The following is a 57,671-nucleotide window of genomic DNA, read 5'->3' as shown; positions in this document are numbered from 1 at the left end:
ACCTGCTGCCAGCCGGCGGGTAGCATCGCGGTGGGCACTTCCTCGATGAGCACCTGGTCGGGAATGGCCAGCCGCATTAGCTTAAACGGGGCTTGCAGGCCCTCGGCGCCCCGGTGCACTACGTTTTCGAGGCAGGCTAGCGAGGCGGTGGCCGCGGTATAAATAATGTATTGCCCGGCCAGGTTCCAGCGGTTGGCCACGCCCGAGGCCGTCAGGCTTTGGGCATAGCGGGGGGCCGAGATGCGAAAAACTTCCATTGGTGCGCGCTAGGCCAGGTCGCCGTAGGCAATGCGGGTGAGCTCGTCGGCTACCAAATCGATGCCGCCGCCGGTGTAAAACAAGTCTATCGGCCGCTTGCCGGCCAGCCCGTAGGCGGGTTTCTGGAGCCAGCGCGTAAAGGATTCGGCGTCGCCGAATACCTCGCGGCCCAGCTCGGCTACCTGCGCCAGCTTCAGCAGTTGCTCGCTCTTGGGGGCATCGAGTAGCTTGTCGGCCTGCTGGTAGTGGCGGAAGGTCTTGGGGGTAATGCCCAGAATATCGGCCATTTGGGTGGCGTCGAGCCCCAGGTTGCTACTAATGGTCTGGGCCTTGATGGCGGGCAGCCCTTGCTGCGCCAGCAGCACCAGCCGCAGGGCATCGTGCGAGGCCTCGGGCGAGCCAAATAATTCCAGGATAAAAGCCGATACGGACGCCGGCTTCTGGGTTTCGAAGGCAAAGGGTACGACTTGCATGGCGGCGGAGGGTAAGAATGCGAAAGTAAAATAAGGGAAATTTTTCCTTTAAACCGAGAAATACTTCTTAAAGTTTTGCCTGCCGTTTCCTAGACCCATCGCCAGCCGCACCTGCTGGTTGGGGGTGAGGTTCCTCGCGGGGTAGCTTCTGTACCTTATTGCCTAAACGAAAAAGAGTCTGTAAGGCAGCCTTTTGAGTCCGGTTGAAAGCCGAAAGCCGCTTCTGCAAGGTCGGGCTTGGCCGAGTTTGCCCGCGCCGCCCTACCTTTGCCCCACGATGACCTTCCGCGCCCGCCTTTCTGCGTTTGCGTTTACCGCCACCTTGGCCCCGCTTGCGGGCCAGGGCGCGGCCGTGCATCATCACCACCATCTGTAGGAGACCGGGCAACCGGGCTGGCCGCTACCCCGTAGCCGTGTTGCCAGCCGCTCGCGTCTCCACCTTCGCCGCGGCCCCCGGCCGGCAGTAGTTTTTCACAGTTTGGGTTTTTCGACGGGCGGGCCGCTACCGGCCGCCGTTTTTGCTTGGCGGGGCTTTTGGGCCGCCGCCCGCTTTCTATCTAATGCTTCGCTTAGCCATTCAAAAGTCCGGCCGCCTGTCGGACGACTCGCTGCAACTCATCCGGGAGTGCGGCATCAGCTTCGTTTCGTCTTCCTATAAACTGAAGGTCGAGGCCAGCAATTTCCCCCTCGAAATCCTGTACCTGCGCGACGACGACATTCCCGGCTACGTGCAGGACGGCGTGGCCGACCTGGGCATCGTGGGCCAGAACGTGCTGGTGGAAGCCGGCTGCGCCGCCCTCGAAGTCGAGCCCTTGGGCTTCAGCAAGTGCCGCCTGAGTTTGGCTGTGCCGCGCGGGGCCGAATATGATTCGGTGGCCGACTTGCAGGGCAAGAACATCGCCACTTCGTACCCGCGGCTGCTCGGCGACTACCTCGCCGGCCAGGGCGTGCGCGCCAACCTGCACACCATCAGCGGCTCGGTCGAAATCGCGCCCAGCATCGGGCTGGCCGAGGCCATCTGCGACATCGTGAGCAGCGGCTCGACGCTGCTCGGCAACGGCCTGCGCGAGGTCGAAACCATCTTCCGCTCGGAGGCCGCGCTCATCGCCGCCCCCAACCTGAGCGCCGAAAAGCAGGAGCTGCTAAACCAATTGCGTTTCCGGATGCAGGCCGTGCGCCGCGCCCAGCGCTCGAAGTACATCGTGCTCAACGCCCCGGTGGCGGCCCTGGCGGCGGTGAAGGCGCTGCTGCCCGGCATCAAGTCGCCCACCGTGACGCCGCTGGCCGAGGAAGGCTGGGTGTCGATTCAGTCGGTGGTGGAGGAAGACAAGTTCTGGCACATCGCCGGCGAGCTGCAAGCCATCGGGGCCGAGGGTATTCTGGTCTTGCCGATTGAGAAGCGGGTGGGATAAATAGTGCTTAGTGTTCGGTGCTTAGTGCCTAGGTTGTAAGACTTTTGGCTAAGCACCAGGCACTGTGCACCAAGCAGTAAAAAACGATGCAGATTTTCCGCAACCCCGCCCCGGCCGGGTGGGCCGCGCTCCAGACGCGCCCGCTGGCCGACAGCAACGCCCAGGTGCTAACCCGCGCCGCCGAGATTTTTGACGACGTGGTCCGGCGCGGCGACAAGGCCCTGCGCCAGTACGCTGCCCAATACGACGGCGCGCCCGCCCTCACCGACCTGCGCGTGAGCGCCGAGGAGCTGGCCGAAGGCGCGGCCCAGGTGCCCGCCGAACTGCAAGCCGCCATCCGGCAGGCGCGCCAGAACATCGAGAAATTTCACGCCGCCCAGCGCCCCGCCGCCGTGGAGGCCGAGGTCGAAACCATGCCCGGCGTGCGCTGCTGGCGGCGCAGCGTGGCCGTGCCGCGGGTGGGGCTCTACATTCCGGGGGGCTCGGCGCCGCTGTTTTCTACCTTATTAATGCTGGGGGTGCCGGCCAAGCTGGCGGGCTGCCGCGAAATCGTGCTCTGCACGCCGCCCGGCCGGGGTGATGGGCGCATCGCGCCCGCCATCCTGTTTGCCGCGCAGGAACTGGGGCTCACGACCATTATTAAAGCCGGGGGCGCGCAGGCCGTGGCGGCCCTCACGGTAGGCACGGCCTCGGTGCCGGCCGTGGACAAGATTTTTGGCCCGGGCAACCGCTACGTGACCGCCGCCAAACAATTAGCCGCCCAGCGCGGGGTAGCCATCGATATGCCCGCCGGCCCGAGCGAAGTTCTAGTAATCGCCGACAGCAGCGCCAACCCAGCCTTCGTGGCGGCCGACCTACTGTCGCAAGCCGAGCACGGCCCCGATTCGCAGGTGGTATTGCTGACTGATTCGGAAACCATATTACAAGGAGTAGTAGCCGAGTTGGAGCGCCAGCTGCCGCTGCTGCCCCGCGCCGAAATAGCCCGCCAGGCCCTGGCCGAAAGCCGCGCTATTCTGCTGCCTGATACGGAGGCGATGCTGGAATTCAGCAATCAGTACGCGCCGGAGCACCTGATTCTGGCCGTGGCCGCGCCCGAAGCCCTGGCTGCCGACATCTACAACGCGGGCTCGGTGTTCATGGGCCACCTCACGCCCGAAGCCGTGGGCGACTACGCCTCGGGCACCAACCACACGCTGCCCACCGGCGGCTACGCGCGGGCCTACAGCGGGGTGTCGCTCGATTCGTTTTACAAGAAAATTACCTTCCAGCAGCTCGCCCCGGAGGGCCTGCACGCGCTGGCCCCGGTAGTGGAGCCGATGGCGGAGGCGGAAGGCCTGCGCGCCCATGCCCAGGCCGTGGCGCTGCGTCGCGAGTACCTGGCGGCTGGTTCGTCTAATTTATAACGACTGTCATGCTGAGCAGAGCGAAGCATCTCGCCCGTTTCGTTGCTATGCTAACGCAAACGCAGGAAATTACTGCGCCACGCGAGATGCTTCGCTACGCTCAGCATGACCAACGATTTTGACCTTACAATGTCCTTTGATTTAGAATCTCTCATTCGCCCCAACGTGCGGACGATGAAGCCGTACTCCTCGGCCCGCGACGAGTTTCAGGGCGAGGCCCGCGTGATGCTCGACGCCAACGAGAACAGCCTGGGCAGCGCCGGCCCCGCCGAGTTCAACCGCTACCCCGACCCGCAGCAGCGCACCCTCAAAGCCGCCCTGGCCCCGCTCAAGGGCGTGGCGCCCGAGCAGGTATTTCTCAGCAACGGCTCCGATGAGGTGATTGACCTGCTGGTGCGCTTGGTGGCCCGGCCCGGCCAGGACAGCATCCTGAGTACGCCGCCCACCTTCGGCATGTACGAAGTGGCCGCCGCCCTCAACGACGTAACGCTGGAGCGCGTGCCGCTCGACGCCGATTTTCAGCTCAGCGAAGCAGCGATTGCGCAGATTCTGGCGTCCAAGGCTAAAATCGTGTTTTTGTGCTCGCCCAACAACCCGACCGGCAACCTGCTGCGGGCGGCCGACATCGAGCAGATACTGCGCGGCTTTCCCGGCCTGGTGGTGGTAGATGAGGCCTACGCCGACTTTGCCGACCAGCCCAGCTGGCTCACGCGCTTAGGGGAATTTCCGAACCTGGTCGTGCTGCAAACCTTCTCCAAAGCCTGGGGCCTGGCGGGCATCCGTCTGGGGATGGCCTTCGGCTCGCCGGAGGTGATTGCCTACCTCAATCGCATCAAAATGCCTTACAACGTGTCGGAAAACACCCAGCGCCTGGCCCAGGCTGCGCTCGCCGACACGGGCCGCTTCGAGGCCATGCGCCAGGCGCTGCTGCAAAGCCGCGCTACGCTGCAAGCCGCGCTGGCTGCGCTGCCCATCGTGGACTACATCTTCCCGTCCGATGCCAACTTCCTGCTCACCCGCTTCCGCCCCGACGTGGGCGCGGTGTACCAGCACCTGCTGAGCCAGGGCATCGTGGTGCGCCGGCCCGGCCAGGCCGCCTGCGCGGGTACTCTGCGCCTGACCGTGGGCTCGGCCGCCGAAAACGACACGCTGGTGGCCGCGCTGCGGAATTTCTCCTCAGCCAGCTAGCCCTGCTCAGGCAACTCTAGTCTGGTTTCCAGCGCGCCCACCCAGCTAGCCAGCCCGCGCAGCGGGCGTATCCGTTACATCCTAAAAATCCGTTTGAATCTGCGATGAAGGTATTATTTATCGACCGCGACGGCACCATCCTCATCGAGCCGCCGACCGACTACCAGATTGATGCCTGGCACAAGTTCGATTTCGTGCCGGGGGCCATCACGGCCCTGGCCCAGCTGGCCCGCGATGGCGAGTACGAGCTCGTCATGGTAACCAACCAGGACGGCCTCGGTACCGATAGCTACCCCGAAAGCACCTTCTGGCCCTACCAGCAAAAAATGCTGGATATTCTGAAAGGGGAGGGGGTCGAGTTCAGCGACATCCTCATCGACCGCAGCTTTGCCCACGACCCGGCCCCCACGCGCAAGCCCGGCACGGTGCTGCTCACGCGCTACCTCGACCCGGCCAACGGCTACGACCTGGCGCACTCCTACGTTATCGGCGACCGCCGCACCGACGTGCAGCTGGCCGAGAACCTGGGTTGCCGCGCCATCCTGCTGCACGCCGAGGCCGACGAGCGCGCCGCGCTCAGTACCACGAGCTGGGCCGATATCTACGAGCACCTGCGCCGCCCGCCGCGCCGGGCCCACGTGATGCGCAACACCAATGAGACGCGCATCGAGATTATCCTCACCCTCGACGGCACCGGCCACACCGACTGCCAGACCGGGCTGGGCTTCTTCGACCACATGCTCGACCAATTGGGCAAGCACAGCGGCTGCGACCTCTACGTGCGCACGCATGGCGATTTGCACATCGACGAGCACCACACGGTAGAAGACACGGCCATCGCCATCGGCGCGGCCTACAACGAGGCCCTTGGCGACAAGCGCGGCGTCAACCGCTACGGCTTCCTGCTGCCGATGGACGACGCGCTGGCTCAGGCGGCCATCGATTTTTCGGGCCGGCCGTGGCTAGTGTGGGCCGCCGACTTTCGGCGCGAGCGGGTAGGCGACGTGCCGACCGAGTTGTTTTACCATTTCTTTAAAAGCTTCTCCGACGCGGCGCGCTGTAACCTCAACATTAAATGTGAGGGCGACAACGAGCACCACAAAATCGAGGCGATTTTTAAAGCCGTGGCAAAATCGATTAAGATGGCCGTGCAGCGTGACCCCAGCGGCCAGCACGTGATTCCCAGTACGAAAGGCATTCTTTAAGTCACTAATTAGTGTTTATTCATTTGTATAACCGGGTGAATTGTAAACACGTGAGCGTATTTAACAAATGAATATTGCCGTCATCGACTACCAGGGGGGCAACGTGCAATCGGTGCTCTTTGCCCTAGAGCGCCTAGGCGTTACCAATGCCGTGCTTACATCGGACCCCGCCGTAATCCGGCAGGCCGACCGGGTACTGTTTCCCGGTGAAGGGGAGGCCAGCTCGGCCATGCGGGCGCTGCGGGCAGCCGGGCTGGATAAGGTGTTGCCCACGCTCACGCAGCCCTTCTTAGGCATCTGTCTGGGGATGCAGTTGCTGGGCCGCCACAGCCAGGAAGGCCCGGCGGGCGGCACTGAACTGCTCGGGATGCTACCCTTCGATGTCGTCCGCTTCACGCCTGATGCCGCGCATAAGGTGCCGCACATGGGTTGGAACAACCTGCACGACCTGCAAACGCCGCTGTTCGAGGGTTTGAGTGGGCAGGTGTTACCGGGCGACAGGTTCGACCCCCAGTCGGACTCGAACCAACTAGTAGAAGCCCACCAATCAAGTAACAGTTCGCCCCGCCAGCTAGTGGCCGCCGACTACGTGTACTTCGTGCACAGCTACTACGCGCCGGTGGGCGAGTATACCATTGCCCAGGCCAGCTACCCGGCGGGCGCGCCGTTTAGCGCCGGGGTGCGGTACCGCAATTTCTACGGCGTGCAGTTTCACGTGGAGAAAAGCGGCCCGGTGGGCGAGCATATTCTGTGCAACTTCCTGACCGGGAACCTGGGCTAGTCCTGTTTACTCAAATGTTATAAACGCGGCTTTTTTGGTAGTCCGCCGCATAATGTTCAAATGGATATAATACCCGCCATCGACCTCATCAACGGTTCGTGCGTGCGCCTGACGGGCGGCGACTTTGCCCGCCAGACTACCTACTCGGCCGACCCGCTGGCGCAGGCCCAGTACTTCGAGCAGCTTGGGGCTACCCGGCTGCATTTGGTTGACCTCGACGGGGCCCGCGCCCGCGAGCCCCGCCAGCTGGCCGTGCTCGAGCGCATTGCGAGCCATACCAAGCTGCACATCGATTTTGGCGGCGGTATTCAAACCACGCAGGCGGCCGAGCAGGCGTTTGCGGCCGGGGCGGCGCAGCTCACGGCCGGCAGCATCGCGGCCCGCGAGCCCGCGCTGGTGGGGGAGTGGTTGGCTCGCTTCGGGGCCGGGCGCATCATTATCGGGGCCGATTTTAAGGGTGAGCATATCGCCGTGAGCGCCTGGACCGAACAGTCGGACCAGACTCTGACGGGCTTCATCGGGGCCTACCTGGCGGCTGGGGCCACCACCTTTATCTGCACCGACGTGAGCCGCGACGGCCAGCTGCAAGGCCCCGCCACGGATACCTACACGGCGTTGCGGCAGCAGTTCCCGGCGGCGCAATTCGTGGCCAGCGGCGGCGTGACCACGGTGGCCGACGTGGCCGCCATGCGGGCGCTGGGCATGAGCGGGGCCATCATTGGCAAGGCCATTTACGAGGGTACCATTACGGAGGCCGAGCTGCGGGCCGAACTGGCGCGGTAGCGTGGTAGTACTTCTCCATGAATTCCACCACCCCTATCACCACCATCCTCTTCGACCTCGACGATACGCTGTTCGACCACATCGGGACGGCGCGGGCGACCCTGGCGGCTACGGCCGCCGGCCGCGCTGCCCTGCGCGGCGTGTCCGTCGAAGACCTCTACGTCCGCTACAGTGAGCTGCTGGAGGAACTGCACCCGCAGGTGATGACCGGGCGCATCTCCTACCAGGAAGCGCGGCAGCAGCGGTTTGCGCGGCTGCTGGCCCCCTACGAGCCCACCGTGTCGGCCGAGGAGGCCTCTGAATTTGCGCAGTACTACTACGGGCACTACCAGCAGCTGCGGCGGCCGGTGGCCGGGGCGCAGGCCTTGCTGCAAGCTCTGAAACCGACCTATAAGATTGGCATCGTGACCAACAACCGCCTGGCCGAGCAGCAGGAGAAGCTATGGCACTTGGGTATGAGCGAGTTGGTTGATGCCCTCATTACCTCGGAAGAAGTAGGAGTGCTCAAGCCCGACGCCCGCATCTACGAGGTGGCCCTGGCGCGCCTGGGAGCGAGCCCCGCCCAGACCGTGATGGTGGGCGACAACTGGCAGGCCGACGTGGTGGGCGCGCTGGCCGTGGGCATCCGGCCCGTGTGGCTGAACCGCACGGGGGCGGCGCGCCCGCTGCCGCACGTGGCCGAGGTTACTAGTCTGGAGCCGTTAAGTGAGGTGCTGCTACAACTACTCAGCTAACAAGTTTAAATGGAATTGGCGAATAATTTTTGCGGAATAGAATTCGATTGGTTCGCCATTGATGTGACCGGCGCTATTGGTCTATTTTCGACCGGTGGATGGGGGCCTATTCCAAAGGAAGTATTGTGGCACGCAGAGCAGCATCAACAGCTTAGCAATCAGTTTGCTTTGCCTAATGCTGGTACGCTGGCTATTTGGGATGATTTTGCCCGGTACGGTTTGTATGTATTCGACTGGAAGCCTTATGAGGGGCCTTACCTGCGGGTAGCGCAGCCCCTGGCGAAGCCAGACGGTGGCATTAAGCAGACTATTCTAACCTTACCTGATTTGCTTTTACTACCCGTTAGCTTTCATGAAGCGAAATACATAATAATCAAATACTTCAATCTGCTGCATTAATTTATGCTAACTAAACGCCTCATTGCCTGCCTCGACGTGCAGAACGGCCGCACCGTAAAAGGCACCAACTTCGTGAACCTGCGCGACGCCGGCGACCCCGTGGCCCTGGCCGCGCGCTACGCTCAGGAGGGCATCGACGAGTTGGTGCTGCTCGACATCACGGCCACCGTGGAAAAGCGCCGCACCCTCATCGAGTTGGTGCGCAACGTGGCCCGCGAGGTCAATATTCCCTTCACCGTGGGCGGCGGCATCGGGGCGGTGGCCGATGTGGAAGCCCTACTGTTGAGCGGGGCCGACAAGGTCAGCCTCAACTCGTCGGTGCTGCGCGAGCCCGGCCTGATTGACGAGCTGGCCCGGCGCTTTGGCTCGCAGGCCATCGTGGTGGCCGTGGATGCCCGCCAAACCAACGAAGCCGCCGCTACCCCCGCCAACGAAGCCTGGGAGGTATTCACTCACGGCGGCCGCCACCCCGTGGGCCGCGAGGCCGTGGCCTGGTGCCGCGAAGCCGCCGAACGCGGCGCGGGCGAAATCCTGCTCACGAGCATGAGCCACGATGGCACCCGCGATGGCTACGCCCTGGGGTTTACGCGGGCCGTATCGGCGGCCGTGGGCGTGCCGGTCATCGCCTCGGGGGGGGCGGGGGCTGCGCCGCACTTCCGCGACGTGTTGTTGCCCGGCGGGGCCGATGCCGCGCTGGCGGCCAGCGTGTTTCACTTTGGCGACTTATCGGTGGCGGGCCTCAAAAACTACCTGCTGGCCGAGGGCGTGGCCATGCGGCCGGTGGGGTAGTCGATTGTCGGCGTTTGGTCGGCGGTTGTCCTGCTGAGCGCAGCCGAAGCATCTCGAAGTATCTCTGCCGCTTCGTTGCTTACGCTAGAGGTTACTCTGCTAAAGAGATGCTTCGACTCCGCTGCGTTCAGCATGAGCATGACGGATATATTAACTACGTTAAAAGAAATATGCCCCAACAACTTGCCCACGTCGCCCTGCTGGTGCGCGACTACGACGAAGCCATTGCCTTCTACACCCAAAAGCTGGGCTTTGAGCTGCTGGCCGATACGCCCCTGGGCGCGGGCAAGCGCTGGGTGCTGGTGACCCCTGCCGGTGCGGGTAGCCCTGGCCCCGCGCTGCTGCTGGCCCGGGCCGAGGGTGCTACCCAGCTCAGCCGGGTGGGCGACCAGACCGGGGGCCGGGTTTTCCTTTTTCTGTCTACCGACGATTTCTGGCGCGACTACCACCGCATGCAGGCCCAGGGTATCACGTTCGTGGAAACGCCCCGGGAGGAAGCCTACGCGACGGTGGTCGTGTTCGAGGACTTGTACGGCAACCGCTGGGATTTGCTGGAGCCTCGTTAGAGCGTTGTATCTTGGCCGGTATGGGCCGCCCGTTTGCTTACCGCGAGTACTACACGGCCGCGCCGCTCAGCGAGCTGGTGCGCAAGTTCTGGGTGCTCGACAACGGGCAAAACGCCGCCCCGGTCACCAATCAGCAGGTTTTGCCCAACAGCTGCTTCAACCTGGCCTACGTGCGGGGGCAGGGCCTGCACGTGCAGAACCGGCGCGGGCCGCACGTGCTGCCCGCCGCCAGCTACTTCTGTGGGCAGGCGCGGGGCAGCGTCGAGGTCGTTATTCAGCCCTTCACCCACGTAACGCTGGCGCAGCTGCACCCCTGGGCGCTGGCCGCGCTCAGCGCCCGCTCGCTGGCCGATACGGCCGATGCGCTGGTGCCGCTAACCGGGCTGCTGCCCGAGCTGGCGGCGCTGGAGCTTCCGTCGTATGCCCTGGCGGAGGACGAGGCCCCAGGCGGCGAAGCACTGGTGATGCGCCTGCTCGAAACCCAGCTGCCGGGATTAATCCGGGCGGCCGAAGCCGAGGCGAGCGGCTGGCTGCGCCGGGCGTGCCAGCGCTTGCAGCAAGCCAACGGCTGCCTGCGCATCGCCGATTTGGCGCAAGAGCTGGGCTGCTCGACTAGGCAGGTCGAAAAGCAGTTTAAGCACGGCCTGGGGCTCACGCCCAAGGAGTTTGCGACCGTGCTGCGGGTGCGCGGGGTAGTAGATGCGCTCCAGGAGCTGGGCCAGCCCCAGCCGCTGGCCCAGGTGGCGCTCGACTACGGCTTCTACGACCAAGCGCACTTCATTCGCACCTTTGGCCGCCTGGTGCAGCGCTCGCCGGGGCGCTTCAACAAAGAGGAGTTTCTGCTGCCCCTCACCGGCCGGGGCTACGGCGAGGCGGGGTAGTGTCGAGGTTGCGGAGCCCGGCGAATGGGAGAGGCAAGGCGGCTTCTCTACCGCCTCTTATCAGCTTCTGATTGGGCGAAAATGCGTAGCGTTCGCATTTGTACAATCCTGGCGTGGGTGGGGTGGGGTAGGTTTGCGGGGCTTTCCGGCCAGCGTCTCACTTTCCGTTTTATCTCTCTTATGATGTCTCGTTTTCTGCTTTTGGTGGCGAGTGGGCTGGTGCTAGCCGTCCCGCCCGCGTTAGGTCAGGCTGCGCCGCCCGCGCGTCCCCGGCTGGCGCACCCGTCGGTCCCGGCGGCCCGGCCCACTGCCCCGGCCGATAGCCTCACCCAGCTCATCACCCGCCTCGATGCCCAGGCATTTGTCGCCTACAACGCTCACGACGTAGACGGCCTGATGGCCTTTTTCGCGCCCGACGTCGAATTTTTCCATGACACGGGCGGCCTCTCGACTTTCAGCCAGACGCGCCAGGGCTTTGCCAGCGTCTTTGCCCACAACGCCGACATCCGCCGCGAGCTGGTGCCCGGCAGCCTGGAGGTTTATCCCATCAAAAACTACGGGGCCATCCAGGTGGGGGCGCACCGCTTTTGCCACACCGAAAACGGTCGGCCCGACTGCGGCACCTTTAAGTTCGTGATGGTGTGGCAGCGTCAGTCCGGTGGGTGGCGCATCACCCGCGTGGTCAGCTATGGCCATTAAAACCTGCTTTTTACAAATGAAAAACTACCTCCCCGCTTTGCTGGTCGGGTGGCTGGGGCTGGTGCCCGCGGCGGCGCAGTCGGGGCCCGCGTTTCGGCTGCCCAGCCCGGACAGCCTGCGCCGCTGGATGGCGCGCAGCCACGTGCCCACCGTGGGCCTGGGGCTCATCGAGGGCGGGCGGGTGCGGCAGGTGCAAGTGCTGGGCGAGCTGCAACCCGGCCGCCCGGCTTCGCGTGGCACGCTGTTTCCGGTGGCTTCGCTGACCAAGCCCCTGGTCACGCTCACCGTGCTGCAACTGGTGCAGCACGGCCGCTGGCACCTCGACGAGCCCCTGGCGCACTACTGGACCGACCCCGACCTGGCCGCCGACCCGCGCCTGCCGCAGCTCACTACCCGGCTGGTGCTCAGCCACCAGACCGGCCTGCCCAACTGGCGCTGGCAAACGCCCACCCACCGGCTGGCCTTTCTGCACGACCCCGGCACCACCTACGGCTACTCGGGCGAGGGCTTCGAATACCTGCGCCAAGCCCTGGAGCACAAGTTTAAGCGTACCCTGCCGCAGCTCTCCGACTCGCTGGTGCTGCGGCCATTGCGCCTGGCCGATACCCGCTACAGCTATGCCGCCGACCCGGGCCTGGACTCGGCGCGCCTGGCCGGCGGGCACGACGCGCGGGGCAACCCCCGGCGCACGCCCCGGCCCGCCGCCCCCAACGCGGCCGATGGCCTGGTTTCTACCGTCGGCGACTACGCCGCGTTCGGGGCCTGGGTGCTGGCCGGGGCGGGCTTGTCCGACAGTCTGTTTCACCTCATGGCTACGCCGCAGGTGGCCACCGGCCCGCCCGGCCAGGGGCAGGGTATGAGCCTGGGCTGGCAGGTGCTGCCCATCCACAACCGGCCCGCCGACGACTACGTGCTGTTGCACTCGGGCCGCGACGAGGGCTTGTTTACCCTGATAGTGCTGCTGCCCCGTTCCCGGCGCGGGGTAGTCATCTTCACCAACGGCGACCGCGGGGCCGACGTAGCCGTACTCGTGTTGCGGGCGCTGCTGAATTTGCCGGAATTGACCCCTTGAAAACCAGCGCTTAGCTAATTACCTGACCGGCGCGGGGGCAAAGCCGGTGGGAGAGGAGTCGCCCCTGTGCCGGTTAAAGTCAGGCCTGGGGCAGACCTTTGTTGCACAACTTACATCAAATGGATTTGAATTTTGCCAAAATGCCCGACCAGCTCATCCCCGCCATCGTGCAGGATGCCGGCACCGGGCAAGTGCTCATGCTGGGCTATTTTAATGCCGAAGCCTGGGCTAAGACGCAGGCCGAGGGCCGCGTTACGTTTTTCTCCCGCTCCAGGCAGCGCCTGTGGACCAAGGGCGAAACCAGCGGCCACTACCTGCAAGTAGTAAGCCTGCACGTCGACTGCGACCAGGACACCGTGCTGGTGCTGGCCCACCCCGACGGCCCCACCTGCCACCGGGGCACCACCAGCTGCTTCGACGTGGCGGTGCCAGTAGCCGCCGTTGCGCCCGTTGCTTCAAGTACGGGCATACTAGTAGGAGTGGGGGCGCCCGCCCCCGCCGTGGGGTTCTTAGCCGAGCTGGACCAGCTCATCGAACGGCGGCGGCAGTTTCCGGCCGAGGAGCCGGGCTCGTACACGGTGCGGCTGTTTGAGAAAGGTCTGGCCCGCATTGCCCAAAAGGTGGGGGAGGAGGCCGTCGAAACTGTTATCGACGCGATGGCCGGTAATAAAGCAGGCCTGGCTGGCGAGGCGGCCGATTTGGTATATCACCTGCTCGTACTGCTGCGGATTAGTGGGTCTTCGCTCAACGAACTGTTGGCCGTGCTGCGGCAGCGCCATCAGACTATCGGTGCTGGTCAGCGTCGTCCGCTTCCGGAGTAGACGGGGTCAAAAGCCGTCGCTTAAAAAATCCCCCTCGCTAGTTGTGAAGTGCTGTAAGAGCGCACTACGCAACCTCGCAAGGGGGATTTCTCTGTTAAGTTCAGGTAGGTTTTTGGCAGGGTTCCGATTTGCTTCCGTGGCTTGTCAGTTTAACATAATATATAAACGAAAGAGAAAGCTGTTGGTCATTAGTCGAATAGCTTAACGGTTGAGGCGGCGCTCTATCTTATCGAGTAGGGCCCGTACTAAAGCCAGGTCTTCCACATCAACCACATCTAGCTGCGTGTTTAGCCCAGGGCCTACGAGTTGAATGCTGAACAACAGGCTGCCTGCCTCAGACGGAGAGAGGGGAGCTGGGGCCGGTGTAGTGGGTTTAGCTAGCTCAGGCGCCGTGCGCTGTGGGCTGGGTGGTTGAGCAACTGGGGTTGCCACAGGCGCTTTTAGGGTTTCAGGCGTCGAATTAAAGCCGAATAAGTGCGCAATTGCGTCTGTGGTAGCCGCCGGGGCTGGGCGCGGTGCCGGTAGAGGCGTCCGAGAAGGTGCGGTTGGTTTAGGCAGGCTGGATGTCGGGCTGTTTGCTGAGTTTGCGGGGAATTCGGGTTCACCAGAGGAATGGTCTTTCTCCGGCGCGTCTTCCTCTTCGCCCTCATCCGTGGCGGGAATCGCTGGGGCTGGCGACTGCCGGAAGATATTACCCGCGGGCGGTGGGCTGGCCAGTTCGCGTCGGGGCGGCTGCTGGGCGGCAAGTTGGTCGATGTCTGCTACGGTATTGTTTTCATCGAGTACACCTACCATGCGCGCCCCGTCTATAAAGGCCTTGGCTACGCTTTGCGCATTTATTTCTTCTACGCCAAACTCCCGGATAAGCAGTACATCGAGCATCGCAACCGGGAGCTCGCGGGCACGGAACTTGCGGCAGAGTTGCGTGAATAGGGGTGGTGTCAGGAAAGCTTCGCGGTGAAATAGTACCTCTTCCTGTTTATCGTAAGCGTGCTTAATCCGCCGAAATAGAGTAGTCGTGGTCAGCATTTCACGCTTGCTGGTCAGCAGTCCAAACTTTACGGCAGACCCTATAATGGCCTTGAAAGAGCCACTTACCTTGCGGTTTAACTTGCGAGCACAAGTTTCCAGGGCGCATTTGCCCCCAGTATCATCAACTACTTCAGCAACTTCCCAGGCTCCGGTGTAGCTAGTGCGGGGATAGTCTATAAGTTTCGGCATAAAAGGAGGTGTAGTGTTTGTGGTAAGATAAACGCAGTAAATAAACAATAGTTATGGTGCCTTAGTACTATAAAGTATAAAAAAGTACTAAAATTTAAGATTCATTATACTTTTTTATACTTCATAGTACTAAGGCTTATTTTATCGTATTTTCCTTTGTGCAAGAGGGTAGGAGCTAACACCCCCTATTTTTATACTACTTAATTCTCGCGGCTACCATAAATAACAGCTAGCCTCAAACCAATAGCAACAATACGAATACCCTGAGACTTGGTGCCTGACCACAGACGGATGCAGACGACACCAAGACGGATAATATTTAAACGAGTAGCAGATAAATAGCAAATTACTACAGTTTCAGAGCAAAACCTTTGCTCTGCAGTGACCTGAGTGCCCGAGGCGCCGTAGCTATTCGCAGTGCTCATCTACAGCAGGCACTTGAGACACCTAGGCTTCTTTCATCCACGTGGGTTAACAACGATTGAATTTCAGCTCAGTGATGGATATGGTCTATTTTGCCGAGGAGGCTATTAGAGGCGTCAGGATACGTATTCCTAACGCCAGACACAAAATGTTTCTACGCTGAACCAAAACCGCTCATTGACCACGCCAGCAGCGCACCCGGCCGGCCAGGCTTGCCGCTCTACGCTGAACCAAAACTGCTCACATTTCCTGGCTTAACTTCCCTTCCCGAATAAGCACTAATTCGGCATACAAGCCCAGGGCGGTTTCCTTCTGGCTCAATTAGCCACTGCTGAAATTCGCACTACTTACTACCACTAACGCGCTACTATTATTTGTCTTATAATTTATATTATGTTAAATTGATTAACTGAACTACCTACCCTTCCCTCGTATTTCTTCTCTCTATTCTCTCCGACTTAGTGCTTAAAAACAAAAAGCCCGGCCGCTAGCGCGGCCGGGCTTTTCTAATTCCACCCTATCGTTTTATTTCAGCGTTTGCAGCTTCGCATTCATTCGCTCCGAGTCCGCAGTGCGGCCCAGCCGGTAGTAGACTTTCTGCAAGGCAGTAATCGTGCTGCGGTCGTTGGGCTGAAGCGCCAGTGCCTTCTCAAAATACGGCTGCGCGGCTTCAAAATACTTTTTACCCTCAGCCTCTACTTTTTTGCCTTGAACCTGGTAGGTTTTCAGGTCCATTTTGCTGGCTTTGGTGTACAGCGCCGCCGCCCGGTTGAAGTTATTGATACCAGCGTTGAACTGCGCATCAAAATTGTTCGGGTCCAGCGAGATGGCTTTCTTGTAGTCTTCCAGCGCCAAATCGGATTTTTTCTGCTGGTCGTAGAGCGTGCCGCGCACGGCATACAGGCTCGCATTGTTGGGGTCGGCCTGGATGGCTTTGCCAATTTTGTCGATGGCCGCATCGCCGTTGGCACCACCCTGCATCGAGAGGTTCAGGTCTTCGAGCAGGAACGTTTTGTTGTTGGGGTACGCAGCCAGGGCTTTTTGCAGCACCTGCTTGGCTTCGGCGTCGTTCTTTTCCTGGCGGGCCAGTTGCAACAGTCGCACGTATACGTTGACTGGCGCGGGCTTGGCCTTGTAGGCATCCAGGCCCAAGGCCTGCGCATAAGCGGCTTTTTCACCGGCTACGTCCTGGCGCGCCTGCTGCGTATAGGCGCTGTACAGGGCCGCCGTGGTATCCTGGGGCTGAATCTTAGCTGCCAACTGGAAGCTGGCCAGTGCCTTATCGTATTCCTTGGCCTGGTAGCCCTTTACCCCTTCGTTGAATGCTAACCCGTACAGGGTTTGCAACTGGCCGGGCACCTGCTTGCCATACTCGCCGGTGGGGCCGTCCAGCTCCAGCGCTTTGTTATACGATTCCACGGCTTTTTGCAGGCCTTCGCCGGGCTGCATGTCCTTGGTGTACTTGGTATAGAGCGCCGCCGTGGTGGGGCTTATCAGCTGGGCGTAGATTTCGCCGCGCGTAAACCACGCCTTGGCTTTGTCCTTTTCCTTAGTTTTATCGCTGGCGACGGCTTGGTTGATGCTTTCCAAAGCTTTGTCCATCTGGTTGGCTTTCAGGCTCAGTTGGGCGTTGGTGATGGCGGAGCTCTGGGCCAGGGCCGGCGTAGCCAGGCCGAGCGCGGCCGTAAAAGCAACTGCGGCGGCCACGGTCAGAAAGGTATTCTTCATGGGGAAGGAATGAGAATGTGAGAATCGGGGCAAAGCTACGCTTGCCCGGCAAACTACTGCCGGGGCATGTACGGCAGCTTGTCCAACTGGTTCCTGCCAAAATCATGCTAACTACCCCAGCAAGCCCAAAAAAGGCGGCCCGCACTGCGGGCCGCCTTCTCCTACTTGTCGGCGGTGGTTTTACCGCCCACCTTACATCTCTTCGATATCATCCTCATTATCAGCTGCTACCCCCGGCTCGGCGGCCGCGTCTTCCACCAGCGTATCGACGCCGGCATTTTCGGTAACGGTGGCCAGGTCTACCGCTGGGCTATCGCTGGCGGCCACCTCTTCGAGCAGCGTTTCCAACTCCTCAACCTCGGCGGCGGCTACCTTGGCGACCGACGAAATCTCGTCGTTGGCCGCTACCTTGAACAGGCGCACGCCCTGCGTGGCCCGCCCGATGGTGCGCAGCTCGCTCATGCTCAGGCGGATGGTGAGGCCCGAGCGGTTGATTATCATCAGGTCGTCGGCATCGGTTACGGCCTGAATGCTTACCAGCTTGCCCGTTTTATCGGTGATTTGCATGGCTTTCACGCCCTTGCCGCCGCGGTTGGTGATGCGGTACTCTTCCAGCACCGAGCGCTTGCCGTAGCCGTGGTCGCTCACCACCAGCAGCTCCTCGCCGCTGCCTTCGGCCACGCACACCATGCCCACTACCTTGTCATTGTCGGCCGCTTCTTCGCTGAGCGTGATGCCGCGCACCCCGGCCGCCGTGCGGCCCATCGGGCGCACTTTCTCTTCGGGAAAGCGCACGGCCCGGCCCGAGCGCGAAGCCAGAATCACCTGCGAGTTGCCGGTGAGCAGCTGCACGTCGAGCAGGCGGTCGCCCTCGTTGATGGTGATGGCGTTGATGCCCGCCGCGCGGGGGCGCGAGTAGGCTTCGAGCGGCGTCTTTTTCACCGTGCCCTGCTCGGTGCAGAACATAAGGAACGTATTTTCCAGGTAGTCGGCCGAGCGCAGGTTGCGCACGTTGAGCACCGAGCGCACGGCGTCTTCCTTGGGCTTGTCGATGAGGTTTTGCAGCGGCGTACCCTTGCTGGTCTTGGCCGTTTCGGGCACTTCGTAAGCCCGCAGCCAGAACATGCGGCCCTGCTCGGTGAAGATAAGCAAGTACTCGTGGGTGGTAGCCACGAACAGGTGCTCGGTAAAGTCGTCCTGCTTGGAGCCGGCCCCGCGGGCTCCTACCCCACCCCGCCCCTGCGTGCGGTACTCGTCGAGGCTGGTGCGCTTGATGTAGCCCTCGCGGCTGACGGTAATCACCATCGCCTCGTCGGCAATCATGTCCTCCATCGAGAAGTCGCCACCCGCGTGGTTGATGCTCGTGCGGCGGGCGTCGCCGTAGCGCTCGCGCATTTCCAGCAGCTCATTCTTAATGAGTTGGCGCTGCTCGGTTTCCGATGCCAGGATGGTGTTGAGGCGGTCGATGAGGCGCATGAGCTCCTCAAACTCGGCTACGAGCTTGTCGCGCTCCAGGCCGGTGAGGCGCTGCAGGCGCATGTCGAGAATAGCGCGGGCCTGCACCTCGCTCAACGCAAAGCGCTCGATAAGGCCCGTGCGGGCTACCTCCGGGTCGCGCGAGTCGCGGATGAGCTTAATTACCTCGTCGAGGTGGTCGAGCGCAATGAGCAGGCCCTCCAGGATGTGGGCGCGCTTCTTGGCCTCGGCCAACTCAAACTTGGTGCGGCGCACGATAACCTCTTCGCGGTGCTCGACGAAGTACTTGATGAGGTCGCGCAGCCCCAGCGTCATCGGGCGGCCTTTCACCAGGGCCACGTTGTTGACGCCAAACGAGCTTTGCAGCTGGGTGTACTTGAACAGGTTGTTGAGTACCACCGTGTTCAGGGCGTCGCGCTTGAGCTCGTACACGATGCGCATCCCGTCGCGGTCGCTCTCGTCGCGCAGGGCGGCGATGCCCTCGATTTTCTTGTCGTTGATGAGGGCGGCCGTTTTCTCAATCATCGAGGCCTTGTTTACCTGGTAGGGTATCTCGGTCACGATAATCTGTTCCTTGCCGCTGGGCAGGGTTTCGAAGTGGTGCTTGGCCCGCATCACGATGCGGCCCCGGCCGGTTTCGAAGGCCTGCTTCACGCCCTCGGAGCCGTAGATGATGCCGCCCGTGGGGAAGTCGGGCGCCGTTATGTGCTCCATCAATTCGCTCACCGTGATGTCCTCGTTGTCGAGATACGCCACGATGCCGTTCACTACCTCGGTCAGGTTGTGGGGGGCCATGTTGGTGGCCATGCCCACGGCAATGCCGCTAGTGCCATTCACGAGCAGGTTCGGGAACTTGGCCGGCAGCACGCTGGGCTCTTCGAGCGAGTCGTCGAAGTTGGGCTGAAAGTCCACCGTATCCTTTTCCAGGTCGCCGAGCAGCTCGTCGGACAAGCGCTTGAGGCGCGCCTCGGTGTAGCGCATGGCGGCCGGCGAGTCGCCGTCGATGGAGCCGAAGTTACCCTGGCCGTCCACGAGTGGGTAACGTAGGCTCCAGTCCTGGGCCATGCGCACCATGGTATCGTACACGCTGCTATCGCCGTGCGGGTGGTACTTGCCCAGCACCTCGCCCACGATACGGGCCGATTTCTTGTGGCTCTTGGTGTAGCTCACGCCGAGCTCGCTCATGCCGTAGAGCACGCGCCGGTGCACGGGCTTGAGGCCGTCACGCACGTCGGGCAGCGCCCGCGAGATGATAACCGACATCGAGTAGTCGATGTAGGCCCCGCGCATCTCGTCTTCGATGTTAATCGGGATTATTTTTTCGCCTTCGGCCATTCTTGGTTTTTAGCTGTTAGCTGGCAGCCACTGGCTGCTGGCTACTGTTCGAGAAAAGCAGAAAAGTAGCCCGCGGGCCGACCGCCGGCCACTGGCGCTAGCTGCCAGCAGCCCAAGCTACTCGCCGGGCGCGCTACTTTTATGCCCGCGCAAGATACGGCAAAAAACCCGCTTTTCCTAGCGTTTGCGCCACTTTGAGGGCGCTTCCCTCCTCCCCCCGACGCCGGGCCATGCGGCGGTCCTGGCCCGGCAAAATGGCCGATTCGGCAAAAAGCCGTATTGCCCAGCTTTTTAGAGCGAGCGGCTGTGGTCGGCCTTCTGGCGCTTGTTCGAGCCCTGCTTGTTGAGCTTGACGCGCTCGCCCACGGCCGGGTTTTGCAGCTTCCAGATGGGCCGGGCGCGGTACTTCACGCCGTTGTGCATGTGCACCTTGCGCACGTGGCACGAGTCGAGCGGGCAGGTGCGGCAGCCGGCCAGCACCAGGCCCGCGAGCAACACCAGAGAAAGCGGCCAGCGGGCCGGCAGGATAGTAGCTACGCGCAGTTTCATCGCCCTAAAGGTACAAGCAGCCGGCCCGGAACCCCGCACCCGCCCTTACCGGGCCGGCGTACCCGCATCGGCACTCTCCCACTCGGCCAGAAACTGCGCCACGAACTCCTCCATGAACGCGTGCCGGCGCTGGGCCAGCTGCCGGCCGGCCGGCGTGTGCAGGCGGTCCTTGAGGTGCAGCAGCTTCTCGTAGAAGTGGTTGATGGTGGGCGCGGTGCTTTGCTTGTACTGCTCGAAGTCAGCGTGCGACACGGGCGGCGTGGCGGGGTCGTGCATGGGACGGCCCTTGTGCTCGCCGTAGGCGAAGGCCCGCGCCACCCCGATGGCCCCGATGGCGTCGAGCCGGTCGGCATCCTGCACCACGGCCGCCTCGGGGCTGCTCGCGGGCGTGGCCACGCCCAGGCCCTTGAAGCTCACTTCGCGAATCACCTGCTCGACGCGGGCGATAGTAGTTTCAGGCACCTGCTGGCTCAAAAGCCAGGCGCGGGCGGCGCGGGGGCCGGCCTCGTAGTCGCCGCCGTGGTATTTCCAGTCGGCGATGTCGTGCAACAGGGCGGCCAGCTCGGCTACTTCCAGGTCGGTGCCGGGGGTTTGGGCGGCCAGGGCGCGGGCCACCTGCCACACGCGCCGGATGTGCGGCCAGTCGTGGCCCGAGCCTTCGGCTTTAAATTTCTCTTCGATGAAAGCGGCAGTGGCGGCGATAACAGCACTCATGTAAGCTCAGCGTAAAATTATGTTGCGGGACAAGCGCCGCAAAAGTAGCAGCCCGCGCCGGGGCACCGGCAGCCATTGCGCCCCCCCCCGAGCCCCTAGCGGCACACGCCCGCGCCCAGCCGCCGAACGCAACCAGTTCATGCGCGCGCGGCAAAGGGATTTGGGGCCAAGAATCGGCCCGCCGGCCTAGCTTGCGGCCTGAATTCCCGCTGGCTTGCCGCCCGGCCGGCTACCTGCCGGCCGGGCGCAAGCCCAAGCTTACCCTACGATGGAAAAAATTGCCATGCTCGGCGGCGGCTCCTGGGCCACCGCGCTTACCAAGATTCTCTCCGAAAACGGCGCCCGCGTCGACTGGTGGCTGCGCGCCAAGGACGACGTGCAGCACTTGCAGCGCACTGGCCACAACCCGCGCTACCTCTCGGCCGTGCAGTTCGACCGCAACCTGGTGTACCCCACCACCGACCTCGCCGACGCCGTGGCCGAGGCCGACTGGCTGGTGCTGGCCGTGCCCGCCGCCTTCGTGCAGCCCGTGCTCGACAAGCTGGGCCGCGACGCGCTGCGCCACAAAAGCGGCGTAGTATCGGCCATCAAGGGCATGCTACCCGGCAAAAACGTGCTCGTGACCGACTACGTGCAGGAGCGCTTCCGGCTGCCCGCCAGCCGCCTCGGCGTAATCGCCGGCCCCTGCCACGCCGAAGAAGTAGCCCTCGAAAAGCAGAGCTACCTCACCATCGGCTCGCCCGACGTGAGCGGGCTGGCGCAGGGCTTTTGCCAGCTGCTGCGCAACCGCTACGTGAGCGCCCACCCCGCCGCCGACCTCGACGGCATCGAGTACTGCGCCGTGATGAAAAACATCATTGCCCTCACCGGTGGCATCGCCCACGGCCTGGGCTACGGCGACAACTTCCTGGCCGTGCTGGTGAGCAACGCGGTGCAGGAAATCCGCCGCTTTTTGCAGGCCATCTCGCCCCAGCCCCGCGACCTCTCGGCCTCGGCCTACCTCGGCGACTTGCTGGTGACGGCCTACTCGCAGTTTTCGCGCAACCGCACCTTTGGCAACATGGTGGGCCGCGGCTACTCCGTGAAGTCGGCCCAACTCGAAATGAACATGATTGCCGAAGGGTATTATGCTGTCAAGAGCATTCACGAGCTCAACCGCCAGCTCAAGGTGAACATGCCCATTACCACGGCTGCGTATAATATTTTGTACGAGCGCATTGCGCCGGCCGTGGAATTGGAGATACTGAAGGAGAAGCTTAGGTAAATAATAATTCTAAGGCTGTCCACGCACTAGCTACTGCAATCAGCGTGAATACAAGGAGCAACGCATAGCTACTAAAAAGCTGATTTTGATTTATTTCTTGAACAAACAAAAATTTTGTTGGCTTATTTTTATCATAGAGCAAATAGGCTTCCTGTCCGTCATAAAATTCAACTTCACCACCTCCTGCACTTTCACCTTCAAGTATTTTACCATCCGGTAGTTGATAACGCACTTTTGGCACCAGATACGTCTCGAAATTACCGCGTCCTCCACGCTGTACGCTGCGTTGACTGATAATAAGCCCTAATGCCTGTACACCGACACGCTGCATTTTTTTGGCAAATCGAATACCCCGTAAAATCGCACTTGCAGCGTAGCCCGTTGCCAGTGCACCAATAAGGATAAATAGCGCCATAGTTTTAGGCGTTTGCAAGCCACTGACAAGCAATAAGTCTAAACCCATAGAATAGTGCATAGTAACCCGTTACCTTTGTCCCGTTTCATTTGGAGATGAAGAAAGGGTTCCAACAAACCCCCACTTCAGAAACCCCGGTCTGTTCCAGCAGCCGGGGTTTCCCTTTTTCAAGGGCTACCGTAAGTTGGGGGACAGACAGAGTTATGAGTTAAAAGTTATGAATTTTGAGTTGGTAACACCACTCCTTCTCCAACTCAAAACTCAAAACTTTTAACTCATAACTCTCATGAACTGGCTTCCCCTGGCCCTGCTCACGGCGCTGTGCCTGGCGGGGTATAATTTCTTTATCAAGCTGGCCGCCGAGCATTTGCCGCCCGCCGTGGGCGCGGTCGTCCTGCAATTGGTGGCGGCCGGGCTGGGCGCGGCGTGGCTGGTGCGCCTCAAGCTGCAAGGGCAGCCGCTGGCGCTCAGCGGCAAGGGGCTGGGGCTGGCGGCGCTGGCCGGGCTCAGCGTGGGGCTGGCCGAGATTTTGACCTTTGTGGTGTTTAAGCGCGGGGTGCCGGCCTCGGTGGGCACGCCCGTGATTGTGGGCGGCTCGGTGCTACTGGCGGCGGTGCTGGGGCTGGTGGTGCTGCGCGAGGCGCTCTCGCCGGCGCAGGCGGGCGGGCTGCTGCTCATCGTGGCGGGCATCGCGCTGCTGGCGCGCGGGCACTAGGTGGCTCTGTAGCGCGAACTACAACGTGCGCGCTGCAGCGCCCTTGCCGAACCCCGGCGCGCCGAGGCGGTTTACGTGCCGATGAAAGCATTTATTTTCGACCTCAACGGCACGATGGTCCACGACATGGACTACCACACCCAGGCCTGGCAGCACATTTTTAATCACGAGCTGGGCGGCAATTTCAGCTACGACGAGGTGAAGCCGCAGATGTACGGCAAAAACGAGGAGGTACTGGCGCGGGTGTTCGGCCCCGGCCGCTTCACGCCCGCCGAAGCCGCGCAGCTCGCCCACGCCAAGGAAACGCGCTACCAGGAAGCCTTTCGGCCGCACCTACGGCTGCTGCCGGGGCTGCCTGAGTTTCTGGCCGCCGCCCACGCGCGGGGCATCAAGCTGGCCATCGGCTCGGCGGCCATTCCGTTCAACATCGACTTCGTAGTTGATGGGCTGGATTTGCGCGCCTACTTCCCCACCATCGTGAGCGCCGACGACGTAGCCCTGAGCAAGCCCCACCCCGAAACTTTCCTGCGGGCGGCGCAGCTCCTCGGCGTGGCCCCGGCCGACTGCCTCGTGTTTGAGGACGTGCCCAAGGGCGTGGAGGCCGCCGCCCGCGCCGGTATGGACGCCGTGGTGCTCACCACCACCCACCCCGCAAGCGACTTTGCCGGGCTTGCCAACGTGCGGCATTTCGCGCCTGACTTTACAGGGGCGTTTTTCCAAACCCTACTGTAAGCTGCCCCCTAAACTATCCCACCTGCGGGCGGGCTACGGCAGGGGCTCCGTTGCCAGGGGCAACAGTACCACGTGCGCGTCGGCATAGGCGGCGGGCCGGCCCGCCGGGCGGGCCAGTTGCAACTTATAAGCCGGACCGGGCCGGGGCAGCCAGATGTGGGCGGGCATTACCCCGCCCGCCAGCACCAGGGGCAGCGGCGGCTCCCCGGCATTGAGCGCGTAGTGGTTCCAAAACAGCGCATACGCCCGGGCCGACTCGGGCAGCCAGACGCGCCGCGGGTGCCGGGCCCGCAGCCACCGGTAGGCCCGCCGCAGCTCCTGCTGCTGCCGGGCCTGCTGGCCGATAACCACCTGCTCCCGGTGCAGGCGGTAGCCTCCGTAGCCAGCCAGCACGGCCACCAGCGCCGCCAACACGCGGCGCGGCGTGGGCTGGCGGCGTGCGCGCGGCCAACCCCAACCCAACCCCACCTGCGCCGCCAAAGCCACCAGCACAAACAAAAACAGCAGCACCGCCAGCAGCGTGCGCGCCGGTGGGTACACTCGCTGGCCGAGCACCAGCCCCAGCCACAGCAGCAGCTGCGCGTAGGCCAGCCAGCCCAGCCGCCGGGTAGGCTCGGGCAGGTGCCCCCGCGTCAGCACCAGCGGCGTGAGGGCCGCTACCGCCACAAAAAAGAGGGCGCTGACCAGCCGCTGCCCCAGCAGCTCGCTGGCCGTGCCGAGTAAATAATACGGGCCGACATGAGGCCAGAACTCGGCCGGGCTCAGGCGCAGCACGTAGCGGTTGGCCACCAGGGCCGGCCAGCCCGATACGGCCACTACCGGCGCGTAGAGCACCGCCACTACCAGGCCCACGCCCAGCGTCAGCACGGCCAGGTGCAGCCAGCGCAAGCGGCGGCCGCGCCCCCGCCCGCGGCTAAAGCCTACCAGCAGGGCAAGCCCGAGCCCCAGTAGCGCGTAGAGATGCGTGGGCACGGCATACAGCCCCAGCACCGCGCTCAGGCCAAACACCACCCAGGCCCGCTGCCGGCGGCGGCGGCCCGCGCCCCGGGGCTGTAGCAGCACCAGGCTGGCCGCCAGGCCGGCCAGCAGCGCCGCCAGTGCCCAGCCGTAGCCGCGCCCCGCCACGGCATAAAACGCCGGCAGCGGCGACAAGCTGAACAGCCCCCAGCTCAGCGTAGCCACGCTAAAAGGCAGGTAGCGCAGCAACAGCTCGTAGCCCAGCCCCAGCACCACCAGGCCCAGCAGCGTGGGCAGCAGCCGCAACGCCAGCAGGGCATCGGCCCCCGGCAGCAGCCCGTGCACCGCCCCGACCAGCAGGTTGGGCAGAAGGTGGTTATTGGGAAACGGATAGTAGCTGGCCGTCAGGGCCGCGCCGGGCAGCACCGCAAAGTCGTAGGAGGCTACCTCGTCCAGCGTCAGCGGGTAGCCGAAGGCATACCAGAGGTGCACGCCCGCCGCCGCCAGCAACACCGCGCCTGCCACCAGCCGCTCGTTGCGGCTCAGGGCCACCCAGCGGGCTGTGGGCGGCGGCCGCCTGCCGCGCACAGCTCGCCGCCCACGCCGGCGGCTGGCCACCAGCCCGGCGGCGGCTACCAGCGCGGTAGCGGCCAGGCCCAGGCGCAGCGCCGCGTAGCGTTCGGGCGTCAAGGGAAATTCCTGGCCGGGCACCAGCCCGTAGTTGGGCGCCGTGATGCGGGCCGCGAAGGCCGGATAGGGCGTCGTCGCATACAGCAGCCCCAAGGCCAGGCTGGCCAGCAGCAGCATGCTCAACACCAAACGTACTAAAAAGCGCATAGCAAAAAAGGGCCTCGCCGGGCCATCAGGGGCCCCAAAAATCAAACAGAATTACTCAGACCCAACGGCTAGTACAGCACGAACACCGCCGCCAGGGCATTACGAAAAGCCAGCTTCCCGCCGGGCGGGCCGGGGGCCCCGGGCTGCACTATGAGGTAGCGGTAGCGCACCCCCGGCCGCGCCGCATACTCAATCTGCCAGGCCCGGTGGCGCTGCCGGGTGTGGGCGTAGAAGCGCACCACCTCGGGCTGCCGCGCTACCAGCACCGCGCCGGGCGGCTGCGCGGCCAGCCAGTCGATGAGCGGTGCCCCCAGCTGCCAGCCCCAGCCGCGCTGCCACAGGGCCTCCTGGCGTTGCAATTGCCACAGCTGGCTGCCGGCCAGCAGCAGCGTACCCGCCAGCAGCGCGCAACGCAGCGGCCGGCGCGCGCGCGGCCCCACCCGCCAGCCGCCCCACGCCGCCAGCAGGGCCGCCAGCAGCGCTACGTACTGCGCCTTGTAGAACAGCGTGCGCTCGGGCAGCGGCAGCCGCAGGGCGGCAGCCAAAACATATGGCAGCACGAAAAACCACACGCTGGGGCCGCCCAGCACCACCACTGGCCGCCGCAGCCCGGCGGGCAGCCGGCCGGCCCGGCCCAGCCGCCACAGGTAGCCAAACCCGCCGAGCACGGCCAGCACCAGGGGGGCCATCAGCAAGTGATGCGTTTCGCGCAGGCCCTCGGGCACCAGGTGCCAGAACTCGGCCACCGACAGCGCCTGCACGTAGGGGTTGTGCAGCAGCGCGGCCGGGCCCGACAGCAGCAGCAGCGGCGCGTAGAGCACGGCGGCCCCCAGCAGCGTGAGGCCGCCCATGCCCCCAATAAACAGCAACTGCCGCGCCCGCCCGGCGCGCACCGCCCGCCAGGCCAGCCAGCTATACACTGAGGCCAGCAGCAGCGCGTGCGTTGGCACCGTGTACAAGCCCAGCACGCCGCTCAGCACCAGGGCCGCCCAGGCGGCGCGCGCGCGGCCGCCGGCCGGCCGCGCCAGCTCCAGCAGCGCAAAAAAGCCTACCCCGCCCAGCCCCACCAGCAGCCAGTAGCCGCGCCCGGTGGCCGCATAGTGCAGGCTTTGGCCGAGCATCCCAAACCACAGCACCGCCCACCCGGCCACCTCAAACCCACTGCGCCGCCGCAGGCCCAGAAACCAAAACCCCGTGGCCACCGCGCTGGTGAGCAGCACCGGCAGCCGCATGGCCCACCAAAACCCGGGGTGCACCTGGTAAAAGCCCCAGGACAGGGTGTTGCTCAGAACGTGGTTGTTGGGCAGCGCGTACACGGCGCTCACCGCCAGCAACGGCTCACGCACAAACAGCTCGTAGGACGTCGCATCGTCGTAGGGCTGCGCCACGGCGCTCCAGTAGAGGCGCAGGGCCGTCAGCCCCAGCAGCCCCACGCTTGCCCAGCGGCGCTGGGCGGGCGCGAGCGTTCGCCAGCCAGCCCCCAGCCCCCGCCCGGCCCCGGCCACCTCCTGCCCCAGGGCGCGCACTTCGGCCCGGCCGCGGCGGGTAGCGGCCAGCCAGCCGGCGGCCACCGCCGCCCCGGCCGCCAGGCCGCGCAGCAGCCAGCGCAGGGCCTCGTAGTCGGCCGCCGAGTAGGCGCGCGCCGCCCACTCGTAGGGGTAGCGCTGGCGCAGCCCCACGGCCACCGGGCCGCTCGCCGTTTGCAGCACCAGCGCCGCGTAGCCGGCGCAGCCGGCCAGCAGCAGCAGGCCGAGCAAGCCCAGAAACCGCCCTGCCGGCGGCGCGGCCACGGGGGGCAACGACGGCCGGTCGCTCCTCAACTTCCACACAAGCCTAGCGGGCGGTCAGCTCCGTGAGGGCCGCCCACACGCGGTGGGTAGGCAGACCCATCACGTTGAAGTAGGAGCCTTCGAGCCGGTCGATGGCCGCCAGCCCCAGCCAGTCCTGCGCGCCGTAGGCCCCGGCTTTGTCGAAGGGCTGGTAGTTGAGGACGTAAAAGTCAATCTCGGCTTCACTTAAAGCCCGAAAGTGCACGGTGGTTTCGTCGGCAAAAACCACGGGCGGGCGGCCATCGCCGGGCAGCAGGCACACGCCGGTGTACACCTGGTGGGCGCGGCCTTGCAGGCGGGTGAGCATCTGGCGGGCCTCGGCGGCATCGGCGGGCTTGTTGAGCACGTCATCGTCGAGGCACACGATGGTGTCGGCAGTCAGCAGCAGCTCGTCGGAAGCCAGGTCGGCGCGGTAGGCCTCAGCCTTGTGGCAGGCCAGGTACTCGGCTATTTCGGCCCGGCGCAGGTGCGCGGGAAAGCTTTCATCGACCTCGCGCAGGCGAATTTCATACGTCAGCCCGAGGTCGGAAAGCAGCTGGCGGCGGCGCGGCGAGCCGGAGGCAAGTATCAGGTTCAAAGGCAATGAGCAATTAATAATGAGCAATGAGCAGGGAGGCCGGGCCCGGCTTTCTGCTTTCTGTTTTCTCTCTACTTTCTATTCGCCGGTGCCTGCCTGAAAATACCGCTCGAAGGCCGACGCATTAGCTCCCTCTTCCAGGCTGGTGAACAGCAGCCCGGCCAGGGTCTTGGGGTAGAAAAAGGTGGACTTGGCCGGCATCACGGCCCCCGAGTAACACACGGCCTCGACCTGGGCCATCGTCACCTCGTTGGTGAGGAAGGCGGCGCGGGCCTCGCCGCGGTCTACTTGTTGCAGGCACTCGGCCAGGCCGCGCACGTAGGCCACGCCCGGCCAGGCGCGCTGCGCGTCGGGGCCCACGATGCCCAGCACTTTTTCGAGCACGAAGAAGTGCAGCACCGTGAGGTCGAGGTCTTTGACCTCGGGCGTGGTGGGCCAACTCAGTTCGGCGTGGACTTCGGGGCGCAGGCGCAGCTTGTAGGCCGCGCCACCGGGCAGGTAGAGGCCGAACGCCCAGCGCTTGCCGGCCATCAGCTCGGGCAAATCCTGGGCTTCTTCCTGGGGCCGCACCGTGAAGTAAGCGGCCAGCCGGGTCAGCAATTCCTCGTCGGTGAGGTGGCCGGGCAGCTCGCGCAGCACCCGGTGGGTGGGTAGAATGCGCAAATCGTCGCTGGCGGCGTTGGTGAGGTACATGAGGTGGTAGTTCCAGGGCTCGCGGCCGCTGTAGCCGCCGGGGCCGGCGGCCAGCTCGCGGGCCTGCCGGTAAGCCAGCGAGCCCTCGTAGCGGTGGTGGCCGTCGGCCAGTATCACCTGCCGGCTCGCCAGCACCTGCTGAAAGCGCCGGATGGTCGGCGCGTCCTGAATGACGGCCAGCACGTCGCGCGCGCCCTGGTAGTCTTCCTCGGTCTGGCAGAGCGGGGCCTGGATGGCCTCGTCCATCAGCGCTTCCAGCTCAAAGGTTTCGTCGCGGTAGAGGCCGTGGGTGGCGCTGGTTTGGAACTGCAAGGCCGCCAGCAGCTCGGCGCGGTCGTTGACGGCGGCGGGCAGCGTGTTTTCGTGGCGCAGCACTACCGCCTCGGCCCAGTCGTAGGCCCGGATGTGGGCCATGAAGCCCTTGCGGCAGCGCTCGCGGGCCTCGCCCGGCAGCCGGAAGTACTGGTAGTACACGTAGATGCCGGGCAGCCCATCGGGCAGCAGCACGCCCTCGGCCTGCCAGCGGGCCAGCCGCCGCGCGGCGGCGGCGTGGGGCGCGGCCTCGGCCTCGGCGCGCGGCACCGAGAGGTGAATGCTGTTGAGCGGGTTTTGGTAGAGCGCCTCGCGCTGGCGCACGCTCACCACGTCGAAGAGCGGCGACACCACCGCGTCGATGTCGGCGCTCAGAATAGGATTGTAGCGCCAGCCGCGCACGGGTTGAATCTCAGCCACGTTTTCATTTAACAGTTAACATTTATCATTTATCATTTAACAGCTTATCAATCACCATTAGCCAAGGAGCTGATTCGTATGACACCACTCCCACTCAGCCTGTTAAATGTTAATTGACACCTGTTAAATGACTACGGGGCCAGGCGGCTGATTTTCCACGCCTGGGTGCCCACCGGGCGCTCATACACCAAGCGGTCGTGCAGGCGGCTGGGGCGGCCCTGCCAGAACTCAATGCGGGTGGGGCGCAAAATGTAGCCGCCCCAGTGCGGCGGGCGCGGCAGCGGACTTTGGCCTTCAAAGCGGGCTTCTATTTCGTGTTCGCGGGCTTCGAGCTCCTCGCGGCCGGCGATGGGCTGGCTCTGGGGCGAGGCCCAGGCCCCTACCTGCGAGCTGCGCGGGCGGCTCTGGAAGTACTCGGTAGACAGGTGTTCGGGGGCTTTTTCGACCCGGCCCTCTACCCGCACCTGGCGCTCGAGGCCAGGCCAGAAAAAATTGAGCGCGGCCAGCGGCTGGGCAGCCAGCTCGCGGCCCTTCTGCGAGTCGTAGTTGGTGTAGAAAAGAAAGCCCGCGTCGTCGGGCAACCCTTTGAGCAGCACCACGCGCTGGCTGGGCTGGCCGGTGGCCACGTCCACGGTAGCCAGGGTGAGGGCGGCGGGCTCGGGCAGCTGCGCGGCCACGGCCTCATCGAGCCACTGCCGAAACTGCTGCACGGCATCGGGGCGCACGTCGGCTTCGAGCAGCGTGCGCTGAGCGTAGGTCTGGCGCAGGGCAGCGAGTTCAGAATCAGTCATACTTGAAAAAATAAACTACGGCAGCTTGGTTAAGAAAAGCGCAGCGGCGGGCGGCTCTATGGAAAGTATTCCAACCAACTCAAAACTCTTAACTATTTCTTAGGTTGCCACTCGTAGAGCGAAATGGAGCCCTCGTGGCGCAGGCGGCGCATGTGCTGCTCCTGAATGAAAGCGGGCACGCGGTTGAAGAGCGCCAGCGCCTCGGGCCGGTCCTTGAGCAAGTCGCGGTAGTAGTTGTTGGCCCCCGAATAATACGCCGAGTCGAGGTACACCAGGATGGGCCGGTTGTCGAGGCGCGCCAGCAGGCTGGGCTCGGGCCCCTCGGGGCGAAACATGGTAGCGAGCTCGCGGGCCTGGTAATTGGGCGTGCGGGTGGCCTTGTGGGCCATCAGGGGCAGGCCCGTCACCATGCCCAGCTGGTAGGTGCGGTTGCAGAGCGGGTCGTCGGGGTCCACGGTGTACGAGAAGCCCTGCTCGGTATTTTCGCTGCCCACATGGTAGTAGGGCAAGGTCAGCAGGGCCTGGTAGCGGCTGTGGTCGAGCCAGCCCACCAGGGCGCTCACGTCGGCCGTAGCCGGCGGGGCCAGCAGGTTGGGGCGCTGGGTGATGGTTTTGTAGTGGTGCGTCGCGTGCAGCATATCGACCACGGCCAGGCTCGCCAGCACTACCCACAGGCCTTGCAGCCAGCGCACCGGCCGGGCCTGCGCCACGCGCCAGGCCTGGCCGGCGTACCAGGCAAAGCCCAGCACCACGGCCCACCAGAACGGCCAGATAAAGCGCCCCAGTGCCCGAAACTGCGTGATGCGCTCCGTGACCTTATGCACCCACACAAAGGGGTTGAGGTAGTTGTGCAGCACGTAGCCGCCGTTGTCGATGTCGATGGTTTCGCCCAGCGCGGCCAGCGCCAGCGGCACGGCCGCGAGCAGCAGCAAGCCCAGAAAATCGCGGTTGGCGTCGGCCGCCGCGCTGGGCAGCGCGGGCAGCCACTGCGGCGCGATACCCTGCCGGCGCCGCTGCCGCATCACCCAAGCCAGCACGCCCACCACGACCAGCCCGTAGAGCACAAACGCGCCCAGGTAGGCCGTCGACTCGTAGGGCACGCCGGCGGTGCGCTCCAGAAAAAAGCGGATTTTGTAGAAATCGTGCCCGCGAAAGAGCGTGCCAAATTGAAATTTCCACTCTATCCAGTCGTAGCCGCCACTGCCCACCGGGCGCTCGGCGTGGCGCTTGTCCAGCACTTGCAGCAGGCCGTAGGTGCTGGCCAGCAGCCAGGCCAGCAGGGCCGCCGCGCGGCCGGCCAGCGCCCGCCAGGGCCGGTGCGCCAGCGCCTCGCGGCCCGCCCACAGCCCAAAGAAAAAAGCCAGCCAGCCGCCTACGATGCCCAGGTAGTAGAAGTGCAGCCAGGCCGCCGCCGTAGTGGCCAGCCCCAGGCCTACCCACCAGCGCCCCGTGGGTTGCCCCGCCCGCCCGGCCCGAAACAGCCCTTGCAGCAGCCACAGCGGCAGCAGCACGGCCGGCGTGTAAGCCAGCGACATGTGGCCCACGTTGAGCCGGAAGGTTTGCGGGCTCAGCCAGGGCAGCGCCACGGCCAGCACCAGGGCCAGCCACACCGGCAAAGCCAGCCGCCGCAGCATGCTCACCAGCAGCAGCGTGCTCAGCACCAGCCCCGCCAAGGTAAAGCCATCGTAGAGGTACAGGCCGTAGGGCGCCAGCGCCGGCACCAGCTGCACCAACACGTGCAGCGGAATGCTGACCAGCGGCGAGGTATCGGTGTAGTACACGTACTCGCCGAAGGGGTAGTTGTGGCCGTGTATGAGCGCGCCCTGGCTCAGGGGCTGCCGCAAAAAGCTGGCGACCGAAAAGTAGCTTTTGATGCCGTCGTAGTGGTCGATAATCAGGTACTGCCCCGGATGCAGCAGCAGTTGCCTAAAGGTGCGCCCCAGCACCAGCAACTGTGCCAGCCCCGCCACCAGCCCCAGCACCCAGGGGCGCTGCCCCCAGCCGGCCGAGCGGCGGCCGGCCGGGGAAGAAACAGTAAAAGCCATACGCTACGAAAACACCTGTTACCGAAATTGAAATAACCCGCTGCCTGGGCAGTTGCGGCAAAGGTAAGGAGGGGTTTGGCGCGCGCGCCCCAAAAAAATAACCCCACGCAAAAGGCCCCCGGCGGCACTATCGGGCCGTTTTTCGCGTACCTACTCTTCTATGAAGCCCGGAACCCTTCTCATTTCGCAGCCCTTTCTGGGCGACCCCAACTTCGAGCGCAGCGTCATCGTGCTGTGTCGCCACAGCCCCGACGAGGGGGCGTTTGGGCTGGTGCTCACCCGCCGCACGCCCGTCACGCTGAGCCAGGTGCTGGAGCTGCCGCTCGGCGAAGCCGGCCCCAGCGCGGCGTTGCCGCTGTACGTGGGCGGCCCGGTGCAGCCCGATACGCTGCATTTTTTGCACCAGCACGCCGAGCTGCCGGGCGCCCAGCCGCTGGGCCAGGACATCTACTGGTCGGGCGATTTTGACGCGCTTATTTCCCTGATAGACAGCGGCGCTATCCTACCCGATACGGTGCGCTTATTCGTAGGCTACTCGGGGTGGTCGGCGGGGCAGCTGGAAGAGGAAATCGAGCGTGGCTCCTGGATACGGCAGCCCGCTAGTGCCGGGAAAGTATTTACTTTGGCGTCTGATGCGTTTTGGCAAGGCATCCTGCGCGAAAAAGGCGGCCGCTTCCGGGCGCTCTCCAACTATCCGCTCGACCCGCGCCTGAATTAATAGTTTTTCGATTTCGCCCCCTCGTCCGGCTCCGGCCCCGTTTTTACATTTTTCCCGGCCAAGGCCGGGAGCCGGCTTTTTCGCTTTTGAGTATGCTTCCCGAAGAAAACCCCACCCCCGCCTCGTCATCGCCCGCCGAAGAGAATCCTGCCGACCGCATGAGCATCCTGGAAGCGCGCCTGGCTGAAATCCGGGCCAAGCAGGGCGGCGACGACGCTGCCGCCACGCCCGCGCCGGCTACCCCGGCCGCCCCCGCCCTCAGCGACACGCCGGCCGAAGCCGCCGTGCCCCCCGGCGGTGGGGCCACCCAAACCGAAGCCGACCCGCTGCTCTCGGAGCCCGGCCTGAGCGAAGCCCTCGACGTGCCCGCCCCGGCCCCCGTGAACACGCCCGCCGACACCGCCTCGGTAACGCCCGAGGCCGCAGCCACCGTCGCAGCCGATGAGCCTGTATCAGCCCCGCAAGCCCGCGCCGTGGCCCACTACGGCGACAGCATGGCCCCGGCCGCTGAAGGCACGTCGGCTACCGAGGCTACCCCGGCTACCGACGAGGCTGCCCCCGTTATCGCCCTGGCCCACGCCGAAGACATCGACAACACGCCCGACGTGGTAGCTACCCTGCCCACCTCGGCCACCGAGTCGGCCGCCGAAGCCCACCAGGCCGAGGTAGCCCACATTTCGGCAGAGAACAACGGTGCTGAAGGCAACGAAGCGACCACTGAGGAAGGCGACGACTACGTGCCCGAAACGGCCGCGCCCGACTTCGCTACGCTCGACCTCGACAGCCAGGCGACCTACCTCATCGGCCTGCTGCGCCGCCCCGACGCCCGCCGCAACCGCCAGCAGATTTTTGAGCTCAGCCGCCAGTACGAGGCCAACGTGGCCAGCGCCCGCGCCGCTTCGCGCCAGAAGCTGGCCGACGACGCCAACGCCCCGCAGGAATTCAGCTTCCAGCCCCCGGCTAGCCAGGCCGAGCTGAATAAGGCCCTCCAGGAATTCCGCGAAGGCCGCGCCCGCGACGCCAAAGCCGAAGACCAAAGCCGCACCCAAAATCTGGCCCGTAAGCAGGAACTGCTAGCCCAGCTGCGCCAGCTGGTGGAAAGCGCCGAAACCAAGGACAGCTCGCAGAAGCTCAAGCAACTGCAAGCCGACTGGAAGGCTACCGGCCCCGTGCCCCAGACCGACAGCCAGGAAACCTGGAACACCTACCACGGCCTGCTCGACCGCTACTACGCCAACCAGGGCCGCTTTTACGAGCTGAAAGAGCTGGACCGCCGCCGCAACCAGGAAGCCAAGGAAAACCTCATCGCCCGCGCCGAAGCCCTGATGGCCATCCCCGGCATCAACAAGGCGCTCGATGAGTTGAAAAAGCTGCACGACGAGTGGAAGCACATCGGCCCCGTGCCCGGCGAGCAGCGCGAGCCGCTGTGGCAGCGCTTCCTGGCCGCCTCCGAGGCCGTGCACCTGCGCCGCAAGGAGTTTGTGGACGTGCGCTCGGCCCAGGAAGGCGAAAACCTGAAAGTAAAGCAGGCCCTGCTGGAGCGCGTGCTACCCTTCGCCGAGTTTTCGACCGAGCGCGTAAACGAGTGGCGCTCGCGCACCGACGAACTCCAGGAAATTAAGAAGGAGTGGGAAGCCACCGGCCCGGTGCCCCGCGCCCAGGCCGACCAGCTCAACAAGCAGTACTGGAACGCCTATAAGGCCTTCTTCAACCGCAAAAACGATTTCTTCAAGAGCCTCGACTCGGAGAAGAATACCAACCTGCAAGCCAAGTACGCCCTCATCGAGCAGGCCGAAGCCGCCCAGCAAAACCCCAACTTCGACGAAGCCCGCACCATCATCATCCGGGTGCAGAAGGAGTGGAAAGACATCGGCCGCGTGCCCGAAAAGCAGGCCGACAAAATCTGGAAGCGCTTCCGCGCCGCCTGCGACGGCGTATTTGAGCGCCCCAAGCAGGAAACCCGCCAGCGCGAAGAGCGCCAGTCGACGGCCAGCGCCGAGCAGGCTGCGCATTTGGATAAACTCGCCCAGCAAGTAGCCGCACTCTCGCCCGCCGAGCCCGGCACGCTCGAAGGCTTCCGTGGCCTAATTACTGACTGGCAGACGCTTGACATAGCCGAAGGCCAGCCGGGCACCGGCACCAACGACCGCGGCGAGGAGCAGTTTCTTGCGCTTATGGGCAAGTACCTCGACAAAACCGGCGGCATTACCCCCGCCGAGAAAGAGAACTTGCTTTTCCAATTGGAAATAGCCCGCCTCAAGGCGCGCCCGCAGGCCCAGCAGGCTTTCGCCCGCAAGGAAACCAACCTGCGCCGCGAAATCCAGGAACTCGAAAACGACGTGGCTACCCTGCAAACCAACCTCGACTTCTTTGGCCGCTCGAAAAACGCCGACCAGTTGCGCGCCGAGTACCAGGGCCGCATGAGCGAGAGCAACGAGCGCATCGCCAAGCTCAAAAAACAGTTGAAGCAGCTGCGGAGTTAGTAGTTCAGCATCAAGCTAAAAAGCGGCTGCCGACGGGCAGCCGCTTTTTTTATGCGGTTTTGCTTGGCTCGTGGGACTTGCCTGCTTACTTTTGCACCACGATTAAGCCTCCATAGCTCAGTTGGTAGAGCTTCTGACTTGTAATCAGAGGGTCGTTGGTTCGAGTCCGACTGGGGGCTCTTAATTGGTAAAAGGCACTTCTTGCGGTTGCGAGAAGTGCCTTTTTTGTTTTCTGGCCAACCCTGCTTTGGCTACAGTTATATGGTCATAAGACTTTGGGCGAAGGTGGGGCGAAGGTGGGGCGAAGGTGGGGCGAGTAGGCACCTAATGGCAGACCAAAAAATATTTAGAGAAACATTTGCAGTATGGAAATATATTGCTTCCTTTGCCATCATAATTAGCCAGCTGACACTTTCCTAGCAAACTTAGCCGTTACTTCTCTTTACCCGCTCATCACCTTGCGACTACATCTTTATCTAGAGGCTAGCCAGTCGGTACCTTTCGACTACCTTCCTACCTTAAAAAGCGCCTTCCACCTCTGGACGGGCCACAATCCAGCGCTGCACGACGGACTCTCGCTCTACTCCTACTCGTGGCTGCACAGCGGCCGGGCCGGGCGCGGCGGCATCCGCTTTGCGGAAGGCGCGCATTGGTTTATCAGCGCCCCCGACCGCGAGGTAATTCACACCCTCATCAGCGGCGTGCTGCGCGCCCCCGAAATCGGCCTGGGTTTGCGCGTGCAGGATGTGCGGATGCAGGACGCGCCCGAGTTCGCGGCCGGCGAGCAGCCCTTCCGGGTGGCCAGCCCGGTCTTCATCAAGCACGAAACCGACCGCGACAAGCCCGCCGACCACCTGCTGCCCGGCCACCCGCTGGCCGACGAGCTACTCACCACCACCCTACGACACAAGCTGCGCCAGGCTGGCCTGGACGAGGCCGGGGCCGCCGTGCGCTTCGACCCGGCTTACATCGCCACGGCCAAGAGCAAGCTCTTCCGCTACAAGCAGGTACAGTGCCGCGGCAGCATCTGCCCGGTGCTGGTGTCTGGGTCGGCCGAGCAAATCGGCTTTGCCTGGGAGGTCGGTGTGGGGCACTCGACGGGGATAGGCTGCGGGGCGCTGGTGTAATACATTCCTTTTACTTATCGGTTTTGAATTATGCTTTACGTTGTAAAGTACACGGGGCCTTTTGGCTACCTCAAGCCGTGGACGGCAGTCAGAGACGGCGAAACCTACTCCCAGCAGTTTCTCACGCCTTCCGTCATCGAAGGGATGCGGCAGAAGCTGGGCGTATCAGCCATCCTGCGCCACAAGCTCACCTATACCGGCTTGAGTATGCAGCAGGAGCAGACGCACCCGCGTGGCTGGATACACGAGAAAAAGAAGCAGCAATTGACGCGGCCCCGCGCTATTCTGGTACGGGGGGTGCTGCTGGCCCCCGAGCTGCACCTGGCATTTGCTACGGCAGCCGATGCGGAGGTGGCCGCCAGCCAGCACCTGTGCCTGTGCCGCAACGAAGACCTTGTCTTGCCCGTGGCCCGGCTTATGCTTAGCGAAGCCGAGTTTGACGCGCTGCCGGGGTTTGAGCTGCGGCCGACGGCCGCTACAGAGCCAGGTGCCTTTCTGGTGGGTTTCAATCGCTTTGCCGATGGAGCACCCATGCACGGGCGGCTGGAGATTGTGGGCAACCCTATTCGCCCGGTGGGCTTTTCGGTATGAGCACGGCCCCGGAATTATTAGCTAAAAGCGCCAGCCACGGCGGCGAATTAAGCTTACTTGCCCATACCCAGCACGTAGTGGCCGCTGCCGAAGCCGTAGCCCGTGCCACCGGCTTCGAGGTGCGCCTGGCCCGGCTGGGCGCGGCGCTACACGACCTGGGCAAGGCCCACCCGGCCTTCCAGCGCAAGCTGCGGCTGAAGCCGGGCGGGGCCGACCCCAATCCCATTACACACCGGCACGAGCTGTCGTCGCTGGGCTTTTTGCCGCTGGTGCCGCGGGCCGACTGGCCGGCCGTGATTGACATGGTAGTGGCCCACCACAAACCCATACAACAAAAAGACGACTTGCTGGCCAAGGGCATTCTGGACCTCGACGACCGCAGCCGCACCTGGCAGGCCGACCACCTCGCGGGCTGGGAAGACTGGTCGCCGGGCGCGCTGGCCGTGCTAGCGGCCTTAGACCTGGGTATGGAGGTGCGGCCCGTGAGCCGGGCCGAGGCCGCCGAAGCGCTCCAGGCGGCGGTGGCGCACTGCGGGGCCAAGCGCAAAAACTGGTCGCCGTGGCGGGGCTTGCTGCAAGCGGCCGACCATTTTGCCTCGGCCCTGCAACACGACACGGCCGGGCAATTGCCTACGCTATTTGCGAAGCCCGATTTGCGTTATTTCAACCGCTCGGCCGCGCTCTATCCGCTCTCGCTGCTCGCGGCCGACCAGCCGCAGGCCCACACCCTGGTAGTGGCGCCCACGGGTGCGGGCAAAACGGACTACCTGCTGCGCCGCTGCCGGGGGCGCGTGTTTTACACGCTGCCTTTTCAGGCCAGCATCAACTCGATGTTTGAGCGAATGCGCAAGGCTGACAAAGAGAAACCATTTGGTGGGTCTATTCGATTGCAACATGCAGCCTCCCAATTAGTCGAGAATCGCGGGCCAGTTGAAAAGCAACTGCAAGCGCTGGTTGGGGCCTCGGCTAAGGTGCTGACGCCGCACCAGTTGGCGGCCGTGGTATTTGGTACGCCCGGCTACGAGGCCGTGATGCTGGACGTACGCGGGGCCGATATTATTCTGGACGAGGTGCATACCTACGCCGCCCAGGCCCAGAGCATGGTGCTGGAAATAGTGGATGCGCTGCGGCGACTAGGCTGCCGCCTGCACATCGGCACGGCCACTATGCCCACGGTGCTGTACCAGGAATTGCTGCACCGCCTGGGCGGCCCGGCCGCAGTGGCCGAAGTGGCGCTGTCCGCTGCGGAGCTGGATGCGTTTGACCGGCACGCCGTGTATAAAATCCCACGCGACGCCGACAACCCCAAAGCCTGGCCTACGGCGGCCGATGACATTCTGGCGAAGGCGCTGGCCGCGCAGGAAAAGGTGTTGGTTATCTGCAACACCGTGCAGGGCGCGCAGGAGCGATACAAGGAACTGCGGGCGCAGTTTCCTGAAGTCAGGATGCTGCTGCTGCACAGTCGCTTCAAGCGCGGCGACCGGGCCGAGCGCGAGCGACGACTGGAAGACGATTTTAATAGCCCAACGGTGCCGGGGCCGTGCCTGGTCGTGTCGACGCAGGTCGTGGAAGTGAGCTTGGACATCAGCTTTGACCGGATGCTGACCGAGGCTGCCCCGCTCGATGCGCTGGTGCAGCGCTTCGGGCGCGTAAACCGGCGGCGCACCCCCGACACCATCGGCAAGCTTAAGCCGGTGCACGTATTGGCCCCCGGCCCTAGCTGCCTGCCCTACAGCCGGGAGGTGATAGAAGCCAGCTTCGCCCAACTACCTGACGAAGGCGAGGTACTGCGCGAGCGCGACGCCCAAACCAAAATCGATGCCGTGTACCCCACCCTACCCACCTGGGACATCAGCACCCACGTCATTTGGGATGGGGAGCGCTGCAAGCTGCGCGAGCTCTGCAACAACCAGCGGGCGGTACTGGTCGAAACCCTGGAGATTGAGTCCACGGCCTGCATCCTGGCCGCCGACCGCACGGCCTACCTGGAAGGCCGCTGGGAGGCGCGCACCCAGCTGGAAATTTCAGCCAGCGGCGGCAGCAATTCACAACAACTTACTCAACGAGATGCGCGCACCCAGCTGGAAATTCCGGTGAGCTGGCGCAGCATGTACGCCCGCAAAAAAACCTACGAGCGCCTCGACGTGGGCTCGATGCCCTTCGTGGTGCCCGGCAACAAAGACTACGACGAATTGGGCCTGCAATTCGAGGAGTACGACATTTTTCTGGAAAACTAGCCCCCGCCCCGCTTATGTACACCAGCCACATTGGCCGCCGCCTGCTCGGCCTCTACCACCAGCGCACGGGCGAAGACTTGTCGGCCCGGCAGTTTTTTGAACAGCGGCTGTATCCGCTGTTTTACAACCACAAGCGCTACCTGCAATGGGTGCCCAGCTCGCCCTTTGCCCAGAAGGTAGCGGCGGGCAACCTAGGGGGCGGCAAAACCGAAGCCGAGGTGCAACTCGCCACGCTACACCACAAAATCGCCACCGTGCCGCCCGATGCCAGCTTTGTTATCGGCTTTCCGGCGGCAGGCGTGGAGGGCACTACTTCGGGCCAGGTATCGGGGGTGGGGCCGCGGGTGGGCACCGAGGAAATCTACTGCTCCTGGATTGGCGGCGCGCTGGGCGTGGGCGTGAGCGGCGGCCTCTCGCTGCTGCTGGATGAAGACGACGTGCTGTGGGCGCTCTACGAAGGCTGGGCGCACTACCGCACCTACCTCGACCAGCGCCCCACTATGAAGGGCAACCAGATTGAAACCTGGAACGGCCACTGGCTGGCTCATGCGTTTGATTCAGAGTTCGACCCTAACCACCCGCTGGATAACCTTAAAATCGAACTTACCGACACCGCCGGCACCCTGGCCATGCCTACCCGCGAGTGGGTGCAGGTACTATTTGCCCTTACGCGCCACTACCCCACCCGCGACCTGACGGCCTACGTGTACAGCCTGGCCCAGACCAACCGCACCATCGGCTTTGTGCCGCTGCAACTGCGCGGCATTCGAAAAGTGTACGACCTTACGGATAAGCTCTTTCTCTTTCCAGCCGCCGTGCAAAGCGCCGGGCAAGACCAGCTCCTGCGCTTGTATTCGGTGCATTACGGTTTTGCCCGCGCATGCCAGCTGGGGGCCATCGGGCTGGCGGCCATCGAGCCGGCCAAGCTGCGCGACTACCTGCCCAGCGCCTACGGCCCCGCCAAGGCCCCTAGCACGAAGACCGACGCCGCCGCCATTCAATTTGCTTTTCAACAACTCTGGATTCTCGCCATGCTCAACAACCAGGAACTCTACGATACCGCCGACCGGCTGGCGGGTGCGCTACATCAATTCAGTGGCACCGCCAAACAAGGCAAAATGAACCTTGACCGACAAGTAGAGAAAGTGTTTGTCAAACACCGGCCAGCATTTATTGAGCGGCTAACAGAAATTCTTGAAGAAGCCAAAGGCTCTGCGGTCGATTACGTGAGCCTTTTTGACGAAGCCGTGCGGCAGGTAATGCTGATGCCAGTGGATAATTTCCCACTATTCATCATTCTGGTTCGCTTCCGCTACATCGCTCGCGCCGCTGCTTAATCCACTCGACCTCTTACTACTTTCAAATCTTAGCCCACCATGCAATCTCCCTACCTCTACCTGCGCGGCCTGCGCCACGCCGAGCACACCGTTTTTGCCGTGCAGGACGGCCAGAAGTATTACACCGATGTGCAGTTCAACGTGCGCCAAGCCTATTCCAGCGGCCAGCAAGTGAAACGCAGCATCATGGACGCCCTCACGACGGGCCTCAACGTGGCCCCCGCGCCCATCACCTTCAACTGGCAAACCAAAAAGGGCAAAAACAACGAAACCCAGTTTGAACAAAAGGAGCCGTGGTCGCCCTGCGACCCTACGCACGTAGACCAGTTGCTGGGCGGCTACATGCGGGCCGAAACCGGCGAGTTCACCATCAAGCGCCGTTCGCCGCTCTCGATTTCGGCCATGCGCCCGCTGCACCCGCTGCTGGGCGGCCTGGAGCGCGAGCGCGAAAACCTGACCTTCGACCGCACCTCGCACCCAGCCCACCACCCCGTGCGCGTGCGCGACGAGAAAGGCAACGAAATAAGCCGGGAAGACGTGGACGCCTTGCTGCTCAGCACCAAGCGCAACCTGCCCAACCGCATCTGGATACCCGACCACAGCCGCGCCTCGGGCCTATTTGTGTACGACGTGGCCGTAGACTTACGCACGCTGTTCTGCGTATCCGTTAACACCCTGGAACCCGAGCTACACCCCAGCAAGGTGGCCGACCTGAAAGCCCAGGGCTGGACGGAAACCCGCAACGTATTCGGCCCCTGCCTACTAGCTCCGCGCGACAAGCGCGAGCAGTACATGCCCGCCCTGGCCCACGCACTTGTTAACTGGCGCATCACCAGCAACCAGGCCCGTACTTTCAGCCTGATGGAAACGCTAGCCGTGGCCATCTCCGACAACGCCAACCACCTGGCTGGGGCCATTCGGGGACAGTTGCGCGAAGACACGGAGCGCCCGGCCGCCAAACCCGTGCTCGACGAAACTGCCGGGGCCAAGCTCTACACGGCGCTTTCGGCCGGCGGCTATATCGCTGGGGCCTACGGCGCGGCCGACGCGCTCGACCAAGCCGAGCAGGATATTCTGGCCCGCCTGCGGGCGTTTGACTACGAAAACCAAGCCGTGCCGGCCTAGCCGCAAAAACGGGCTGCCTTAGCACGAGGCAGCCCGTTTTGTTTAGGTACCCTTTTCCTATTCGCTATGCACCTCACCGGCAAGCACGTCAACTACTACCACATCTGCCACCGCAAGCTGTGGCTGTTTCACCACGGCATCAGCTTCCAACAGACGCACGATAATGTGGCCGATGGCACGCTGCTGCACCAGACGGCCTACCCGCAGCGCGCCCAGCGCTACCGCGAAATTCAGATTGAGGGCATCAAAATCGACTTCTACGACCCGCACGAGCGGGTGGTGCACGAAATCAAGCGCAGCAACAAGCTGGAAGAAGCCAGCGTGGCCCAGCTTCAGTTTTACCTGCTGACGCTGGAGCGGCACGGTGTAGTGGCGCCCACCGGCCTGCTGGAATATCCCAAAATCCGCCGCGTCGAAAAGGTAGTGCTGACCGACGCCGACCGCCTGGCCATCGCCGAATGGGAAGTAGCCATCGAGCAGCTGGTAGCGCGGGAAACCTGCCCACCCGTCATCAACAAGCCCTTCTGCAAAAATTGTAGCTACTACGACTTCTGCTACTCAGGCGAATAAAACCCACAACCCCAAACCACCCAGCCAGCCCGGCGCAGCCGGGCGTATCCGTTAAATCCTAGAAATCTGTTTGAATCTGCGGTGAAAAAGACGTTCTATCTCTTTAACCCCGGCCGCCTGTCGCGCCAGGACAATACCCTCAAGTATACCGCCTACGACGAAGCTGGGGCCGAGGGCCAGACGCGCTTTCTGCCCATCGAGGACGTGGCCGACCTCTACGTGTTCGGCTCGCTCGATGCCAATTCGGCACTGTATAATTTTCTGGGCAAGCACGGCGTGTCGGTGCATTTCTTTGACTACTACGAGCACTACACGGGCTCGTTTATGGCCAAGGAATACCTGCTGGCCGGCCGCCTGCAAGTAGCCCAGACAGGCCACTACACCAGCCTCAAAAAACGCCTCGTACTGGCCCGCAAGCTGGTGGAGGGCGCAGCCTTCAACCTGCTCAAAAACCTGCGTTACTACCAGAGCCGGGGCCGGGTGGTGGGCGAGGAAATCGCGCAGATTGAGCTCTACCTCTCGGCCCTGCCCCACGCCACTAGCGTGGCCGAAATCATGGGCTATGAGGGCAACATTCGCCAAACCTACTACCGCTGCTTCGAGCAGTTGGTCAACGTGCCGGGCTTCAGCTTCGGTACCCGCAGTACCCAACCACCGCAGAATGAGCTGAACGCGCTGCTGAGCTTCGGCAATATGCTTTGCTACGCGGCCTGCCTCTCGCAGATTTACCACACCCAACTCAACCCGACCATCTCGTTTTTGCACGAGCCCGGCAGCCGGCGCTTTTCGCTGGCCCTGGACATGGCCGAGATTTTCAAGCCCCTGCTCGTGGACCGTACCATCTTCCGGCTGCTCAATAAAAAGGAAATCCAGCCCCGCGACTTCGTGCGCGAGCTCGACGGCTGCCTACTCAAGGAAGCCGGCCGCAAAACCTTCGTGCGAGTATTTGAGGAGCGCCTGAAAGAAACCATCCAGCACCGCCGCCTCAACCGCAGCGTGAGCTACCAGCACCTCATCAAGCTGGAGTGCTACAAGCTCACCAAGCACCTGCTGAACATGGAAGAATACCAACCATTTAAGGCCTGGTGGTAATGTACGTTATCCTGGTTTATGATATGAAGCAGCAGCGGGTGGGCCGAATGCTGAAGCTCTGCCGCCGCTACCTGCACTGGATTCAGAATTCGGTCTTCGAAGGCGATATCAGCGAGGTAAAACTAACCGAGCTATTGACCAAAGCCCGCGCTATTATGGATGAGGACGAGGATAGCATCATTTTATTCAAAAGCCGTACGCAGCAGTGGCTGGAAAAGCAAGTGGTGGGCCGAGAGCGTAGCACACTGGACTCTATTTTATAGCGACGTCCAGTCGTCGATAAGGACAAGCTGTGTGGCAGCTGCTATCTACCAACCGCCAGTACACCGTAAAACCTTGACCAGCAGAGTCGTCTAACCCTAGGGGAAATTACACTTTTGTCCATCGACGCTTTTTAGTAGCTCCCATAGGCGATTGACTATGCGTTTGCTGCACGATATGCCCTATAATTGCGAAATAATTCACGGGCTTCAATCGGACTGGGTGGAATTGAAATACCGAAGGGCATGAACTATCGCGGGGCTACACCTATGCTTCAATCGGACTGGGTGGAATTGAAATCAGGGCAGTGCTTGCGCTATTCGCTCGGCCTGCGCGGCTTCAATCGGACTGGGTGGAATTGAAATAAAATAGGGGATGCGGAGGTTACTTTTCCCGAACTTGCTTCAATCGGACTGGGTGGAATTGAAATCAATTCGCGGTAGCGCTGTCGAGGCTAATGACATAAGCTTCAATCGGACTGGGTGGAATTGAAATAGCGTCCGTGGTAACGGACATAGCCAGGCGGGTACCGCTTCAATCGGACTGGGTGGAATTGAAATGATTAAGAGGGGGAGCTTTGTATAGCGCAAAGTCTCGCTTCAATCGGACTGGGTGGAATTGAAATAGCGGGCTTTTAACCAGCTCAACCAACAGACAACGGGCTTCAATCGGACTGGGTGGAATTGAAATGTGGTAGCCCCGTCTGGCTACGGCTACCTGGTAGTGCTTCAATCGGACTGGGTGGAATTGAAATTGGGGCAGCATAAGGCTGGCCAGTGGGGGTACCTGGGCTTCAATCGGACTGGGTGGAATTGAAATACGGGGGGAGCCGCTGCTGGCGTGGCGGGTATTCGTGCTTCAATCGGACTGGGTGGAATTGAAATCTCTCCCCCGCTGCCGCCCGCGCCGTGCAGGACGGTGCTTCAATCGGACTGGGTGGAATTGAAATGGGGTATCCGGCCCGGTGATGACGTGGCGACTGCGGGCTTCAATCGGACTGGGTGGAATTGAAATGGCTTCCGTAGCGCCTCAGCCACCAGCAGCTGCGCGCTTCAATCGGACTGGGTGGAATTGAAATGCCAAGAGCTAGCAGAGCAGGCCAGCAAGCATGGCGGCTTCAATCGGACTGGGTGGAATTGAAATTTCTTTGTAGCGAGCTAGCGCAGTTGCCCCGCCAAGGCTTCAATCGGACTGGGTGGAATTGAAATGCTGCCCATGAAGGGGTCAAGCACGATGCCACCGGGGCTTCAATCGGACTGGGTGGAATTGAAATATCCTAACTCCGAGCGGATTTAAGAGCTGATTAAAAGCTTCAATCGGACTGGGTGGAATTGAAATTCAATTTCGCGCAGTTGGCCGCCGGGCAAGCCATTAGCTTCAATCGGACTGGGTGGAATTGAAATCTGCATGGTTTGGTTGCCAATAGCCGAGCCAAACAAGCTTCAATCGGACTGGGTGGAATTGAAATCGCGCCATTCAGCTGCATAGCCAGATGCTGCGGCTGGCTTCAATCGGACTGGGTGGAATTGAAATGAATGTCAGGTTTTGTCAGGTTTTCATGACCAATGGGCTTCAATCGGACTGGGTGGAATTGAAATAGCTTACCAACACGCCCCGCCCCAAGCCCCGCGCCAGCTTCAATCGGACTGGGTGGAATTGAAATCGGGTTGAAAAGCGTGGGCAGTTGTATTTGCTTTTCGCTTCAATCGGACTGGGTGGAATTGAAATGAGTTCTGAAAGTCCGGCCAAGAAGCTTTGGAAAGCGCTTCAATCGGACTGGGTGGAATTGAAATGACAAGCGCGGGCGGCCAGGATGCAGCAGGCAGACAGCTTCAATCGGACTGGGTGGAATTGAAATTAACTCGGTGGCAACGGCAGTCAAGGACTTAAAAACGGCTTCAATCGGACTGGGTGGAATTGAAATAACTAAATGAGCGCCCTACTCTTCGCCCTTTACACCGCTTCAATCGGACTGGGTGGAATTGAAATAACATCCTGACTGATGGGCTAGCGCCTGGGCAAGGCGCTTCAATCGGACTGGGTGGAATTGAAATGCAGTAGGGAACACCTACAAGCTCAGTCCCGACCTAGCTTCAATCGGACTGGGTGGAATTGAAATGTGGACGAGCACGCCAGCCCGCTCATTACCGACTTGGGCTTCAATCGGACTGGGTGGAATTGAAATGTCCCGACCCGCCGCCAGCGTTCAGCAGGTTGTCCGGCTTCAATCGGACTGGGTGGAATTGAAATTAGCTGCTGTCTGAGCCATGCCCCGCGATACTAGGAGCTTCAATCGGACTGGGTGGAATTGAAATGAGCTGCTAACCTTCTGGCGCAAGAAGCCCACGCCGGCTTCAATCGGACTGGGTGGAATTGAAATAATTTGTGAAGTATTGCGTAATATTGCAACACACTTGCTTCAATCGGACTGGGTGGAATTGAAATGTTTTCGCGTGCAGTTCGGCGGCCGTAGGCTTCGGCGGGCTTCAATCGGACTGGGTGGAATTGAAATGCCGATGGGCCTTATGTCATTAGCCTCGACAGCGCTGCTTCAATCGGACTGGGTGGAATTGAAATGCAGTAGGGAACACCTACAAGCTCAGCCCCGACCTGGCTTCAATCGGACTGGGTGGAATTGAAATGGCGCTGATGCAGTTGCAGCAGCAGCGCACCAGCGGGCTTCAATCGGACTGGGTGGAATTGAAATTGCTCGCACGTTACATCGCGCACCACGACGTTATTGGCTTCAATCGGACTGGGTGGAATTGAAATTCATAACTGCCATTACTTTAGTCAGTCTACTGAAATGCTTCAATCGGACTGGGTGGAATTGAAATAGGCCAGCCCCAGCGTTGAAGCTGAAGCCGAGCAGCGCTTCAATCGGACTGGGTGGAATTGAAATACGCACCCGGATGCCGGCCCCCGCACAGGCTCAGGTTGCTTCAATCGGACTGGGTGGAATTGAAATGAGCTAGCTGGCCGATACCAAGCGTTACAGGCGTTCGCTTCAATCGGACTGGGTGGAATTGAAATGACCGCTTTGCCGCCGCCGAGGCCGCAGCCGCCGCTAGCTTCAATCGGACTGGGTGGAATTGAAATGGCCGAATGGGCAGAAGTAGCTGAGCGCGGCCCGGAGGCTTCAATCGGACTGGGTGGAATTGAAATAGACTTGGCGCGAAGCCTGAATAGCCGCCTCTTGGCGCTTCAATCGGACTGGGTGGAATTGAAATTGCCAGCCGTTCAGTTCAGCCGGCAAAGGACTCGGCGCTTCAATCGGACTGGGTGGAATTGAAATCAAATCGTCCCGATTGCCCACGCCCAGGAATTTCACCAGCTTCAATCGGACTGGGTGGAATTGAAATGAGGTCGCCGGTGGCGGCCAGCAGCGTGCCGGGCGCGCTTCAATCGGACTGGGTGGAATTGAAATAGGGCTACGTTGAGCTTGTCGGTGGCCGTGACAAACGCTTCAATCGGACTGGGTGGAATTGAAATAGATTAAAGAGGCCATCATGAACCTGAGCCGTGACGGCTTCAATCGGACTGGGTGGAATTGAAATCTTCATGGGCAGCGGGACTACAGCCGTAGCTGCCTTGCTTCAATCGGACTGGGTGGAATTGAAATGTCAAGGGGCATCGTGAGGCGGGCGGCATTGTCATTGCTTCAATCGGACTGGGTGGAATTGAAATAGCTTCCTGCTCAAAGCTATTCGCACTGAACTCGCCGCTTCAATCGGACTGGGTGGAATTGAAATCACCACCAGCTCGCGGGCCGGGCTCACCACCAGCTCGCTTCAATCGGACTGGGTGGAATTGAAATAGGAAGCCCACGGTTTCGATGCCATCCACTAGCTCGGCTTCAATCGGACTGGGTGGAATTGAAATTGCTCTGCACCATCTTCGCCGGCCGCCTGCACCCGCGCTTCAATCGGACTGGGTGGAATTGAAATTCGTATAGCTGAACTGATACTGCTGGCCGATGCGGAGCTTCAATCGGACTGGGTGGAATTGAAATAGCAGGCGCTTGAAGGCGGCGTCGCCAGCCAGGGGGAGCTTCAATCGGACTGGGTGGAATTGAAATATGCTTAGCCCCGCCGTTCGCGCCGCTGCCGAAAAGCTTCAATCGGACTGGGTGGAATTGAAATAACGGAATACACTTGCCGCTCTTATAGTAGGGGTGTAGCTTCAATCGGACTGGGTGGAATTGAAATGCCGTCAAGCACCACGTGCGGGCTTTCGTGCGCACCGCTTCAATCGGACTGGGTGGAATTGAAATGACTAGCGAGGCTTTTTCTTTAACAACCACAGCCTTGCTTCAATCGGACTGGGTGGAATTGAAATAGCAGCAGGTGCGCGGGCAAGTCGCTGAGCCCTACGGCTTCAATCGGACTGGGTGGAATTGAAATAATGAATTGCCTAATGATACACTTGAGGTATGGGTGCTTCAATCGGACTGGGTGGAATTGAAATAAACCCGCGCCGCAACATGCCCGAACTCGCCATCCCGCTTCAATCGGACTGGGTGGAATTGAAATTAGGAAGGGGGTGTTAGGCTGCATCTTGCCCCCTTGCTTCAATCGGACTGGGTGGAATTGAAATGATACCGACTGGGCCCAGGTGCGCGCCGCCATCGAAGGCTTCAATCGGACTGGGTGGAATTGAAATGGCTGAGCTGGCCACTCGAGCGGCTGCGGCTGGTGGTGCTTCAATCGGACTGGGTGGAATTGAAATTTCGTCTCGTGCAGGACGGTAATCATGCAGGGCTTGGCTTCAATCGGACTGGGTGGAATTGAAATTAGCTCGTCGAATCCTTGCCAGCGTCGGCCCCGGTGGGCTTCAATCGGACTGGGTGGAATTGAAATCAGGCTCTGAATCGCACTGGTGTAGTCGTCCAGCTCGCTTCAATCGGACTGGGTGGAATTGAAATGGTCTATATCATCTATTTTGACCGCGGGCGCACTATCGCTTCAATCGGACTGGGTGGAATTGAAATTCGCTTCCGGTGCCGAGCTGGCGCTGTATTCGTCCAGCTTCAATCGGACTGGGTGGAATTGAAATACGCTGGCAGAGCTGGGCATCCGCATCATTCCCAACGCTTCAATCGGACTGGGTGGAATTGAAATCGGCGCAGGGCGGGCATGGTCTTGCGCACCACCGAGGCTTCAATCGGACTGGGTGGAATTGAAATAGCGGCAGCCTGGCGCAGGTGCTTACCGCGCTAGGCGGCTTCAATCGGACTGGGTGGAATTGAAATAAGAATGGCCAGCGCCTACCGTAGTCAGGCCGAAGTGCTTCAATCGGACTGGGTGGAATTGAAATTACGCCCCCCTACCAGCCCCTCACAGCCAAACCCGGCTTCAATCGGACTGGGTGGAATTGAAATGCCAGTGCGATTTCTACGCCTTCACCCAGCGTGTGAGCTTCAATCGGACTGGGTGGAATTGAAATTAAGGGGGTCACCAAAATGGTGATACCTTCCGCTGGGCTTCAATCGGACTGGGTGGAATTGAAATTGACTAAGCGCTACTCGGCCGAGTTCACGCCTAAAGGCTTCAATCGGACTGGGTGGAATTGAAATAGGGCTACCGGGTGGAGGTGGTCAGGACCCTGGCCGCTTCAATCGGACTGGGTGGAATTGAAATGCTGCCCGTGGCCTGGCTGGCGCCTGGCGGCGGCTAGCTTCAATCGGACTGGGTGGAATTGAAATACCAGTTGGGCCGATGTCACCTTAGCCCAATACGTGGCTTCAATCGGACTGGGTGGAATTGAAATAGCCGTGGCCCGAGGCCACACTCGCACGGCCGAAGTCGGCTTCAATCGGACTGGGTGGAATTGAAATTGCTGGCTGGCGAGCGCATGGGCTACGCCAAGCGCGCTTCAATCGGACTGGGTGGAATTGAAATGCGGAGGGCCGCCCGTTTACCTCTGTTTTTGTGAGCGCTTCAATCGGACTGGGTGGAATTGAAATTCTGACGAAGAATTGCCTTTCTAGCCTAGCCCATGACGCTTCAATCGGACTGGGTGGAATTGAAATAACTCCCGCTGGCGTAGATAAAGCGCATGCCGGAATGCTTCAATCGGACTGGGTGGAATTGAAATGGTCGAGCAGCGCCGGGGTATAGCTGACCGCCACGGGCTTCAATCGGACTGGGTGGAATTGAAATGCAAGCATCCGCAAACGTCTTAACTATTACGGCCCAGCTTCAATCGGACTGGGTGGAATTGAAATCATTTAGCTAATGATATTGCTTGCCGAATTTGCCAAGCTTCAATCGGACTGGGTGGAATTGAAATGTTTGAGGCCAGAATACAAAGAGCCGGGTTGCCCAAGCTTCAATCGGACTGGGTGGAATTGAAATTCGCCAAAGGCCGTGCATCCGCTCGCATCACGAAAAGGCTTCAATCGGACTGGGTGGAATTGAAATAAGTTTCAGCGCGAGCAAGCCCAGCGCCTGCAACAACGCTTCAATCGGACTGGGTGGAATTGAAATACCGTAGCCCGCAAGGCCAGCGGCGCGCCCAGCGGCGCTTCAATCGGACTGGGTGGAATTGAAATAGCGCCAACTCCATCCGTCGCTTCAGCTCAGCGGGGGCTTCAATCGGACTGGGTGGAATTGAAATAGGGTTACCGACCCGACCAGCGGCACGCTGGCGGCCCGCTTCAATCGGACTGGGTGGAATTGAAATTCATCGCGGAAGTAACACCAGCTGGCGATTACCTGGCTTCAATCGGACTGGGTGGAATTGAAATAACACCTTCTTGATAGCCAACGCAGCTTGCCCGGCAGGCTTCAATCGGACTGGGTGGAATTGAAATTGGCCCGGCGCATTCACGCGCGCGGCACGCTGCTCGCTTCAATCGGACTGGGTGGAATTGAAATTTATTACGTCCACATTAAAGCGTAACGCAACATGGTAGCTTCAATCGGACTGGGTGGAATTGAAATCGGAGAGTAACGCAATAGAAGTAAAAGGCCCAATTAGCTTCAATCGGACTGGGTGGAATTGAAATAACTCGCTCCAACCACGCAACGAGATGGATGTGGTGGCTTCAATCGGACTGGGTGGAATTGAAATGGTGTTTGCGCTCTCCAATCGGAACTTATCCACCTCGCTTCAATCGGACTGGGTGGAATTGAAATACAGCTGGGGCCACCTACATCAATCATCGCTACACCGGCTTCAATCGGACTGGGTGGAATTGAAATCTGGTGGCGGCTACGGCTTCTGGGTGTTTGCTGGCAAGCTTCAATCGGACTGGGTGGAATTGAAATGATTCGGCGGCGACCTGCTGTGCCTCAGTCAAGTCGGCTTCAATCGGACTGGGTGGAATTGAAATACGCCCACAGTGGGTAGCATCTCCACCACGTCGGCATGCTTCAATCGGACTGGGTGGAATTGAAATTTGCTATATCTACGATGACAGCGACGGAGTAAATACGCTTCAATCGGACTGGGTGGAATTGAAATCGCGTCGACCACCGCCGAGGCCGCAGCAGTCACTGAGGCTTCAATCGGACTGGGTGGAATTGAAATTGCCAAAACAGCTCTACCGTATCCCCTGGCTTTAGCGCTTCAATCGGACTGGGTGGAATTGAAATGTGTATGCCTTGCCCGCCGATGAGCGGGCTAAGCTGCGCTTCAATCGGACTGGGTGGAATTGAAATACTGCGCCAGGGCCTCGGCCAGGCGCGGCTCGCTGGCTTCAATCGGACTGGGTGGAATTGAAATAACCAGAACGCGCCCGACGCGAAGGTGCTGCTTAAAGCTTCAATCGGACTGGGTGGAATTGAAATGCGGATTGCGTCTAGGGCCTCAGCTGGTAATTCTTGTGCTTCAATCGGACTGGGTGGAATTGAAATGCCAGCTTGCGGTACTCGGGCGTGGCCTTCATCACGGCTTCAATCGGACTGGGTGGAATTGAAATAGTTAGCAGGCGGCTTGCTTACAGATTGTACGCAAAGCTTCAATCGGACTGGGTGGAATTGAAATTTGAAAGAGTTGAACTTGGTGACGGTGCCCAGGCAAAGCTTCAATCGGACTGGGTGGAATTGAAATCACGGGAGTGCTGACGGCTACCGCTACGCCCACCGCGCTTCAATCGGACTGGGTGGAATTGAAATCGGCTTGGCGGGCCAGCGCTTCAATGGCTTTTACTAGCTTCAATCGGACTGAGTGGAATTGAAATAACATACTAAACGTACGGCTAGCGCTATGATTAACAGCTTCAATCGGACTGGGTGGAATTGAAATTCCAATAAACGACCGTTAATTGTAGGGCACACCACGGCTTCAATCGGACTGGGTGGAATTGAAATGCCAGAATAGAGGCGGGGCACTTGCTACCCCCGACCGCTTCAATCGGACTGGGTGGAATTGAAATCGGTCAGCCCTTTGTTATTCCGCCTGACTGGATAATGCTTCAATCGGACTGGGTGGAATTGAAATTTTTTCTGTATGTTACTCACGCAATTTGCCGGCAGCGGCTTCAATCGGACTGGGTGGAATTGAAATTGCTGCGCCAGCAGGCGGCCGGCTTCTTCTTCCAACGCTTCAATCGGACTGGGTGGAATTGAAATATTTCGACCGACTACATGATGCCGCTCGAACTCTGGCTTCAATCGGACTGGGTGGAATTGAAATTGCGCTGGCTGGCCGCCCGGCTGAGCTGGCCACTCGCTTCAATCGGACTGGGTGGAATTGAAATGAGCTCACCAAGCGCGAGCAGCGCCGCCAGCTCAAAAGCTTCAATCGGACTGGGTGGAATTGAAATAGAATCGGCGCGATGTCCGTCAGTTGGGCACCCATCGCTTCAATCGGACTGGGTGGAATTGAAATGACCTGGCCGACTTAAAAAAGAACGTAAAGGCACTGGCTTCAATCGGACTGGGTGGAATTGAAATATCAGGGATAAGCCCGGCGAGCTGGGCATCATCGGCGCTTCAATCGGACTGGGTGGAATTGAAATCGGTTGGAAGTTGCTGGCCAACGTGGGCACGGCAAAGGCTTCAATCGGACTGGGTGGAATTGAAATGGTCGAGCAACGCCTGGGTGTAGCTGACCGCCACGGGCTTCAATCGGACTGGGTGGAATTGAAATTCGCCAAAGGCCGTGCATCCGCTCGCATCACGAAAAGGCTTCAATCGGACTGGGTGGAATTGAAATACCGTAGCCCGCAAGGCCAGCGGCGCGCCCAGCGGCGCTTCAATCGGACTGGGTGGAATTGAAATATCCCGGCATTTGCCAAGGGTACGGAGAGCGCCCCGGGCTTCAATCGGACTGGGTGGAATTGAAATCGGATTTGGCACTCTCTTTGAAAATCGCATCTATCTGCTTCAATCGGACTGGGTGGAATTGAAATTTTGTCGGCGGCGATAATGTTGAAGCCCGCCCGCTTGCTTCAATCGGACTGGGTGGAATTGAAATGGCGCAAGGCTGGCATGGTTTTACGCACCACCGAATGCTTCAATCGGACTGGGTGGAATTGAAATTGAAAATACTTTTGCCCTCATCCTCAATGGCCTCCTGCTTCAATCGGACTGGGTGGAATTGAAATGCGAGACTTGGTTGAAGCGGTATATGTAGCCAGCGAGCTTCAATCGGACTGGGTGGAATTGAAATTCTTTATCCAGATGGTGGGCCGGGGCGCGCGCCCCAGCTTCAATCGGACTGGGTGGAATTGAAATTCCTCGAACAGGCTTTTGTTCTGACGGATAATCTGCGCTTCAATCGGACTGGGTGGAATTGAAATCGCATAATGGCTATGTCGATTTCAGGCATGGCGTTCGCTTCAATCGGACTGGGTGGAATTGAAATCGCTGTACGGCCGCCCTCACGGCCTGCACCAGTCTAATGCTTCAATCGGACTGGGTGGAATTGAAATAATTGCATCCGAAATGGTTAGAGAAGATTCAGCCCGGCTTCAATCGGACTGGGTGGAATTGAAATCAGCTTGTGCGCCCGCCGCGCTACTGAGCTGGAAGCGCTTCAATCGGACTGGGTGGAATTGAAATTGTACTTCGCTGGCGACGCTGGCTTTGAGGGGCTGAGCTTCAATCGGACTGGGTGGAATTGAAATTGTTGTTCGCCAGCCGCGCAAAAAGCACAAGCCCCGGCTTCAATCGGACTGGGTGGAATTGAAATTGGCAGTCTACGCTGGCTGATATGTCGTAGAGTATCGGCTTCAATCGGACTGGGTGGAATTGAAATGCCGCACCTACGTCATTCTTTCGCAGTCGCGCGACGGGCTTCAATCGGACTGGGTGGAATTGAAATGTGGCTCACTCCTTTTCCCTGTCCCTATGGCAAAGGCTTCAATCGGACTGGGTGGAATTGAAATAGCGCTCCAAGTGCTCGGCCGACACACCGGCGCCGCGCTTCAATCGGACTGGGTGGAATTGAAATAAAAAGCAGTCCTCGCTGACAGCAAAGTCATTGCCGGCTTCAATCGGACTGGGTGGAATTGAAATTGGTGGGTGCTGGCTATTCCAGTGGTGGGGTATGGGGCTTCAATCGGACTGGGTGGAATTGAAATGGGGCTCGACACGCGCACGCCGCAGCAAAAGCGCGAGGCTTCAATCGGACTGGGTGGAATTGAAATACAATGGCTCGGGTGCAGGTGGCGGACTCAGGGTGCGCTTCAATCGGACTGGGTGGAATTGAAATCGGTATAGCAGAATGGTGTAAGGTCGAAGTCGGAACGCTTCAATCGGACTGGGTGGAATTGAAATACGGTGGCCAGCGTGTTGATGCCGGCCACGCTGTTGGCTTCAATCGGATTGGGTGGAATTGAAATCGTATTTATCGGGCTAAGCTCGAAGCTTTGGGCCAGCTTCAATCGGACTGGGTGGAATTGAATGGGTGTAGCCCATAATTGCCTTCATGTTCTTTTTCGCTTCAATCGGACCGTGTGGAATTAAAAACTGCGTCTACGCAGCATCTCGGCTTCCACGATAACTGGCCCGCTCGACAGCTACCCCGGCCTGGGCCAACTGCCCGAGGCCAAAACCACTTTGGCGACCATGCGTGTCCAGGATGGCTGCCAGGCTGGGGGGCAGGTATACTTGCGGCTACTACGCTAGCCCACTACCCTTTTCGCTGTTTGATATGGCGCGCCTGAAATCCATCCTAATCACTTTTGCCCTGGCGGCCGGCACCCGGCCGGGCGCGGCCCAACTACCGGCCGCGCCGCTCGTGGTGGATGCTACCGCGCCCGCCCCGCCGCCCGAAACCGGCTACCTGCGCCTGGGCACCGCCGCCGCGCCCGGCGGCCACACCCTGGGTGCCAACAGTCAGTACCTCACCCGCGACGGCCAGCCCTGGCTGCCGGTGATGGGCGAATTTCACTTCGCCCGCTTCCCAAGGGCGCGCTGGGAAGCGCAACTGCTGAAGATGAAAGCCGGCGGCGTGCAAATCGTGGCCACTTACCTGTTCTGGCTTTTTCACGAAGAAGAAAAGGGCAAATTCAACTTTCGGGGCGAGCGCGATTTTCGGTATTTTCTCCAGCTCTGCGCCCGGCACCAGCTGCTGGTAGTGGCCCGCCTCGGCCCCTGGAACCACGCCGAACTGCGCAACGGCGGCTTCCCCGATTGGCTGGTCGGGAAGCTGCCCGCCAGCGCCTTGCGCAGCAACGACCCCGCTTACCTGGCCGCCGTGCGCCCCTACTGGCACCAGCTGCGCCGCCAAACCCAGGGCTTGCTCTGGAAGGACGGCGGCCCCCTCATCGGCATTCAGCTCGAAAACGAGTACAACCGGGGCAAAACCGGCCAGGGCGCGGTCCACATTCAGCAGCTCAAAGAACTAGCGCTGGCCGAGGGCTTCGACGTGCCGTTTTATACCGTAACCGGCTGGCAGGGCGCACGCTACCCCGAGCAGGAAGTGCTACCGGTATTCGGCGGCTACCCCGACGAGCCCTGGGGCCGGGGCGCAGCCAAGATGCCGCCCGTGGAAGTGTACAATTTTCGCTTCAAAAGCCGCGAGGGCGGCAACCTGGGCATTCAGGGCGGCGAAACGGCCCCGCGCAACAACCCCGCCCAGCTGGCGCACTACCCCTTTCTGGGGGCTGAGTTTGGAGGCGGCGTACCCACCATGTACCGCCGCCGGCCGCTGCTGGCCCCCGCCGATGTGGCGGCCATGCTGCCCGTGCAGCTCGGCTCGGGTGTCAATCTCTACGGCTACTACATGTTTCACGGCGGCCGCAACCCGCTGGGCAAGTTGTCGTGGCTGCAAGAGTCGAGCCGCACCAATAGCTACAACGACCTGCCGCGCCGGGGCTACGATTTCCAGGCTCCGCTAAGCGAGACGGGGGTTGAAAGCCCGCTTTTCAGCCAGCTCAAGCTGGTGCATTATTTTCTGAATGCGTTTGGCCCGCTGCTGGCCCCGATGGCCCCGCACGCCCCCGCCGCCCAGCCCGCCAGTGCCGCCGACCTCGGCCCGCTGCGCTGGGCCGTGCGCGCGCAGGGCAGCCGCGGGTTTTTGTTTTTCAATAACTACGTGCGCAACTATTCCACGCCCGCCCGGCCCGGCGTGCAGTTTGAGGTGCGCCTGCCGGGCGAAAAACTCACGTTCCCCCAAAGCCCAATTACGGTGCCAGCGGGTAGCTACGGCATCTGGCCCTTCAACCTCGACCTCGGCGGGGCGCGGCTGAAGTACGCCACCGCCCAGCTATTCACGCAGCTGCAAGTGGGCGGCGAGTTGTACTACGTTTTCTTCGCGCAACCCGGCATCCCGGCCGAATTCATGTTCGACGCGGCCACCGTGCGGGCGGTGGCTACCCCCGCCGGCGCCGTGGCCCCGGCCCAGGGCCAAATACGAATAGCTGACATCCAACCCGGCACCGGCGTGGCTCTCACGGTGCAGCCCCGCACCGGGCCGGCCGTGCGCGTGCTGGTGCTGAGCGAGGCGCAAGCCCGCCAAACGTGGCAAGCGCCCCTGGCCGGCGCCGAGCGCCTGGTGCTGACGCCCCAGGAAATCTACTTCGACCGCAACCAGGTGCAGCTGCAAGCCGAAGGCCAGCCCAATTTTCAGTTGGGCGTGTTTCCGGCGCTGCCGGCCGCGCCCGATGGCAGCCTGGCCCTGCAAGCCGGCGCGCCCGATGGCGTGTTTCAAACCTACGCGGCTACCGCGCCCGCCCGTGCCATCGCGGTGCAGGCGGTGCCGTTGCGGCCGGCCGGCCCGGTGCCACCCATCCGCTTCGGCGGGCCGGCCAGGGCGGCCGTGGAGCCCAGCGACACCGCCTACCAGCAGGCAGCGCAGTGGCGGCTGGCGCTGCGCGGCACCCGACTGAAAAGCCTGGACGACATCATTTTGCGCTTCACCTACGCCGGCGATGCTATCCGCCTAGCGAGCGGCGAGCGCCTGTTGAGCGACGACTTCTACAACGGCGCGCCTTGGCGCGTGAGCTACCGCAACCTGCTGGCCGACGGGCTACGCGCACCCTTGACGCTCAGCATTCTACCGCTGCGGCAGGATGCGCCCATTTACCTTGAGGACGGCCGCCGGCCTGCGTTTCCGGCCGGTGGGCAGGTGAGTGAGTTGCGGCGGGTGGAAGCCGTGCCGCGCTACCGGCTCGTGGTGAGAGTTGCTAAGTAATCAACGTTTCCACGCGGGGCACCTCACCCCCCGGCCCCCTCTCCAA

42 protein-coding genes, 1 tRNA gene and 1 CRISPR repeat array (1 of these 44 running past the window's edge) are annotated in these 57,671 nt (G+C 61.7%); of the genes, 30 read left to right on the top strand and 13 right to left on the bottom strand.

Annotated features, from left to right (window positions below):
* Both VFO93_RS18165 and parS read right to left on the bottom strand, forming a co-directional pair.
* Positions 1-257: the 5' portion of an RES family NAD+ phosphorylase gene (locus VFO93_RS18165; RefSeq protein ID WP_325135803.1), read on the bottom strand. It extends 202 nt beyond the left edge of the window; only the first 257 of its 459 coding nucleotides appear in the window; its start codon is at positions 255-257; its stop codon lies off the left edge, out of view.
* A 9-nt stretch (positions 258-266) separates the two neighbouring features.
* Entirely contained in the window at positions 267-731 is a 465-nt protein-coding gene (parS, locus tag VFO93_RS18160; protein ID WP_325135802.1) for a type II toxin-antitoxin system Xre/ParS family antitoxin, read from the bottom strand.
* 560 nt (positions 732-1,291) lie between these two features.
* Here parS and hisG point away from each other — a divergent pair.
* From hisG to VFO93_RS18085, 15 genes are all read left to right on the top strand, one after another.
* Positions 1,292-2,143, top strand: coding sequence for an ATP phosphoribosyltransferase (gene hisG / locus VFO93_RS18155; protein ID WP_325135801.1), 852 nt, complete (start codon positions 1,292-1,294; stop codon positions 2,141-2,143).
* An 86-nt stretch (positions 2,144-2,229) separates the two neighbouring features.
* Positions 2,230-3,546: a histidinol dehydrogenase gene (gene hisD, locus VFO93_RS18150; protein WP_325135800.1), complete on the top strand. Its 1,317-nt coding sequence runs from the start codon at positions 2,230-2,232 to the stop codon at positions 3,544-3,546.
* A gap of 129 nt (positions 3,547-3,675) precedes the next feature.
* On the top strand, positions 3,676-4,734 hold the full coding sequence (gene hisC, locus VFO93_RS18145) for a histidinol-phosphate transaminase (protein WP_325135799.1): 1,059 nt from the start codon (positions 3,676-3,678) through the stop codon (positions 4,732-4,734).
* Positions 4,735-4,838: 104 nt separating this feature from the next.
* The gene (gene hisB / locus VFO93_RS18140) at positions 4,839-5,939 is read left to right on the top strand and encodes a bifunctional histidinol-phosphatase/imidazoleglycerol-phosphate dehydratase HisB (RefSeq protein WP_325135798.1); all 1,101 of its coding nucleotides are present in this window, start codon (positions 4,839-4,841) and stop codon (positions 5,937-5,939) included.
* A gap of 67 nt (positions 5,940-6,006) precedes the next feature.
* Complete coding sequence (gene hisH / locus VFO93_RS18135; protein WP_325135797.1) at positions 6,007-6,720, top strand: imidazole glycerol phosphate synthase subunit HisH; 714 nt, start codon at positions 6,007-6,009, stop codon at positions 6,718-6,720.
* A gap of 60 nt (positions 6,721-6,780) precedes the next feature.
* The gene (locus VFO93_RS18130; RefSeq protein ID WP_325135796.1) at positions 6,781-7,503 is read left to right on the top strand and encodes a HisA/HisF-related TIM barrel protein; all 723 of its coding nucleotides are present in this window, start codon (positions 6,781-6,783) and stop codon (positions 7,501-7,503) included.
* A gap of 17 nt (positions 7,504-7,520) precedes the next feature.
* Positions 7,521-8,237 carry an HAD family hydrolase gene (locus VFO93_RS18125; protein WP_325135795.1) on the top strand — a complete coding sequence of 239 codons (717 nt, stop codon included), beginning with the start codon at positions 7,521-7,523 and terminating at the stop codon, positions 8,235-8,237.
* A gap of 9 nt (positions 8,238-8,246) precedes the next feature.
* Positions 8,247-8,636, top strand: a complete 390-nt coding sequence (locus tag VFO93_RS18120; RefSeq protein WP_325135794.1) for a hypothetical protein — start codon at positions 8,247-8,249, stop codon at positions 8,634-8,636.
* Positions 8,637-8,639: 3 nt separating this feature from the next.
* Positions 8,640-9,425 carry an imidazole glycerol phosphate synthase subunit HisF gene (hisF, locus tag VFO93_RS18115; RefSeq protein ID WP_325135793.1) on the top strand — a complete coding sequence of 262 codons (786 nt, stop codon included), beginning with the start codon at positions 8,640-8,642 and terminating at the stop codon, positions 9,423-9,425.
* Between the two features lie 170 nt (positions 9,426-9,595).
* Positions 9,596-9,991, top strand: a complete 396-nt coding sequence (locus tag VFO93_RS18110) for a VOC family protein (protein ID WP_325135792.1) — start codon at positions 9,596-9,598, stop codon at positions 9,989-9,991.
* Between the two features lie 20 nt (positions 9,992-10,011).
* The gene (locus VFO93_RS18105; RefSeq protein WP_325135791.1) at positions 10,012-10,872 is read left to right on the top strand and encodes a helix-turn-helix transcriptional regulator; all 861 of its coding nucleotides are present in this window, start codon (positions 10,012-10,014) and stop codon (positions 10,870-10,872) included.
* A 180-nt stretch (positions 10,873-11,052) separates the two neighbouring features.
* Complete coding sequence (locus VFO93_RS18100; RefSeq protein WP_325135790.1) at positions 11,053-11,571, top strand: nuclear transport factor 2 family protein; 519 nt, start codon at positions 11,053-11,055, stop codon at positions 11,569-11,571.
* 16 nt (positions 11,572-11,587) lie between these two features.
* The gene (locus tag VFO93_RS18095; protein WP_325135789.1) at positions 11,588-12,643 is read left to right on the top strand and encodes a serine hydrolase domain-containing protein; all 1,056 of its coding nucleotides are present in this window, start codon (positions 11,588-11,590) and stop codon (positions 12,641-12,643) included.
* A gap of 119 nt (positions 12,644-12,762) precedes the next feature.
* Positions 12,763-13,464: a bifunctional phosphoribosyl-AMP cyclohydrolase/phosphoribosyl-ATP diphosphatase HisIE gene (gene hisIE, locus VFO93_RS18090; protein ID WP_325135788.1), complete on the top strand. Its 702-nt coding sequence runs from the start codon at positions 12,763-12,765 to the stop codon at positions 13,462-13,464.
* Positions 13,465-14,076: 612 nt separating this feature from the next.
* A complete protein-coding gene (locus VFO93_RS18085) occupies positions 14,077-14,397 on the top strand; it encodes a hypothetical protein (RefSeq protein WP_325135787.1) in 321 nt (106 codons plus the stop codon).
* Positions 14,398-15,633: 1,236 nt separating this feature from the next.
* Here VFO93_RS18085 and VFO93_RS18080 read toward each other — a convergent pair.
* From VFO93_RS18080 to VFO93_RS18065, 4 genes are all read right to left on the bottom strand, one after another.
* Complete coding sequence (locus VFO93_RS18080; RefSeq protein ID WP_325135786.1) at positions 15,634-16,836, bottom strand: tetratricopeptide repeat protein; 1,203 nt, start codon at positions 16,834-16,836, stop codon at positions 15,634-15,636.
* A gap of 192 nt (positions 16,837-17,028) precedes the next feature.
* Positions 17,029-19,647 carry a DNA gyrase subunit A gene (gene gyrA / locus VFO93_RS18075; protein ID WP_325135785.1) on the bottom strand — a complete coding sequence of 873 codons (2,619 nt, stop codon included), beginning with the start codon at positions 19,645-19,647 and terminating at the stop codon, positions 17,029-17,031.
* A gap of 291 nt (positions 19,648-19,938) precedes the next feature.
* Positions 19,939-20,196 (bottom strand): hypothetical protein, encoded by a 258-nt coding sequence (locus VFO93_RS18070; protein WP_325135784.1) that lies wholly within the window; start codon positions 20,194-20,196, stop codon positions 19,939-19,941.
* A 45-nt stretch (positions 20,197-20,241) separates the two neighbouring features.
* Positions 20,242-20,910: an HD domain-containing protein gene (locus VFO93_RS18065; protein WP_325135783.1), complete on the bottom strand. Its 669-nt coding sequence runs from the start codon at positions 20,908-20,910 to the stop codon at positions 20,242-20,244.
* 268 nt (positions 20,911-21,178) lie between these two features.
* Here VFO93_RS18065 and VFO93_RS18060 point away from each other — a divergent pair, with 268 nt between their 5' ends.
* A complete protein-coding gene (locus VFO93_RS18060) occupies positions 21,179-22,174 on the top strand; it encodes an NAD(P)H-dependent glycerol-3-phosphate dehydrogenase (RefSeq protein WP_325135782.1) in 996 nt (331 codons plus the stop codon).
* On the opposite strand, the gene VFO93_RS18055 is transcribed toward VFO93_RS18060, so the two are convergent.
* On the bottom strand, positions 22,167-22,637 hold the full coding sequence (locus VFO93_RS18055; RefSeq protein ID WP_325135781.1) for a DUF3592 domain-containing protein: 471 nt from the start codon (positions 22,635-22,637) through the stop codon (positions 22,167-22,169). The two genes, VFO93_RS18060 and VFO93_RS18055, sit on opposite strands and share 8 nt — an antisense overlap.
* Positions 22,638-22,875: 238 nt before the next feature.
* Between VFO93_RS18055 and VFO93_RS18050 the strand changes: the two genes are divergently transcribed.
* Both VFO93_RS18050 and VFO93_RS18045 read left to right on the top strand, forming a co-directional pair.
* Positions 22,876-23,304: an EamA family transporter gene (locus VFO93_RS18050; RefSeq protein ID WP_325135780.1), complete on the top strand. Its 429-nt coding sequence runs from the start codon at positions 22,876-22,878 to the stop codon at positions 23,302-23,304.
* A gap of 81 nt (positions 23,305-23,385) precedes the next feature.
* The gene (locus tag VFO93_RS18045; RefSeq protein WP_325135779.1) at positions 23,386-24,036 is read left to right on the top strand and encodes an HAD family phosphatase; all 651 of its coding nucleotides are present in this window, start codon (positions 23,386-23,388) and stop codon (positions 24,034-24,036) included.
* A gap of 33 nt (positions 24,037-24,069) precedes the next feature.
* On the opposite strand, the gene VFO93_RS18040 is transcribed toward VFO93_RS18045, so the two are convergent.
* The 6 genes from VFO93_RS18040 to VFO93_RS18015 all read right to left on the bottom strand — a co-directional run bounded on the left by VFO93_RS18040 (position 24,070) and on the right by VFO93_RS18015 (position 32,497).
* Complete coding sequence (locus VFO93_RS18040) at positions 24,070-25,830, bottom strand: hypothetical protein (RefSeq protein ID WP_325135778.1); 1,761 nt, start codon at positions 25,828-25,830, stop codon at positions 24,070-24,072.
* 68 nt (positions 25,831-25,898) lie between these two features.
* Entirely contained in the window at positions 25,899-27,620 is a 1,722-nt protein-coding gene (locus tag VFO93_RS18035) for a hypothetical protein (RefSeq protein WP_325135777.1), read from the bottom strand.
* Positions 27,621-27,663: 43 nt separating this feature from the next.
* On the bottom strand, positions 27,664-28,236 hold the full coding sequence (locus VFO93_RS18030; RefSeq protein WP_325135776.1) for a Maf family nucleotide pyrophosphatase: 573 nt from the start codon (positions 28,234-28,236) through the stop codon (positions 27,664-27,666).
* Positions 28,237-28,314: 78 nt separating this feature from the next.
* Positions 28,315-29,661: a DUF1015 domain-containing protein gene (locus VFO93_RS18025; RefSeq protein ID WP_325135775.1), complete on the bottom strand. Its 1,347-nt coding sequence runs from the start codon at positions 29,659-29,661 to the stop codon at positions 28,315-28,317.
* A gap of 131 nt (positions 29,662-29,792) precedes the next feature.
* On the bottom strand, positions 29,793-30,452 hold the full coding sequence (pdxH, locus tag VFO93_RS18020; protein ID WP_325135774.1) for a pyridoxamine 5'-phosphate oxidase: 660 nt from the start codon (positions 30,450-30,452) through the stop codon (positions 29,793-29,795).
* Between the two features lie 92 nt (positions 30,453-30,544).
* A complete protein-coding gene (locus VFO93_RS18015; RefSeq protein ID WP_325135773.1) occupies positions 30,545-32,497 on the bottom strand; it encodes a hypothetical protein in 1,953 nt (650 codons plus the stop codon).
* A gap of 160 nt (positions 32,498-32,657) precedes the next feature.
* Here VFO93_RS18015 and VFO93_RS18010 point away from each other — a divergent pair, with 160 nt between their 5' ends.
* The 12 genes from VFO93_RS18010 (at position 32,658) to VFO93_RS17955 (ending at position 57,625) form a co-directional block, all read left to right on the top strand.
* Positions 32,658-33,215 (top strand): YqgE/AlgH family protein, encoded by a 558-nt coding sequence (locus tag VFO93_RS18010; RefSeq protein ID WP_325135772.1) that lies wholly within the window; start codon positions 32,658-32,660, stop codon positions 33,213-33,215.
* Between the two features lie 92 nt (positions 33,216-33,307).
* Positions 33,308-35,698: a DUF349 domain-containing protein gene (locus tag VFO93_RS18005; protein WP_325135771.1), complete on the top strand. Its 2,391-nt coding sequence runs from the start codon at positions 33,308-33,310 to the stop codon at positions 35,696-35,698.
* A gap of 106 nt (positions 35,699-35,804) precedes the next feature.
* A tRNA-Thr gene (locus VFO93_RS18000) sits at positions 35,805-35,877 on the top strand.
* A gap of 279 nt (positions 35,878-36,156) precedes the next feature.
* Positions 36,157-36,825 (top strand): CRISPR-associated endoribonuclease Cas6, encoded by a 669-nt coding sequence (cas6, locus tag VFO93_RS17995; RefSeq protein ID WP_325135770.1) that lies wholly within the window; start codon positions 36,157-36,159, stop codon positions 36,823-36,825.
* A 30-nt stretch (positions 36,826-36,855) separates the two neighbouring features.
* Positions 36,856-37,416 carry a hypothetical protein gene (locus VFO93_RS17990; RefSeq protein WP_325135769.1) on the top strand — a complete coding sequence of 187 codons (561 nt, stop codon included), beginning with the start codon at positions 36,856-36,858 and terminating at the stop codon, positions 37,414-37,416.
* Positions 37,413-39,653 carry a CRISPR-associated helicase Cas3' gene (gene cas3, locus VFO93_RS17985; RefSeq protein ID WP_325135768.1) on the top strand — a complete coding sequence of 747 codons (2,241 nt, stop codon included), beginning with the start codon at positions 37,413-37,415 and terminating at the stop codon, positions 39,651-39,653. Before VFO93_RS17990 ends, cas3 begins: the two co-directional genes overlap by 4 nt.
* A 14-nt stretch (positions 39,654-39,667) precedes the next feature.
* Complete coding sequence (locus tag VFO93_RS17980; RefSeq protein WP_325135767.1) at positions 39,668-40,990, top strand: hypothetical protein; 1,323 nt, start codon at positions 39,668-39,670, stop codon at positions 40,988-40,990.
* Positions 40,991-41,029: 39 nt separating this feature from the next.
* Positions 41,030-42,115 (top strand): CRISPR-associated protein Cas7, encoded by a 1,086-nt coding sequence (locus tag VFO93_RS17975; RefSeq protein WP_325135766.1) that lies wholly within the window; start codon positions 41,030-41,032, stop codon positions 42,113-42,115.
* Between the two features lie 66 nt (positions 42,116-42,181).
* Positions 42,182-42,685, top strand: a complete 504-nt coding sequence (gene cas4, locus VFO93_RS17970; protein ID WP_325135765.1) for a CRISPR-associated protein Cas4 — start codon at positions 42,182-42,184, stop codon at positions 42,683-42,685.
* Positions 42,686-42,766: 81 nt separating this feature from the next.
* Entirely contained in the window at positions 42,767-43,777 is a 1,011-nt protein-coding gene (gene cas1b / locus VFO93_RS17965) for a type I-B CRISPR-associated endonuclease Cas1b (protein ID WP_325135764.1), read from the top strand.
* Positions 43,777-44,040 carry a CRISPR-associated endonuclease Cas2 gene (cas2, locus tag VFO93_RS17960; protein ID WP_325135763.1) on the top strand — a complete coding sequence of 88 codons (264 nt, stop codon included), beginning with the start codon at positions 43,777-43,779 and terminating at the stop codon, positions 44,038-44,040. The genes cas1b and cas2 overlap by 1 nt, the downstream gene beginning before the upstream one ends.
* A 204-nt stretch (positions 44,041-44,244) precedes the next feature.
* Positions 44,245-54,957: a CRISPR direct-repeat array (repeat unit 29 nt; unit sequence GCTTCAATCGGACTGGGTGGAATTGAAAT).
* A gap of 184 nt (positions 54,958-55,141) precedes the next feature.
* Entirely contained in the window at positions 55,142-57,625 is a 2,484-nt protein-coding gene (locus VFO93_RS17955) for a beta-galactosidase (RefSeq protein WP_325135762.1), read from the top strand.
* The last annotated feature ends 46 nt before the right edge of the window (positions 57,626-57,671 follow it).

The sequence above is a fragment of the Hymenobacter sp. genome (assembly GCF_035709525.1).
In the GTDB taxonomy this organism is placed as follows: domain Bacteria; phylum Bacteroidota; class Bacteroidia; order Cytophagales; family Hymenobacteraceae; genus Hymenobacter.
The sequence above is the reverse complement of the archived record's forward strand: the minus strand, read 5'-3'. Positions and strand labels throughout refer to the sequence as shown.

Coding starts and splice junctions, on each gene's coding strand:
- VFO93_RS18055 (WP_325135781.1), bottom strand. CDS start 22,637: ATGGGTTTAGACTTATTGCTTGTCAGTGGCTTGCAAACGCCTAAAACT.
- VFO93_RS17980 (WP_325135767.1), top strand. CDS start 39,668: ATGTACACCAGCCACATTGGCCGCCGCCTGCTCGGCCTCTACCACCAG.
- VFO93_RS18060 (WP_325135782.1), top strand. CDS start 21,179: ATGGAAAAAATTGCCATGCTCGGCGGCGGCTCCTGGGCCACCGCGCTT.
- VFO93_RS18070 (WP_325135784.1), bottom strand. CDS start 20,196: ATGAAACTGCGCGTAGCTACTATCCTGCCGGCCCGCTGGCCGCTTTCT.
- cas2 (WP_325135763.1), top strand. CDS start 43,777: ATGTACGTTATCCTGGTTTATGATATGAAGCAGCAGCGGGTGGGCCGA.
- cas3 (WP_325135768.1), top strand. CDS start 37,413: ATGAGCACGGCCCCGGAATTATTAGCTAAAAGCGCCAGCCACGGCGGC.
- VFO93_RS18110 (WP_325135792.1), top strand. CDS start 9,596: ATGCCCCAACAACTTGCCCACGTCGCCCTGCTGGTGCGCGACTACGAC.
- VFO93_RS18045 (WP_325135779.1), top strand. CDS start 23,386: ATGAAAGCATTTATTTTCGACCTCAACGGCACGATGGTCCACGACATG.
- VFO93_RS18040 (WP_325135778.1), bottom strand. CDS start 25,830: ATGCGCTTTTTAGTACGTTTGGTGTTGAGCATGCTGCTGCTGGCCAGC.
- hisH (WP_325135797.1), top strand. CDS start 6,007: ATGAATATTGCCGTCATCGACTACCAGGGGGGCAACGTGCAATCGGTG.
- VFO93_RS18100 (WP_325135790.1), top strand. CDS start 11,053: ATGATGTCTCGTTTTCTGCTTTTGGTGGCGAGTGGGCTGGTGCTAGCC.
- hisIE (WP_325135788.1), top strand. CDS start 12,763: ATGGATTTGAATTTTGCCAAAATGCCCGACCAGCTCATCCCCGCCATC.
- VFO93_RS18010 (WP_325135772.1), top strand. CDS start 32,658: ATGAAGCCCGGAACCCTTCTCATTTCGCAGCCCTTTCTGGGCGACCCC.
- hisD (WP_325135800.1), top strand. CDS start 2,230: ATGCAGATTTTCCGCAACCCCGCCCCGGCCGGGTGGGCCGCGCTCCAG.
- VFO93_RS18120 (WP_325135794.1), top strand. CDS start 8,247: ATGGAATTGGCGAATAATTTTTGCGGAATAGAATTCGATTGGTTCGCC.
- VFO93_RS18005 (WP_325135771.1), top strand. CDS start 33,308: ATGCTTCCCGAAGAAAACCCCACCCCCGCCTCGTCATCGCCCGCCGAA.
- VFO93_RS18080 (WP_325135786.1), bottom strand. CDS start 16,836: ATGAAGAATACCTTTCTGACCGTGGCCGCCGCAGTTGCTTTTACGGCC.
- pdxH (WP_325135774.1), bottom strand. CDS start 30,452: ATGACTGATTCTGAACTCGCTGCCCTGCGCCAGACCTACGCTCAGCGC.
- VFO93_RS18085 (WP_325135787.1), top strand. CDS start 14,077: ATGGTCTTTCTCCGGCGCGTCTTCCTCTTCGCCCTCATCCGTGGCGGG.
- VFO93_RS18095 (WP_325135789.1), top strand. CDS start 11,588: ATGAAAAACTACCTCCCCGCTTTGCTGGTCGGGTGGCTGGGGCTGGTG.
- VFO93_RS18125 (WP_325135795.1), top strand. CDS start 7,521: ATGAATTCCACCACCCCTATCACCACCATCCTCTTCGACCTCGACGAT.
- hisB (WP_325135798.1), top strand. CDS start 4,839: ATGAAGGTATTATTTATCGACCGCGACGGCACCATCCTCATCGAGCCG.
- parS (WP_325135802.1), bottom strand. CDS start 731: ATGCAAGTCGTACCCTTTGCCTTCGAAACCCAGAAGCCGGCGTCCGTA.
- hisC (WP_325135799.1), top strand. CDS start 3,676: ATGTCCTTTGATTTAGAATCTCTCATTCGCCCCAACGTGCGGACGATG.
- VFO93_RS18105 (WP_325135791.1), top strand. CDS start 10,012: ATGGGCCGCCCGTTTGCTTACCGCGAGTACTACACGGCCGCGCCGCTC.
- hisF (WP_325135793.1), top strand. CDS start 8,640: ATGCTAACTAAACGCCTCATTGCCTGCCTCGACGTGCAGAACGGCCGC.
- VFO93_RS18130 (WP_325135796.1), top strand. CDS start 6,781: ATGGATATAATACCCGCCATCGACCTCATCAACGGTTCGTGCGTGCGC.
- VFO93_RS18015 (WP_325135773.1), bottom strand. CDS start 32,497: ATGGCTTTTACTGTTTCTTCCCCGGCCGGCCGCCGCTCGGCCGGCTGG.
- hisG (WP_325135801.1), top strand. CDS start 1,292: ATGCTTCGCTTAGCCATTCAAAAGTCCGGCCGCCTGTCGGACGACTCG.
- VFO93_RS17975 (WP_325135766.1), top strand. CDS start 41,030: ATGCAATCTCCCTACCTCTACCTGCGCGGCCTGCGCCACGCCGAGCAC.
- gyrA (WP_325135785.1), bottom strand. CDS start 19,647: ATGGCCGAAGGCGAAAAAATAATCCCGATTAACATCGAAGACGAGATG.
- VFO93_RS18050 (WP_325135780.1), top strand. CDS start 22,876: ATGAACTGGCTTCCCCTGGCCCTGCTCACGGCGCTGTGCCTGGCGGGG.
- VFO93_RS17955 (WP_325135762.1), top strand. CDS start 55,142: ATGGCGCGCCTGAAATCCATCCTAATCACTTTTGCCCTGGCGGCCGGC.
- cas4 (WP_325135765.1), top strand. CDS start 42,182: ATGCACCTCACCGGCAAGCACGTCAACTACTACCACATCTGCCACCGC.
- VFO93_RS18065 (WP_325135783.1), bottom strand. CDS start 20,910: ATGAGTGCTGTTATCGCCGCCACTGCCGCTTTCATCGAAGAGAAATTT.
- VFO93_RS17990 (WP_325135769.1), top strand. CDS start 36,856: ATGCTTTACGTTGTAAAGTACACGGGGCCTTTTGGCTACCTCAAGCCG.